Genomic DNA, 56,669 nt, shown 5'->3' with positions numbered 1-56,669 from the left:
GTACGCCGGACGCACGCGCGATCTTTACCCAGTCGTCACCGTCCAGATTGCCGGTTTTCAGCTTCTGCGACTCGATGAGTGCCTCGCTCGACAGAAAACGGCTGGCCAGCTGTTCTTTGCCCATCTCAAGCTGGAACACGCACACGCCGGTGCCCTTTTTGTCGCCGCGCTCCTTATTCTTGACACTTGCCTTAGCCGCATTGAGCGCCACGTTGAGCGCAAATGCGGTCTTGCCCATGCCGGGTCGTGCCGCAATGAGAATCAGGTCGGATTTATTGAGACCGGTCAGCGCCGTGTCCAGCGCGTGGAAGCCGGTGGACATGCCAGGAATTTCACTGTCCGACCGGGCGCGCTCGTCCAGTTCGGTATACAGATCAGCGATAACCTCAGAAAGCCGTGACAGGCCCTTAATTTCACGTCCCTGCCGGATGCTGTAAATGCGCTGCTCCGCCAGCTCGGCAATGCCGGAGGCTTCGCCGTGGGCTTCGAGGGCGTTCTGCTGAATCTCGCTGCCCGCATCCGCCAGCTGGCGCAGCAGGCTCTTGTCACGCACGATGCGGACATATTCGTTGACGTTCCGCGCACCCGGCGTGACCTCCATCAGCTGAAAGAGATACGCGCGGCCGCCGGCCTCGTCGTAGTAGCCCATGCGCGTGAGCATATCCAGAACGGTTACCGGATCAATACGCTGTGCGCCGTTGAACATCGAGTAGATGGTCTCAAAGATGCGCTTGTTTTCTTCCGCGTAAAAATCATCGGCGCGCACCTGCTCGATGACCTCGGGAATGCAGTTCGGATCGACCAGCATCGCGCCTAAAAGCGACTGCTCCGCAGTCAGATCCTGCGGCACCTGCCGCATCAAAAGTTCGTCGGGCACTTACTTACCTCCCTCCGCTAACAAATTGAGAATGGAAAATGGAGAATTGAGAATGAGGAACAAAAAATGACAACGCAGGCATCGCCTGCGTCAATTAAATCCCGCTTTGCTTGCAAAGCGCAACCTCAGATGCAGCCGTACCGAATGGTACGGCGAGCATCTTGGTCCCGCCGCAGCGACCGTGCGTTCCACGCACGGCATGAAATAGGACACGGCATTGCCGTGTCCGTAAAAAGTCAGGACATGCGCCTGACTTTTTACACCCCGACCCAGCGCCCTTGGGGCGCGTCCGGGGGTATCGCCGGTCGGTTTCTCCGGAACCGACCGGCGTATATAGGGGGTATTGGATACCCCCTATAGGTGCAGGTTAGGCCTCGACTACCTGCACCAGAATCTCGCCTGCGATATCCTGATACAGCTTTGCCTTTACACGGTGTACACCGAAGGTCTTGATCGGCTCCTCGAGCACGATCTTCTGCTTCGGTACGTTCAGACCGTACTGTTTGTTCAGCTCCTCAGCGATTTCCTTGGAGGTAACAGCGCCGAACAGACGGCCGCCCGTGCCGCCCTTGGCCGGAACCTTTACCGGGCTCTCCTTGAGCTTCTCGGCTGCCTCGCGGGCTGCCTGCTGCTCGAGTGCGATCTTGCGTGCGTGTGCCTCATCCTGCGCCTTCTTAACGTTCAGGTTATCCGCGGTTGCCGGCTCTGCCAGACCGCGCGGCATCAGGAAGTTGCGGCCGTAGCCCTCGCTGACCTCGATCAGCTCGCCCTTTTTGCCCTTGCCCTTAACGTCGGCCTTGAGAATTACTTTCATGGTGATTACTCCTTTTGTGTTTGCTATATCGAATGCGGCGAACAACTTCGCCTGCTTTTCGGTTTTATTTATTGTCGTCCTGCTTTTCGGTCCGCTGATCGTCGAAGTAGCCGCGAATGGCATCCGTGATCAGCTTGTCGGCCTCCTCCGGCGTGGTATTCTTCAGCTGTGCACCGGCCGCCGAATGGTTGCCGCCGCCGCCGAGTCTCTCCATCAGCAGTTGCACATTGACGTGGCCTGCCGCACGAGCGGAAACCGCCATATCATTGCCGCTGCGGAACGCAACAACGCTTGCATGTGTGCCGATGATGGACAGCAGCTCGTCTGCTGCCTGTGCGGCCGCAATACGGTCCACCTCCTCGCCGGTGATGGCAAAGATAACACCCTGACCGCAGTCGCGCGCGGACGAGATCAGCTTCTGGCGCTCCATATACTGGTCAAAGCTGGACTGGAACAGGCGCTTGACATCGCTCGACTCCGCACCTGCGCGGCGCAGATACGCTGCCGCCTCAAATGTGCGGACGCCGGTGCGCGTTACAAAGCCCTTGGTATCCAGATAAATACCTGCCAGCATGGCTTCCGCCTCGCAGGTGAGGATGCCGCTGGTCGGCACAAGATACTGCAGCAGCTCGCTGACCAGCTCGGATGCGGACGACGCATACGGCTCGTGCAGGGATACGACTGCGTTCTCGATATAATCCGCCGCACGGCGGTGATGGTCAATGACTGCGATCTTGTTGATGGATTCGAGCAGTGCCGCGCTCTCCACATAGCCGGGACGGTTTACGTCCACCACGATAAGCAGCGTGTTGAAATCGCACGCGATCATCGCATCCTCGGCGCTGATGAACACGCCCTTGTACTCAGACTGGGTTTCCAGCCGCTCGATCAGATCACTTGCCATGGTGTGCTGACGGTCCACAACAATGTGCACCGGTCTGCCCTTGACGCGCGCGGCACAGACCATACCGGCAGCAGCGCCGATGGCGTCCATATCGCTGTTCTTATGGCCCATGACCAGCACCTGAGACGAGTCTCGGATCAGCTGGCTGAGTGCGTTGGCAACCACGCGGCTCTTGACCTTGGTGCGCTTCTCGACCTCCTCGCTCAGTCCGCCGAAGAAGGCAAAGTTAAATTTATTCTTGATAACCGCCTGGTCGCCGCCGCGGGACAGCGCCATGTCGATAGCGAGTCCGGCAAACTGATAGCTTTCCGCAAGCGTTTCGCCGTCGCGTCCGATACCGATGGACAGAGTAGCTACAACGCCCTCGTGGTTCTCAATCTCGCGCACCTCCTGCAGAACGGAGAACTTGCGCGCGACCAGCTTGTCCAGCTCGGCGTTTTCGATCACGAAGATATACTTGTCGCGGTCGTACTTGCGCAGTACAGCGCTTGAGTCCTTCACCCAGGCAAACAGACGTTTGTCAATGCCCGCCAGAATGTTGGATTTTTCCGAGTCGGTGGTGTTCTTGACCAGCTCCTCGTAGTTGTCGATTGCGATAACCGCAATAGCCGGACGGGTAGTCTCAGCCGCATCCCGCAGACGGACAAACTCGGTGCAGTCGATGAAATGCAGCATCATCAGCTGTCCCGCACCGCTCTGCACCATACTGCCGAACACATGGTACTGCCGCTTGCCAATGCCAAGCTCACCCGGGAACGCGGTCTGTCCCTTGATGAGCCAGCCGGTCTCAAACGTCGGTGCGATCTCGCCCATGCGAACGCCGCTTACCGCAGTCCCCCGACCGCTGATTTCCGCAAATGCGTCATTCGCCCATACGATCTCACCCGTGGTAGCCAGCGCGACAGCTGTCGGCAGCGGCGAGCGTGTCACCGCCGGACGGATCTCTCCGCCGTCTACCTCGATGTTGTTCATCAGTTCCTGCACCTGCCGCTGCCGTGCCGCATTCGTACGCAGCGAAACAATCCGCAGGATGATACACACCACAATACCCGCCGCACCGTACACGCGGGAGAAATAAAGTCCCACGACCGCAAACAGGAAAAACAGCACATAAAACATTACGCTGTTGGGAGCCAGCATCTTCTGTAATCTCTTTTTCAAACCCCTGCCTCCTTTTTGGGACGCAAATATTCAACCTAATTATAGCAAGCCATCGCCAGAATTTCAACACTAAATGCAAACCGGTTTTGTATCTTTTCGCCGTCCGCTTGCAATTTTCACAGCTTCATGGTACAGTAACCGTAGATTCGCAATCAGGAGGATATCATTATGCAATTTTCGTTTGCACACAACAACTTCAACGTCCGCGATCTGGACCGCTCGCTTTCTTTTTATAAGGAGGCTCTCGGTCTGACCGAATCCAGCCGTATCAATGCACCGGACGGCAGCTTCATTATTGTATACCTGACCGATGGCGTAACGCCGCATCTGCTCGAGCTGACGTGGCTGCGCGACTGGGACAAGCCGTACAACCTCGGTGACAACGAGTTCCACCTGGCCTTCCGCGTGGATGATTTCGATGCCGCACACGCAAAGCACAAGGAAATGGACTACATCTGCTTTGAAAATCCGGCAATGGGCATCTATTTTATCTCCGACCCGGACGGCTACTGGCTGGAGGTCATTCCCGCAAAGTAAACAGAAAACGCTTGGAGCTGCTGCTTTGAGCGTTTTTTCATTCTCTTAACAGGATTATTCTGTTCATTTTTCGGTAACGGGTGTATACTATTGAAGTTATCTCCTGACGAAAGGACTGTATCATTTGAATCCTTACCTTGATCTATACCTCACATTTGCACGGATTGGCGTATGCACATTCGGCGGCGGCTATGCCATGCTGCCGATTCTGCAGCGCGAGGTCGTTGAAAACCGCCGCTGGGCGACTGAGGACGAGCTGATGGACTACTACGCCATCGGTCAGTGTACGCCGGGCGTTATCGCCGTGAACACGTCCACGTTCATCGGCTACAAGACGCACGGCATTCTCGGCGGCATTGCCGCCACGGCGGGCATGATCACGCCATCGCTGATTATTATCACGATTATCGCCGCATTTATCCAACAGTTTGCGCATCTCGCTGTCGTGCAGCACGCGTTTGCCGGAATCCGCATCGCGGTCTGCGCGCTCGTGCTGCAGTCCGTGTGGAAAATGGCGAAAAAGGGCGTTGTTGACGTTCCGACTAGTGTTATCCTGCTCGTTACGTTCGTGGCTGTCGCCTTCTTCGGCGTATCGCCCGTTGTGATGGTCATTGTGGCCGCCATTGCCGGTATCGCTATCGGCATGATCAGGAGGAGACGCGCATGATCTTCCTTCAGCTGTTTTACGAATTTTTCAAGGCGGGTCTGTTCGCCATCGGCGGCGGACTGGCGACCCTGCCCTTTCTCAAACAGATTTCGCTGCGGTATCCGTGGTTCACGCCGAATGATCTGATGGACATGATTGCGGTCTCCGAGTCCACACCCGGTCCGATGGGTGTCAACTCGGCAACATACGCAGGCTTCCACGCAGCCGGCATTCCCGGTGCCATCACAGCGACCTGCTCGCTTGTGCTGCCGTCGGTCATCATCATCATTCTGGTGTCGCGTGCGCTCGATAAGTTCCGCGACTCTCCGCTGGTCAAGAACGGCTTTTACGGCCTTCGCCCGGCTTCGGCGGGCCTGATCTTCGGCGCAATGCTCGAGGTGTTTGTCGCTTCCCTGCTGCACACGGAAAACTGGGCCGGTATTGCCAGCATCGGTTCGGTCATCAATGTTCCGGCGATAATTATTTTTCTCGTGCTGTCGCTCGGTATCTGGAAGCTCAAAAAGCTGCATCCGATCGTGTTTATCCTGATCGGCGCGGTATGCGGCATTGTGTTTAATCTGTAAGTTTTGATTTGTTATCGTGCAGATTCTCTGTGGAACGGCGGGATGAAGCATCCCGCCGCTGCCCTCCGAATGGCACAAAAAATCCCTTTCTCAGTCGAGAAAGGGATTTTCTTTTTATTTCGTGAGGTATTCCTCAATCAACTCACACGCATCCTCAATGCAGCCCGGGCAGGAGCGCCGTACATTGCCGTCGGCTACGCCCTTGAGGTCGCGGCACAGATACGCGCCGTTCTTCTGCTCGAACTTCTCCTTGAGCATTTTCGTGACCTTATAAGTCTGACCCTTGGTCGTGCCCGGCTTATCCGCTCCTGCGCTGTTCTTCATGCCCGCGAGCATGAACGCACCGCTCAGCGCGCCGCACATCTCCATGCAGCCCATGCCGAAGCCGAAGCCTTCCGACATTTTATAGGCGGTCTCCTTATCCAAACCAACCAGATCGCAGTACGCGCAGGCCACCGCCTGTGCGCAGTTGTAGCCCTGATCGTGAAAATCCTGTGCCAGTTTTGCCCGTTCTGTCATAACAAATATCTCCTTTTTCAAAGCAAACCGCGCCGTAAACGACGCGGTCAACTTACTTAATACTGCACCTGTGTGAAATAATACAGAATCGCATTGCACTGTGCACGCGCCTGCTTCTGCCAGTCCTCCTCACTGTCGATGAACTTCTGGTCCTCCTCGTTATCAATAAAGCAGAATTCACTCGTCAGCGCCGGAATATTCAGCGCTGCTGCTGCACGGTTGGTGTAATAATAATCGCCGTGGCTGCCCTCGCGGAACACGATCTGGCGAATCGGAACACCCAGCTTTTCGTACTCGTCGAGCAGAGCCTGCGCCAGAATTTTGGTCGGGCCGCCGTTCTTGTCCGCAATCTGCGCCAGAATTTCCGCTCCGCGGGCAGTGGTGTTGGCTGCATTGTGGTGGATACTGAAGAACAGGTCCGCCGAGGACGCATACTGTTTCATAACAGCGCCGCGCAGCGTCAGCTCGCTGCCTTCCTCAAGGGTATCGCGCACCATGATAACCTTTGCACCGGCTGCCTCAAGGTACTGCTTGAGGTACTGCGCCACATACAGATTGACGTGCTTCTCATCGAGCGAACCGCCATTGTTCGCGCCGACATCGCTGCCGCCATGACCTGGGTCGATAATGACCGTCATCACGCCGTCAATGTGCGAGGTGCGCGGCGGCTGTATCGGATCGTTATCCTCGTCGCCGCTGACGTAGTCGCGCATGCGCGTCAGGTAAGCCGCACTGCAGTAGCGGCCGCTGCCCGAAGAGTTATCCATAATATGCGCCCAGCCGTTGCTGATGCTGTCAACCGCGATTTCCGCGCCGTTTTTCAGCACGCCGACCAGCGTGCCGGAGGTGCTCGGGATCGAGCGAACAGACAGCTCGGAACCCACGGTTACACGATACACGCCGCTTGTGAATGTCTCGGCGGGCGTGTCCGGTGTTGTCGGCTCAGTCGGCGTTGTCGGCTCATCAGGAGTCACCGGTGTACTCGGCGTCGAAGGTGTGCTCGGCTTGGAGACAGTCGGCTCGGTCTGCTTATCGACCGCCGCATTGTAATCCCTTACGCGCACCAGATAGTCCGCGCTGCAGTAACGGCCGCTGCCGCCTGCGCTGTCCAGCAGGTGCGCCCAGCCGTTCGACAGCTTGTCCACGATAACCAGCGCATCCTTGGCGTACTCACCGACTTCGGAATAGGTTTTGCCCGGACCGCTGCGCACGGTCAGCGCCGAATGGACGTTAACGCGGTACACACCGGTCGTGAACGAAGCCGGAGTCGGTGCAGGTGTCGGTGTTTTGAGTGTAACCGTACGGCTGGGTACGTCATAATCCGCCGTAAAGCCGAGTGCGGCCGCCATATCGGCTATCTTGTAGTAGTTGTTTCCGTTGATGATGTAACCGTCGAACGAAACCTTTTTGCCGTTCACCTTGACGATAGCCGTGGTGGGTTTGCCTGCCGCGCTGGACAGTGCCTTCGTGTTCAGCTCTCCGCCGACCGCGGTGTAATTTTTGCCGGTCGTCAGGGTAATAACGTTGGTGGACTTCTCCCAGCCCACCTCAAACTCTGCGGTGCTGTTGCGCAGCAGATACGCTACATCGCGCAGCTTGAAATAATTATACTTGTTAATTAAGTACGCCTGCGGATTGGTCACCGCCTTGCCGTTGAGCTGAAACGCGTGCGTGGTCTTTGCCGCGCTGACGACTGCTCTCGCCTGCGGCAGATCCTGTGTCAGATCCCGCTCGGCGGCAGTCTCGGTCGTGACGGCTGTGGTCTCTGTCTCCGCGGCATCCTGCGGCAATTCTGCGGCCGCCGCACCCGCTGTCATATATATCGCCGCACTAAGCAATGCCGCGATCATTCGTTTGAAACGCATTCTTGAACCTCCATGCTGTTTCGCCGGTGGGTTGCTTTCCTGCATGCCCGCCGTGGGCATTCTTGATGGTATTTTACCACAAAACATGGCACATTTCAACGAAATATGACGAAACCGGGGCATTTGTAATATTACAAATGCCCCGATTATTCCATATAAGTACAATATTTCGTTAAGGCAATACCGCATAATTGAACAAGAGTGATTTGCGAGTAAATTTTGCGTACTGACGAGGCACAGTTTTGCGGTAATACTTGGTGTATTACCGGGAACCTGCAACAAAGTCAGGACACAAAATTTCCGCAAAGCACCGCCGCTTTAATTGTGCGGTGTTGCCTTAAATCTCTTCCATCTGCCTGTTGATGGAATCCTCGCAGGAGCGCATGGCATCCAGTGTCTGCTGCCACAGCTCCTCGAGCGTCAGTCCACACAGCTCCGCGCCGCGCTCGATGACCTCACGCGAGCAGCCTGCCGCGAACTTTTTATCCTTGTATTTCTTCTTCAGGCTCTTGAGCTCCATGTCCTGCACACTTTTGGACGGGCGCATGAGCGCCGCCGCACCGATCAGCCCGGTCAGCTCATCGGCTGCATACAGCAGCTTTTCCATCTCGTGCTCCGGCTTGATATCCACGCAAATTGCCCAGCCGTGGCTGCATACCGCGTGAATGATACTCTCGTCTGCACCGCCCTCGCGCAGCAGCTCGGGCGCCTTGACACAGTGCTGCTCCGGCCACTGCTCGAAATCAATGTCGTGCAGCAGGCCGACAATGCCCCAGAATTCCGGGTCATAACCGCGCTGCTCGGCAAAACAGCGCATGACGCCCTCAACCGTCAGCGCATGCCGTAAATGGAACGGCTCCGCGTTGTACCTGCGAAGAAGCTCCCATGCTTGTTGTCTGGTCATTTTACAAAATCCCTTCTGTCATTTTCAATGTATGCGCAGGGCGGGATGCCCATATCAGTTTTGCAGCCAGCTTGGCTTTTCCCGCATTCTGACGCCTGCGGCGATGCCGAGCGCGGCAAACATGGTAACGATGGACGTACCGCCGTAGGAGAAGAACGGCAGCGTCAGGCCCATGACAGGCAGCAGACCGACATTCATAAAGATATTCATAAAGGTCTGGAACAGCAGCATGCCGCCTACACCGACCGCAATCAGCGCCGAAAACGGCGTGGAGGCGCGGTACGCCACATAAAACAGACGGATGATCAGCGCCATCAGCAGAATGATGATGAGCAGGCAGCCGAGGAAGCCCAGTTCCTCGCCGGCTACCGAGAAAATATAGTCGGTCTGGTTCTCCGGCACATACTGCATCTGGGTCATCGTGCCGTTGGTCCAGCCCTGACCGGTGAACTGCCCCGAGCCGATGGCGATCTTGCCGTAGGTCGCCTGTCGGGACTGCTCCACGTCAATGGACGGGTCAAACAGTACGAGGATTCGCGTTTTCTGGTAATCCTTGAGCACATAATTCCACAGGATCGGCACGCTTGCGATACCGACTCCGGCAGCAATGCCCAGCCACTTGAGCGGCAGACCGGCCGAGAACAGCATGATAACCGCGATCATCAGGTACTGGATCGCCATGCCGGTGTCGCCCGACGAGAGCACGACCGCCCCCATCATTACCAACGTATGCAGACCGACCGAAACCAGTCCGCGCCATTCGGTGATATGATCCTGTATTTCGGTCATGTGCGCGGCAATCGTGAAGATGAAGATCAGCTTGCCAAGCTCACCCGGCTGCAGGCTTGTCACGCCCAGATTGAGCCATGCACGCTGGCCGTTGACCTCGGTGCCGAGCGGTGTAAACAGCAGAAACTGCAGCAGAATATTGCCGATCACGAATATTTTCCATAGGTCGCCCAGATTTTCCAAGTCGATCAGACTGAGCGCGACAAACGCCGCCAGACCGAGAATGATCGCGGCACCCTGTACATACAGGTTTTTCGTCGAGCCGTCCAGCGCCGTCACCGGATTGAGCGTTGCCGAGTAAATGAGGAGCATGCCGTAGATCGAGCAGACCAATCCCAGCAGCATCAGATACAGGTCAGTGTTTTTGATATAATGCGTAACAGAGTGTACAATGTAGCGAGCAGTGTCCATCAAACCCCTCCCTTTCAAAATGGAAATTGAGAATTGAGAATTGGAAATCAGGGTATCGCCGCAAAGCGGCGGAATTAAATTGCAGTGCTTTGCACTGCCACACTCATTTTCATTATTCATTTTCCATTCTCAATTACATTTCTATATGATACCACAACACACCCCGCTTTGCGAGTAACAATTTCGGCAAATTTTTCGCGTGCTTGTATGGAAAACCGGACGAAGTATTGATATAATGAATATATTATGTTACCCGCTGCAAAATAGAGGAGGAATTTCATGTTATCCGATATTGAAATCGCACAGGGCTGTCAGATGCGCCCGATCACCGAGGTTGCCGCTGCTGCCGGTCTGGATGCCGATGATCTGGAGCTGTACGGCAAGTACAAGGCGAAGCTGTCCGCAGACGTGTGGACCAAGGTGAAGGACAAGGAAAACGGCAAGCTGGTCCTCGTTACCGCCATCAACCCGACGCCTGCCGGCGAGGGCAAGACCACGACCTCGGTCGGTCTGGGTCAGGCACTGTGCAAACAGGGCAAAAACGCCATTATCGCACTGCGCGAGCCGTCGCTCGGCCCGGTATTCGGCATCAAGGGCGGCGCGGCAGGCGGCGGCTACGCGCAGGTCGTGCCGATGGAGGACATCAACCTGCACTTTACCGGCGATATGCACGCCATCACGGCAGCAAACAACCTGCTGTGCGCCATGCTGGACAACCACATGCAGCAGGGCAATCTGCTGAACATTGATCCGCGCCGTATTGTGTTCACCCGCGTAATGGACATGAACGACCGTGCTCTCCGCAACATCACCATCGGTCTGGGCGGCAAGGTGAACGGTGTGCCGCGCGAGGATCACTTCATGATCACTGTAGCATCCGAGGTTATGGCTATCCTGTGTCTGGCCGCTGATCTGGACGACCTGAAAAAGCGTTTCGGCGATATTCTGGTGGCATACAGCTATGCCGGCAAGCCGATCTACGCCCGCGACCTGCATGCAGAGGGCGCCATGACGGCACTGATGAAGGATGCCATCAAGCCCAACCTGGTTCAGACGCTCGAGGGCACGCCCTGCCTGATGCACGGCGGTCCGTTCGCCAATATCGCGCACGGCTGCAACAGTGTTCAGGCAACCAAGCTGGCACTCAAACTGGGCGATATTGCCATCACGGAGGCAGGCTTCGGCGCTGACCTCGGCGCAGAGAAATTCATGGACATCAAGTGCCGCAAGGCCGGTCTGGCTCCGGACTGCATCGTACTGGTTGCAACCGTCCGCGCGCTCAAGTACAACGGCGGCGTAGCCAAGGCTGATCTCAACCAGCCGAACATGGATGCGCTGAAGCACGGTATCTGCAATCTGGATGCGCATCTGGATAACATGAAGAAGTTCGGCGTACCGGTCGTTGTTGCCGTCAACGCATTCCCGACCGACACTGACGAGGAGATGGATTTCATCCGCGAGCACTGTGCCGAGCGCGGTGTGCGCGTAGCACTCTCCGAGGTATTTGCCAAGGGCGGCGAAGGCGGTCAGGCGCTGGCCAACGAGGTTCTGGCTGTGCTTGACGAGAGCAAGGCCGACTTCCACATGCTGTACGAGGATTCGCTCCCGCTCGAGGACAAGATCCGCAAGATCGCCAAGGAGATTTACGGTGCACTCGGCGTGACCATCGCGCCTGCCGCAAAGAAGGAGCTGGCAAACATCACCGAGATGGGCTACGGCAACCTGCCGGTCTGCGTTGCAAAGACGCAGTATTCGCTCTCCGATGACGCATCGCTGCTCGGCCGCCCGACCGAGTTTGTTGTCAACGTGCGCACCGCTCGTCTGGCTGCCGGTGCAGGCTTTGTTGTTGTAGAGACCGGCTCGATCATGACCATGCCCGGTCTGCCCAAGGTTCCGGCTGCGGAGAAGATCGACGTAGACAGCAACGGTAAGATCACCGGTCTGTTCTAAAGCAACACCGCACAATTAAAGCTGCGGCGGTATTGCCCTAAATACAATTCAAATGAAGAGTGGAGAGAACATCGGCTGCGGTGTGCTCTCCACTTTTCCCTCTTCTTTTTGCTGTGAAAGTGATATTATGCAAATCAGTCTTATTTTAGCGCAGCAGATTGCCGAGCTGTTTCTCATTCTTCTGATCGGCTGCGTGCTCGTCAAGGCCCGGCTGCTCCAAAGTGCGGACAGCCGCGTGCTGTCGGTCGTGATGGTATATGCGGTCATGCCGTGTGTCATCATCAACGCCTTTCAGGTGGATTACTCTCCTGCCGTTGTTACCGGATTGCTGTACGCCTTTGCGCTGGCGATTGCGCTGCACGCGCTGCTTCTTCTGCTGGCGCGGCTGCTGCGCCGTCCGCTGCGGCTGGATGTGATTGAGCGCACCTGCATCATCTACACAAATGCGGGCATTCTGGTCATTCCGCTGGTGCGGGCACTGCTTGGCGCGGATTATGTGATCTATTCCTGCGCGTTCCTCGTGGTGCAGCAGGTTCTCCTGTGGACACACTGCCGCAGTCTGCTCTGCGGTACGCGCGGCTTTGCGTGGAAAAAGATCATCGGTAATGTCAATATCATCGCCATTTTGATCGGCGGTGCACTGTTCATCCTGCGGCTGCCGCTGCCCGGTCTGGTGAACGATTTGTTCTCTCAGCTTGGCGCGATGGTCGGCCCGATCGGCATGCTGCTGGCCGGCATCGTCATTGCGGACACGCCGCTCCGCCAGCTGTTTATGCGCCGTCGGCATTATGTTCCTGTGCTGCTGCGGCTGATTATCTGCCCGATTATCACAGTACTGCTGCTTCGCGTCATCGGTGCGGCAAGCTGGATTCCGGATGGACACAGCATTCTGCTGACCGTGTATCTCGCGTGCATCACGCCTGCATGCGCTACGGTTACTTCGATGGCGCAGCTTTACGACCGCGATGCTGAGTATTCCAGCGCACTGTATGTGCTTACAACGCTGTTTTCCATTCTCACCATGCCGCTGATGGTATGGGTGTTCGAGGCGCTCATTTAACAAAAACCCGTGTATTTCTTGTGAAATACACGGGTTTTTGTTAATATCCCAGTTTTTCGCCGATGAGCACGACCTCACAGCTTTCAAATCCGCTCGGCACGCCCATATGAATGACCATGGCGCGGCAGATACGCTCCGAACTTTTACAGTTGTGACACCTGCCGTCCACTGCACAAGGCGTTTTTTTATTCAGCCGCTTGGCATTGAGCGGAGCGGCAATATTTCTTGCCCGCTCGATGGCGCTCTGCAGGTCGGGACGCAGCTTGTTCACGCCGCACACGAAAATGCAGCGCTTCGGTCCGAACAGCGTGGCCGCCACGCGGTTGCACTTGCCGTCGATGTTGACGATCTCGCCGGTCTCGCTCAGTCCGTTCGCCGAAGACAGGTAAACGTCCGGCGTCTGGCAGTACACGCCCTTGTCGATCCAATGCCAGTGCGCATCCGTGCTGTTCGCAAAGTTCTCCGGGAAACCAAGCTGCTTCATCGTCATTGAGCCGCCCATCGACACAGATTTGCCTGCACAGGTGTCTCTCAGGTAGGAAACCGCCTCGTCTTTTGTTGCAAAATAGTGGAAACCGAAGCCGTAGCCGGTCAGAGCCTTCTCCGCCTTGCTCACATCGGGCACGCCGTACGCGAACAGCGGCAGCAGATCGCTCGGCTCATACGCAAGCGCGTCCGCACCGGATGCACGCAGCTCCTCCGCCGAGCGAAATCCCCAGGCAACACCGATGGCGGTCAGTCCTGCGTTTACTGCGGTCTGCATATCGGTCGCGCTGTCGCCGATGTAGAGGGTCGTTTCCTTATCGCCGCCCAGCTCGTCCAGCAGCTGCAGCACGCTCGTCGGATCCGGCTTGCGCGGGATATTCGGGCGTTCGCCATAGGTAATGCTGACTAAATCACCGAAATAGTGCTCAATCAGCGCTTTCGCAGCGGAATCGTACTTGTTCGACAGCACACCGACCGTCACGCCGTTCTCCTTGAGCGTTTCGAGCACCGAAACAATGCCCTCATACGGATGCGTGCGGTTCATCATGTGCTCGCCGTAGAATGCGCGGAAATCCGCCAGACAGGTGTCGATCATCTCGTCCGTGCGGCTCTCCTCGGGAATGCTGCGCTCGACCAGCTTGCGTACGCCGTTGCCGATGCGGATGCGCGTCTGCTCCATGCTCACCGGCGGAAAGCCATGCTTCTCGACGGCATAGGTCACGCTGTCGCGCAGATCACCGAGCGTGTTGAGCAGCGTACCGTCTAAATCAAAAATGGCAGTTGTCATTTTCATACATATTCGTCCTTTTCTTGTCCGTGAAAATAGAATACCGCACCACAGAATCCCGTGATGCGGTATCATTATAGCACATTTTCTTACCCGCGCATATACGTCTTGGTAATTTCACCGAGCATGGACGAAACCGTTGGGTTGAGCGCTTCCGCGCGCACGCGCCAGCGCCAGTTCTTGCCGCCGATAGTGGCAGGCGTATTCATGCGGGAATCCGCACCGAGCGAGAGCAGATCCTGCAGGGTCGTCATAGCGATGTCCGCCGAGGACGCCCATACGCACTTGATGGCACTCCAGCCCATGGCCTCGGCGTGCGAGGTACGCAGATACCGGTATGCAAACTGCTTTTCCGGCTCGGAGCAGATGTCCATGATCTGCTCGCACACGGTCTGCGAGTCATGGGTCGAGGTGTAGACGATGCTGTTCGGCTTATAGTTGTGCGGCAGATGCTCGTTGTCGTAATCCGGCGTAAAGCCGAAAATCAGCACGCGCATGCCCGGGAAACCGCTTTCCGCGAGCAGCTTCTTGACCTCATCGGTCTGCACGCCGAGATCCTCCGCGATGAGCGGCACCGGACCGAGTGCCTTCTCGATGGCGTTAAACAGTTCCATGCCCGGACCCTTGCGCCACTTTCCGTTGATGGCGGTCTCCTCGTCCGCGCCGACCTCCCAGTAAGCGGCAAAACCGCGAAAATGGTCGAGACGTACCACGTCGAACAGCGCCATGTTGCTCTTCATGCGCCAGATCCACCACGCGTAGTTTTCCGCCTTGTGCGCTGCCCAGTTGTACACGGGGTTGCCCCACAGCTGACCGGTTGCAGAATAGTAATCGGGCGGTACGCCTGCTACCAGCTTGGGGCTGCGGTCAGGCTTTAGCTTGAACAGCTTGGGGTGCGTCCATACATCGGACGAGTCGGCGGAAACGTAAATCGGGATGTCACCAATGATCTGAATGCCCTTTTCGTTGGCATACTCGCGCAGTGCCGTCCACTGCTTGAAGAAGATATACTGCAGAAAAATCCGGAAATCCACCTCGTCACGCAGCTCTGCGGTCACTTTTTCGAGTGCTGCAGGCTTGCGGTCGCGCACATCCTTGTCCGGCCACATGTAGACCGGCATGTGATGGTATTTCTCCTCCTTGAGTGCCATAAACAGCGCGTAATCCGGCAGCCATTCACTGTTCTTCTCAGTGAAGACGGCAATTTTCTCACGCATTTCCGGTGTCACGCGGCTGTATGCCTTGCGGAACAGCGGCCAGCGGGTATCGGCCAGCTGCTCGAAATCCGCGGTATCCGCCGAAGCGTTGAAGTCGCCCTGACGAACCTCATCCGCGGTGAGCAGACCGTCCTCAACGAGCAGATCCATGTCGATCAGATACGGATTGCCTGCCGCTGCCGAAAAGCACTGGTACGGCGAATCGCCGAAGCCGGTATGGCCGAGCGGAAGCACCTGCCAGTAGGTTTGATGCGCCGCTGCCAGAAAATCTACAAAATCACGGGCGGTCTTGCCCATGGTGCCCACGCCGTGCGGCGAAGGCAGTGAAGTGACGTGCGCAAGCACGCCGCTGGAACGCTTAAACATATCCTTCTCTCCCTCTGTCAGTGGATCTGTTGTTATTATAGCACAGATGTAGCATTTAACCAAGAACTATCTGCAAATTTGCATATTTTTTGTGAAAGTTGTGGTCTTTCTGTAAATTTAGCTGAGATAACAGTTGTGTCACACTATATCTCTGTGGTATAATATTATGTCTATTATTGCAGAAGATGTGCCGCAGCCCGGAGTATTCTGCGGCAGCTTACTCTTTTTTCGTCCCGTTTGAGGACAGTTTTCCGTACTATAACACTGATGTAAGGGGTTTATCACGCATGAGAATGCGCAAAAAGAAAAACTTGGACGTTCGATTTGCCGCCTGCGCGGACGTTATGGCGTTTGAGCCGAAGGAAAAACGCGGCAAGTGGCGCGCCCTGTTCGGCAACGACAATCCGATCCATCTGGAGATCGGCTGCGGCAAGGGCCGTTTTGCCATCGGCATGGCCGAGCAGCACCCGGATGTGAATTTTATCGCGGTCGAGCGCGAGGAAGGTGCGCTCATCATGGCAGCCGAGCGCTGCCAGCAGCAGCCGCTGCCCAATCTGCGGTTTGTATCCTTTGACGCAGCTGAGCTGCGCGAGGTGTTCGCGCCCGGTGAGGTAGACCGCATTTACCTGAATTTTTCCGATCCGTGGCCACCTAATCGTCAGCGCAAGCGCCGCCTGACGTGGCGTGCATATCTGGAAGTATATGATGAAATCCTGCGTCAGCAGGGTGATCTGTGCTTCAAGACGGATAATCAGCGCTTTTTCGAGTGGAGTCTGCAGGAGATCTGCCAGTTTGGCTGGCTGATTCAGAATATCTCGCTCGATCTGCATAACTCGGACTTTGAGGGCAATGTCATGACCGAGTATGAGGAGAAGTTCTCCGCGGAGGGCTACCGGATTTATCGTCTGGAGGCACGCCGCCGTCTGCCGGAATTTCTGAAAAAATAAACGAAAGAGGAAGGTTTTGCCTTCCTCTTTTACTTTTTCAAAGTTCCGGTTATCAGTATTGTTTGTTAGTCTCTGCCAGACGGTGGTTGAGCGCTTGCGAAGCGAACGAAATCTTGCCTGCCCGGCAGGGGCACAAGAGGGTAGACACCAAGGTTTCCACCCTCTTGTGAATCACCCCTTTTCTAAGATAGTCTGGCGCAGACCAGAGACCGGCGACCGCTTCGAAAATGGGGAACGGCAGAGGATTTTTTCTTCCGTAGGGGCGCACAGAGTGCGCCCATTTCTCTACCTATTCGCAGTGTCAGATTCCATACTGCTACACATACCATTTCATCTCTGCAAGCGCGACACAAGGTGAATTGCCCGAAGGGCGAGAGAAGGTGCCCTGGGGTACGACCTTGGCGCACCGTTTGTTAACCATCTGCAGCTTGCTTAACCGTAGTGGCGTAGAAGACCACCTGTCTCCCCTACGATATAATTTGTGCTAATTATTTACATTCATTCTCTCCTTGCGTTCATTTTCCATTCTCAATTTTCAATTTTCCATTCTATACGCATAAAAAAGAGGAAAGCACGCGCTTTCCTCTTGCCTGTTACAGCTTATTGTACCCTCTCGGGGTGACGATTGCATCCAGTGGAGTGCCTGCGGCACAGTCCGGGCAGGCTTTGCCGCGCACAAAGTTCTGGTAATGCGGGAAATCCGCGCCGGAGAACAGGCTGACAACCTTTTTTCCGCTCAGCTCGCTGATATTGGAGAACAACGCCGCAAAGCCGGAAACGCGGCCGCCGTAATACTCAACGCACTCCTTCGCCTGCGAGAAGGTCTGACCGGTGGATGCGGAATTGACCAGCACAAGCACATTACGGTGCTCGATCATATGGCGCAGGTTATCCGAGAACACAAACTGACCGTTGACGTTGCTGTCCGGCTCGACAAGATAAATATCCTTGCCGCTGTTGACATTGCCCATGCCCACGCTCGACAGCTCACCGGCGAGATACGCGCCGATGTACTCCGTGCCTTCCATGCACAGCAGTGTATCAATGCTGGTGGACGATAACTGGTATGCAATGCTGCGCGCGGCTTCTCTGGACATTGCCATGCTGTGCTTGATCTCGGACATATCAATATAGTAGTTGATGTGCGAATGATTCGTGGCAAAATGCCCCGGTATCGCGTCCGCGTAAAGTCGCTTGTTCACACGGGAGGTGATGCGGATCGACTGCTTCATACAAAAACCACCTTTCTTACAGCACACCCCTATCGGGGAATATCTGAGAATCTATCTATATTATACCTCAGTTCGGTTCTCGTGGCAAGAAAAAAGGCGCGGCAGCAGCTTCTCAAATTGCACGCCATGCATAGGGTCGGTATGCTGCGCGGCGGTGTAGGCGATGCAGTCCTTGACGAACTCGCCGGCGAGCGCACAGGCATCTGCAAGCGCCCTGCCGTTCAGCAGTGCGCCGAGCACGACCGCCGCAAACAGGTCTCCGGTGCCGGGGTAATACTGCGCGATCCTCTCGTGCAGACTGATGGTGCCGCCATCCGCAGACAGACAGCCGGAGCCGACCTTCCCAGGCTCGTAATCCAGACCGGTCAGCACAACCTGTGCGCCGTAGCGGCTGTGAAGTGCATGCAGCCACTCCTGCGCTTCCGTTTCGTTCTGCGGTGCGGAGGCCGGGTCGCGGTCGAGCAGGATAGCCGCTTCGGTCGTATTCGGCGTGATGATATCCGCAATTTCGCACAACTCGCGCATACGCGTGCACATTTCGGGTGTATAGGTGGCGTAGACCTCACCGTTGTCGCCCATCACCGGGTCGATGAACGCCGTGCCGTTTTCGGATTTCAGCCGCAGTACGGCATCCCGCACGCAGTCGATCTGATCTGCCGAGCCGAGAAAGCCCGCGTACACCGACTCAAACCGTAACCCTAACCGGTCGTACTGGTCGATAACACGCGGCATAACGCCGGTCAGATCGACTGTTTCCCAGCCGGGAATGGCCATGTGCGTGGAAAAATATGCGGTCGGCAGCGGCACGCACTGGTGTCCTGCCGCCGAAATCGCTGCAATGATCGGCACAAGCGACGAACGTCCGAAACCCGACAGATCGTGCAGCGCTAAAACCTTTTTCTGCATGGATTTGCTCTCCTTCTCACTCTATGGCAACACCGTACAATTAAAGCTGCGGCGGTATTGCCCTGTCTGTATTTCAGCATACAATGAAAAACCTTTTCTGTCAACGCACCTGTCTGCCAGAATTCACATTATGTACTTAAATTTCCCGATCGGTTGTGGTATAATATAGGGTAACAAATTGGCGAAGTTGCTTTCACAAGCAGGGTATGCAATGGTTATGAAAGCAGCTTCCGGATAAAAGGAGCTTCTTCATGCTGAAAAAACGCATTCTATCCATCGTGCTGGTGCTGACCATGCTGATGGTACCGGGCGCTTACGCCGCTCAGCCCGCAAAGGACAATATGCGCGGTGTCTGGGTCGCGTCCGTACATAATATTGATTTTCCCTCCGAGCAGGGCATGACCGCCGACCAGCTCAAGGCCGAGGCCGATACCGAGCTGGACAATATTGCCGCAATGGGCCTGAACACGGTATTCCTTCAGGTTCGGCCTTCCGCCGATGCGCTGTATCCGTCCGAGCTGTTTCCGTGGAGCCGCTATGTCAGCGGCACGGCCGGTCAGGCGCCGGACGGCAGCTTTGACGCCCTCGGCTACTGGGTAACCGCAGCGCATGAGCGCGGTCTGCAGCTGCACGCATGGATCAATCCGTACCGCATTACGATTGACGGCGAGGACGAATGGAATGCAATCCCGGATTCCAGTCCGGCCAAGCAGCATCCGGAGTGGGTTGTCAAATACAACGACAACTACTACTTCGATCCCGGTATTCCGGCGGTGCAGCAGCTTGTCGTAGACGGTGCGGCTGAGATCGTCAAGAATTACGATGTGGACGGCATTCATCTGGATGATTATTTCTATCCGGGTACGGATTTTGCCGATGAGGCGACTTATGAGCGCTACGGTCAGGATTTCAGCAAGATCGGCGACTGGAGACGCGACAACGTCAACACACTCATCGCTGCTCTGGATGAGACACTGCATACGCTGGATAAGAACCTCTCGTTCGGTGTCAGTCCCGCCGGTATCTGGGAAAACAAGAGCGCAAACTCCAAGGGCAGCAACACGCAGGGGCAGTCCTCATACAGCGAGCTGTACTGCGATTCCCTGCAGTGGATCAACGCCGGCACAGTAGACTATATCTGTCCGCAGCTGTACTGGTCGATCGGCTTTGAGCCTGCTGACTTCCAGACGCTCGTCAAGTGGTGGCAGAAGGCGGTTTCCACCAGCGATGTGGCGCTGTACATCGGCATCGGCGCATACCGCTCGGCGGAAGCGCAGCCCGGTGATACCTGGTACGGCACGGATGAAATCGAGCGTCAGCTTACTCTGCTCGATGACAGCATAGATATTCAGGGCGAGGTATTTTTCAGCTATGCCTCCCTTGAGTCCATCGACGGCTGTCCGGCCTTCCTGACCGCGCACTACGCGGAGGATAAGCCGGTCACCAAGCCGGATGCCGACAATTCCGGCACCATCACCCAGGAGGAAGCACAGCAGCAGGCTACCCTGCTGGATATGCTTTCCCGCTTTATCGTTTCCCTGTTCCGCTAACCGCACATTTTTTCGGAGGTGCATTCCCATGGTCGATCTACTCACCCGTGAATATGAGGTGAATTACAGCCACATTGACAACCGCAGCATTGCCAGGCCGTCCTTCCTGTGGAATATCATGCAGGACGCGGCGACCGTCCACGCAGAAGCGCTGCACATCGGTCCGCTCGATCTGCGGATCGTGTGGGTGCTCTCGCGCATGAAAGCGCGGCTGACGCGTCCGCTGCTGCCGTATGAGCGGCTGCGGTGCGAAACGTGGTGTCCGGGCATCAAGGGTGCAAGCTGGTACCGCAGTTTCTCGTTCTTTGTGGATAACAAGCCGGTCGGCGACGCACAGTCCATGTGGGTAACGCTCGACCCGGAGACTCACCGCATTGTGCGTCCGAGCGCATTTCCCGAAGCCGAGCAGTATCTGCACACCTCCCGCGGAGAGCTGTTTGCGCCGCTGCCCAAGCTGTCGTGCGACAATGTGCGCCTGCATCATGTTCACGAGGTCCGTTATTCGGATCTGGATGTCAACAATCATGTCAACAACGTGCGTGCGGTCGAGCTGATCTCGGATGCGCTCGATCTGCACAGGCAGCCGGGGTTTGTCTCCGAACTGCAGGTCAACTACACCGCCGAAACCGCCTGCGGCGAATCGCTTTCGCTGCTGACCGGCACGGCGGGCAGCGCACGTTACATTCGCGGTGAAGCCGATGGCAAAACCCGCTTCGAGGCGCTTGCCACGCTTTCGCCGCTGCCCGACCCGAAGGAGGGATTGGTATGACGCAAGCGATCGAGCAGGCTGTATGCGACATTTTGGGCGCGTGCCAGCCGGTCAAAATCATCCTGTATGCGGAAAAGCGTACGATGGCAACCGACAAGCTCAAGGCGTTCAGCCTTTGCGTTATCGTGCCGGAGAGCGCCAACTGCCGCACATTGCGCACACACCTGCACCTGGCGATCACGGTTTCCGTACCCGTCAGTCTGAGCGTTTACACCACCGAGGAATGGGCGGAGCTTTGCACGGACAGTACCTCGTATGCCGCATGGATCGCCCGGAAAGGCAAGGTGATTTATGACCAGACGGCGTAAAGGTGCATCCGACAGCTGTTTTTACTACAAATGGCTGGACAAGGCGCTGTGCGACCTGCAGGCCGCACGTCTGCTGCTGACCTACGGCGGCGATCATTACAACATCGCGTTCCACTGCCAGCAGGCGATTGAAAAGGCGCTGAAAGGCTATCTGCTGTTCCGCACCGGACGGCATTTTGACGGACACAACCTGACGTACCTGTGCCGTCAGGCGATCCAGCTGGACTCGAAGGCGTTCTCCGAATATCTGGACGAGAGCGCGGCGCTCAATGATTTATATATTGAGACGCGGTATCCAACCGACCTGCCGTTTGAGATTGATGAGTTGGAGGTCCGCCGGTATCTGGATATGGCAGAGCGGATGTTTGCCGCGATTCGGCAGCAGCTGTATGAGGGCGGGAGACCGCATGAGATTGTGCAGCGCAGATAATTTTTATTTGCGCTGTTTGCCTAACGAATTAGGAATAGGTGCTAACCCTTAGCTGGGGTTCCAAAAGGATAGACACCAAGGTTTCTATCCTCTTGGGACTCCAGTTTCCTTTTGTTTGTTAGTCTGGCGCATACCAGAGACCGGCGACCGCTTCGAAAAGGGGAACGGCAGTCGGGTTACTCTTGCGTTTGTTTCGTAAAATATTCGCAGTTCACAGATACCTTACTGCTACACATATCGGCTACTCTCCGCAGGCGCGACACAGGGTGAATTGCCCGAAGGTCAAGAGAAGGTCCTCTGTGGGATACCCGCACCGCACAACTCGTTCGTCTGTAGGGACTGCAGACGGCACCTACGAATTACAATTATTAACCAATTTTACCGTAGGGTGCGGCAAGGTGAATTGCCCGAAGGGCAAGAGAAGGTGCCCTGGGGTGCGACCTCGGCGCACCGTTTGTCAATCATCTGCGCATTGCCTAACCGTAGGGGCGGCCAATGGCCGCCCACGCAACGCCCAATCATTACAAAACTCCTATCTCCTCACTCCTGACTCTTGCCTTGCATAATCTCTCCCATCTTGACACTTGCATACTCCGTCAACTTTTGCTATCATATAAGGATGTAAGGAGTGACTAACCATGAACGCTGCGGAACGACGCACTAAAATCACCCACCTGCTTGCACAGGCGAACGGGCCGTTATCGGCGACCGCGCTGGCCGCGCAATGCGGTGTCAGCCGCCAGATTATTGTAGGCGATGTTGCGCTGCTGCGTGCAGGCGGATTGGCCGTGCTCGCTACGCCGCGCGGATATATTCTGGAGAACACCTCGGCGCCGACCTGTGCGGAGCGGCACATTGTCAGCCACCACGACAACAGCCGCATGCTTGAGGAGTTGTACACGGTCGTCGATCTCGGCGGAGCCGTGATTGATGTGACGGTCGAGCACGCTGTATACGGCCAAATCTGTGCACCGCTGCACATTTTCTCGCGGTATGACGCCGACGCGTTTAACGAGAAGATTCAGCAGTCCGGCTCCCGGCCGCTGTCCAACCTGACCGGCGGCATCCACCTGCACACCATCCGCGCCACGGATGAGAAAACGCTCGAACGCGTAATTCAGGGACTCAAGGACAAAGGCTTTCTGCTTCTCGAGGATAACTAAAAACCACCCGAACGACAGATTTCGTTCGGGTGGTTCAGTCTATCAATAAAGTCCGTTTTCGCGATGCTGACGCTGCCGCACGGCAGCGCGCATGAAATAGAATTTGCTGTGCAAATTCGTAAAAAGCCGGAGCATGTATCTGGCTTTTTACACTTCTGGAGGAAAAAAGTTTCGACCATCGGAAGGAACTTTCGTACGACTTTGGAACGGCCTACGGTCCGTTCCTGCTTGTCGGCGAAACTGTAGTTTCGCGACAGCCTCAACCACCCGAACGATAAATTTCGTTCGGGTGGTTTTCTTTTACTCGTTATCTGCCTGCTGTTCCTTATACATGGCGATCTGCTCCGCGTCCCAGACCTCCAGATCATGCACACCGGCTCGTCCTTCAACGTGGTGGCGGAATTCATGCCGCAGGACTTTTCGCATTTCTTCGGTCAGCTCATCCTCATCCATATGGCGGTACGCCCGCTTGAACGAGCCGTAGTACATTACAATATATTTGCCCATCGCCGGATCAATGCGGTACTGCCCCATCACATACAGGGTGCCGTTGCGGTCCTCCGGGTGCAGAAGATAGCCGGGTTCCACGACGATACCACCGTTCAGTTCCTCGTAAAACGACTGCGGAATCTCCTCCGCGAGATCGGATAATATTTCTTCAAATCGGTCGATCGAGATCATGCCTGTCTTCCTTTCTGACCTTACTGCTTGTCTGCCCTTACTATAGCACAACCTGTTTTTACAGGCAACCAAACTTTTTGTGAACAAGCTGTCTTGACAGGTGTTGTTTTATGTTGTATACTTCTATCTGTTCACAACTCAAATATTGGAAAGGACCTGTTCCCATGGTTAAGAGTAAAAGTTTGTATCATTTGGCGCTGGCCGGCGTACTGTGTGCGATCGGCATCATCATCCCGATTTTTTCTCCTGTAAAGATTCGACTTGACCCGATGAGCTTCACGCTGGCAAGCCACGTTGCTATTTTTCTGGCGATGTTCATTTCTCCGGCTGTTGGCGTGGCCGTTTCAGTCGGCACGACGCTTGGCTTTCTGGTCGGCGGCTTCACCATGCCGGTCGTCCTGCGTGCGCTGACCCACGTTGTCTGGGTTGCGCTCGGTGCATACTATCTGCAGAAGCACCCGGAGCTGATCGACTTCCGTCAGCAGGTTGAAAACCGCAACGCAAAGCTGTTTGGTCTTGGTGCGGTACTCAGCATCATCCACGCGGCACTGGAAACCCTAGTCTGCGTACCGGTTTACTTCGGTCAGGGCCTGTCCGGCGCGGAAACCGTTCGCATTCTGCTCGGTCTGGTGCTGCTCGGCTCGTTCATTCATTCGATGATCGACTATGCGCTGTCTCTGCTGATCTGGCGTCCGGTCAGCGGCACGATGCGCACTAGCAGAGTTTCGTAAACTGCAAAAACACCCGTCAATGACGGGTGTTTTTCTTTTCTTATTTCACCTCGCAGCCGCCCCATTCTACCACGGTGAAGCCGTCTCTTGCGAACGGCGTGAACGTCTGCGGCTCGATGGTCTGCAGCTTGCTCAACGGCTTCCACGCCATGAATACGCGGAGCACACTGTCCGGTTCCGGGTCGATATCCAGCTTTGCGGTGTCGGTGTAGCGCTCGGACTGGAACGAGATGAGATTGTACGGGTTTTCCTGCATTTTCGGCATCCAGTACACGATAAATTCGTTGTACTCGCGCGGTGTCAAGCCGATCTCGGCCAGTTTTTCGCGGAGGAAATCCGCTGTGTCCGCTCCTGCTACGCAGAAGCCCTTGGAGAAGTCGTAGTCGGTGTTGTTCTCGCCCTCCCAGAACAGGTAGGAGTATTCGTCGCCGTTCTCATCGTACAGCGTGCCGTCCGGCTCGGCGGTGACAGTCCAGCCGTCCTCATACGCCGGATACGTCGCGGTGAGCGTGCCCGCATAATCCAGCGATACGGAAACCGTCGTTTCCTGCTCGGGATAGAGGTAGATGACGGGTTTGGCATCGCCCTGTTCCTGTTGACCGCAGGCAGTCAAGCTCAGTGCCAGCATGGCTGTGAGCGTTCCCGCAAACAATCGTTTCATGCCGTTCCCTCCTTACTTCACCTCGCAGCCGCCCCATTCAACGACAGTGAAGCCGTCTCTCGCAAACGGCGTGAACGTCTGCGGCTCGATGGTCTGCAGCTTGCTCAACGGCTTCCACGCCATGAATACGCGGAGCACACTGTCCGGTTCCGGGTCGATATCCAGCTTTGCGGTGTCGGTGTAGCGTTCCGACTGGAACGAGATGAGATTGTACGGGTTATCCTGCATTTTCGGCAGCCAGTACACGATAAATTCGTTGTACTCGCGCGGTGTCAAGCCGATCTCGGCCAGTTTTTCGCGGAGAAAATCCGCCGTGTCCGCTCCGGCGACGCAAAAGCCTGTGGAGAAGTCGTAGTCGGTGTTGTTCTCGCCCTCCCAGAACAGGTAGGAGTATTCGTTTCCGTTCTCATCGTACAGCGTGCCGTCCGGCTCGGCGGTAACGCGCCAGCCGTTCTCGTAGTCCGGATAGGTCGCGGTGAGCGTGCCCGCGTAGTCCAGCGACACGGAAACTGTCGTTTCCTGCTCAGGGTAGAGGTAGATGACGGGTTTGGCACTGCACTCCTCCTGCTGTCCGCAGGCGGTCAATCCGAGTGCAAACGCCGCTGCGAGTGTCCCTGCAAGCAATTTTTTCATAGCGATTCCTCCTTTGTTCGGTTAGACGAAATCGGGGCGGTTTGGTTCCCTGTTCTGCGGAAATTTACGGTCGTACCCACTCACCGGTCAGCGCATTCTTCTGCAGAACCAGCTGGAAGCCGTCGGCATCATTAAAATAAACCGCCTTATCCGTATCCTCAATCGGCAGGACAACGGTGTATCCCGCACTCATCGTGTTTGCACTGCCGAATGTGTTGTAAAACGTGAGATAATGTTCGCCGTTCTTCGGCTCGTCCTTATAATCCCGGATATCCTCAATCGGCGGAAAGACAGCTGCATGGAGTGTCAGCGTTTTCCCATCCTCGGAAACCGTATAATCGCGCAGTGTGACATTCTGCTGCTCGGTCAATCCCGATCCCACACGAAATAGCAGAAACGGCACAAAAACCGCTGCGAATACAGCAATAATTCTTCGTATTTTCATCGTTTTTCTCCTATCCTTTTATCTGTAAAAATGCGAAAGGCCGTCCGCAAGGGACGACCTTTCCGCACTCTCTCTTTTCTCTTTTCCCTATACAGCAGTTACTTCTTCAGGCGATTGATGTACTCCAGAATAATATCGGTGGAATATTCAACGCCCAGACGGCCTGCGTTAATGCAGAGGTCGTAATGGTCGCACTTGCCCCATACCTTGCCGGTATAGTAATTGTAATAGGTAGAACGCTGCTTATCCATCTTCTCGAGAGCAGCCTCGGGCGTCTTGCCCTCGATGACGTAATCACCGCAGGTCTGAACACGCTTTACACGGTCCTCAATCGAGCCATGGATGAAGAAATCGAACTTATTCGGGAAGTCACGCAGTACATGGTCTGCACAGCGGCCAACGATAACACACGAGGAATCCTCTGCCATCTCGCGGATGATATTGGACTGAGCCAGATACAGCTGATCGGTCAGGCTCATGCCGTTCAGACCAACCGAACCGAACATCGTCAGCGAGTACAGGAAGCTGTTGGTGGCACGCTTGTCGAGCTGCTCAAACAGTTTTTCGTCAAATCCGGTCTTTTTAGCCGCACGGGTAATAAGTTCCCGGTCATAGAACGGAACGCCCAGACGGAGCGCCAGCTTCTGACCGATCTCACGACCACCGGTACCATATTCACGACCAATAGTAATAATCAAGTTGTTATTCATAACGCACCCTCCTTACCAACCGGAATTATACAAATTGTACAATTCTCTATATCTGTAGTATGAACCATTTATGCGTTTTTGTCAAGTAGGATTCAAAAATTTTTTCATTCTGTAAATTTGATTGGTTTTCGCTTCAAAGCGAACGCGCCTTGCCTGCCCGGCAGGGGCGCAAGGTGAATTGCCCGAAGGGCAAGAGAAGGTACCCTGGGGTACAACTCGGCACACCGTATCTATTTTGGCAAAAGAAAACCCGCTCGAAAGCGGGTTTTCTCGTTATCTCTTTACTTATTCTTGATCAGCATCGGTCCGACTTCATTGATATTGCCGGCGCCCATGGTGAGCACCAGATCATTCGGGCCTGCCTCCTTACGGAGATAATCTGCAATCTCGTCAAAGCTGTCAAACGATACCGCGCCCGGCACCTCCCTGGCGATATCCGAGGAATAAATGCCGATGGTATTCTTCTCGCGGGCGGCATAGATCGGAGCAAGAACCGCCTGATCGCACATCCTGAGCGCCTCCACGAACTCGTGGAACAGCGCCTTAGTGCGGGTATATGTGTGCGGCTGGAACGCGCACAGGATACGGTCGAAGTGCATTTCCTTTGCGGTGTTCAGCGTGGCCTTCATCTCGCTCGGATGATGTGCGTAATCGTCCACGACGGTTGCGCCGTTCGGCATTTTGCCGACCAGCTGGAAACGGCGGGACGAACCGGTGAACTTGTTCAGACCGCGCTCGGCAGCGTCACCCGGCACACCGAGGAACTCGGCAGCGGCACAGCACGCCAGTGCATTCAGCATGTTATGGCGGCCCGGAACGGACAGCGCCACCTTAGCGTACTTCTTCCCCTCTACCATAACGGTAAAGCGGTAGTAGCCGTTCTCATCGCGCACGTCGGTCGGGTAAACGTCCGAGGTTGCGCTCGTGCCGAAGGTACGAACCTTGCGGTTGATGCCTGCCACACTGCGCATTGCATGCGGGTCATCGCCGTTGACGACAACAAGGCCGTTCATCGGGGTCAGCTCGGCAAACTCGTGGAACGAGTGGATGATATCGTTGATATCCTTGAAGAAGTCGAGATGATCCTCCTCTACATTGAGGATAACCGCAACGGTCGGTGCAAAGCGCAGGAACGAGTTGCAGTATTCGCAGCTTTCAGCCACAAAACAGCCCTTGCCGCCGATACGGAGCGTACCGCCGATAGCAGGCAGGTTGCTGCCGACCATAACGGTCGGGTCCATCTGCGCTTCCATGGTCATGAGCGTCATCATCGAGGTGGAAGTTGTCTTGCCGTGCGTGCCTGCCAGACAAACCACGTTGTCATAATCGCGCATGAGGTGTCCCCATGCCTCGGCACGCTCCATGACCGGAATGCCCAGCTCATGGGCGCGGACGATCTCCGGATTGTCATCATGCACGGCAGCGGTACGCACGATGAGCGACGCACCCTCGACGTTCTCCGGCTTGTGCTCGTAGGTAATCTTTGCACCCAGAGCCTCCAGCCGTGCGGTAACATCCGTACGCAGACGGTCGGAGCCGGAAATCGGCACACCGCGGCTGAGCAGCAGCTCGCCAAGCGAATTCATGGATACGCCGCCGATGCCGATCAGGTGGATGCGTTCCTTATTTTCAATGTAGGGCTTAATAGACAGAGCCATTTCCCTAAGCCTCCTGTATTTTTGTTTATCAGATTTATTATAGTACAAAATCGCCCGGAATAAAATAGCTAACCGAGAAAAACTCCTGCCGGACCTGAAAAAAAGGAATATATGATACCGGAAATACCGCTGCATATCGCTTATCCGCATACATTTAACTAAAGTGTAGTTTGATTTTTTCACATGTTTACGATAAAATATCCTTAGGCGTGCTGTCCGGTCCGGTCAGCACAAACGCCGCAATATAAGGAGAGGCATTGTATGAGAGTACTGATTTTATCCGTCACCGCCGGATTCGGCCACCATGCCACCGCAAAGGCCATCGGCGATATGCTGGAATCCAAGGGCGCGGAAGTTCACACACTGGATGTTTACGCCTATATCAGCAACCTGATCAAAACCACCATCGACAAGGGCTATCTGTTCTCCTCCAAACACATGCAGACGCTGTACCGTCTGGTCTACCAACTGGCCGAGAACAACGGCGCAAGCTATTTTAACTCTGCGCCGAGCATTATCAATATCATCAACGCACTCGGTGCGTCCAAGTTTGCCAAGGTCATTGCGAACCATGTGCCCGATGTTATCATCTGTACGCACGTTTTTGCGGCGCAGATGGTCGATGAACTGAAAAAACGCAAAAAACTCGCCGATATCGAGACCATCGGCATTGTTACCGACTACACGCTCCACCCATACTGGGAGGATGTGCCGCGCGTGCAGTACATCGTCACTGCGAGTGAACTGCTCACCTACCGCTGTGTGCAGCGCGGCATTCCGGAGGACCGCATCCTGCCGTTCGGCATTCCAGTGCACCCGAAATTCAACGAAAAGCTGTCCCGCGAGGACGCGGCGGCACAGCTCGGTATTGACCCGAATAGGAAAACCATCCTGCTGATGGGCGGCAGCATGGGCCACGCCGACCATGTGAAGAACATCGAAAGCCTGTCGCAGATCGGTACGCCGTTCCAGTTTCTTGTGGTATGCGGCAACAACAAAAAAATGCTCTACCATGTAGAGCAGTTTGCCGCGCATTATCAGGGCAGCTGCAAGATCTATCCCTACGGCTTTGTACACAACGTAGAGGTGATGATGAGCGCGTCCGACTGCATTGTATCCAAGCCGGGCGGTCTTACCGTGTCCGAGGCTTTGGCGAAAAACCTGCCGATGCTGCTGTTCGATCCGATTCCGGGGCACGAGGAGCGAAATGTTGATTTTCTGGTCAACAACGGCATGGCGGCGCTCATTACCAAGCACTTTCCGATCGACGAGGCGGTGTACGAGCTGTTCTGCAATCCGGTGCGGCTGGAGACCGTGCGGAGAACCATGAGCGAGATCGCCCATCCGGATGCCACCGAACGGCTGGCTGAATTTGTCCTGCGTAAACGATAATACAGTGAAAGGGAGTACCCGCCTGCGGGTACTCCCTGAGGCTGTCGAAAAACTCCGTTTTTCGAGCAGCCTCTCGATTGAAACCACACTTTCAATCGAATCTTGACGAAAAGCCGCGCCCTGCGGGCACAATTTTTCGTCCCTTGTATAATTCCCGAGGTACACGCCCCCGGGAATTATGAATTTGCTGTGCAAATTCTATTTTATGCGTGCTGCCGCACGAAAAGTAAAAACGATAGATTGACTTTATCGACAGACTGAGGGAGTACCCGCCTGCGGGTACTCCCTTTCGTGCCGTTAAATTCCTACTGATTTACTCAGTTCTGCGCTGCATCTGACTGTGGCACCAGCGGTGTCAGCGGTGTCAGCAGCTTAGTGATCAGGCAGACCATCTCGGTCTTCGGGATGGGCTGCGACTCAGTGATCCACTTTTCGGTCATGCCGATGACGCCGGTCGCAAGGAAGCGTGCAGCATACGCATCCTCGACACTGCGGTACGGCAGCAGCTCCATGCGGCATTCCTCGATAACGCCGATCATCTTTTTGCCGAAACCATCCGGTGCATTGACCTTGATGAGTGCGGTGACGATCTCACGATTCTCCTCCAGATAATCCATCAGACGGCTGAGCACCAGCTTGAGCGTTACCGTCTCGCTCGGGCGGATGGCTGCGATCATCCCGCGGAAATCCTCGATCATCCCTGTCTCGATCTTATCGCGCAGGTCATACACGTCCCGATAATGCGCATAAAATGTGCCGCGGTTGATATCCGCTTCGCGCACTACGTCGGTCACGGTGATGCTCTGGAAGTCCTTCTGCTGCATCAGCCGCGTCAGTGCCTGCCGCAGCAGCTTTTTCGTTCGTCGGATGCGCTTATCCTCCACTTCTGCCATGGTATTTCACTCCATTCATATTGCTTTTTCCGTTCCATTTCCGTAATTCGCATTTTAACGAACATATACAATATTTTTGTGCGTTATCATTCACTCTTATCATATTTGATTATTGCGTTCGTTATCCTTATGTACTATACTATAACACGAAAAGAAATCCTACACAATATCTATTTCTGAGAAAGATGGTGTTTTCTTTGTGAAACTTAAAGGACATAGCCCTGTTGACCTGATCATTAACAATCGAAAACTGATTGAAAAGATCTATATCGTACTGATCATCTTCAGTTTAATCTGTGTGCCGATGGTTGGGATCAACTACGATTTAACAAAATACCTGCCGGATTCGTCTCCGTCCGCACAGGCGCTGGACATCATGGAGGACGAATTTACCTATCCCGGCATGGGACGCGTCATGCTCGAGGATGTGACGCTGTACGAAGCCAAAAACATAAAAGACCGTATCGCGGACGTTGACGGTGTGGACATGGTCATGTGGTGCGATATGGCCACCAATATCTACGGCTCGAGCGAATTCATCAACTACGACAATATCGACGACTACTACAAGGATAACACCGCCTACATGGATGTTATCTTCACCGACAAGGACTCGTCCAACCAGACCCACAAGGCGGTGCATGAGATTGAAAACATCGTCGGTGACAGAGGTTTGGTAGCAGGCTCCGCTGTATCGGATACCAACCTCGGCCCAACCATTAACAAAGAGGTCGCCCGTGTTATGGCACTGGCCGTTGTCATTATTTACATCATTCTGACAATCACGACCACCTCGTGGTTTGAGCCGGTGCTGTTCCTGTCCGTGCTCGGCATTGCAATCCTCATCAACATGGGCACGAACATCATCTTCGGCGAGATTTCGTTCCTGTCCAACGCCGTTGGTGCGGTGCTGCAGCTGGCCTGCTCGATGGACTACTCCATCTTCCTGCTGCACGCCTTCACGCAGGAGCGCGCAACCGGTGCAGAACCCGAACAGGCGATGGCGAACGCCTGGCGAACCGCCTTTTCATCCATCGGCGCTTCCGGCATGACGACCATCGTCGGCTTTGCCGCCATGGCACTGATGAACTTCGGCATCGGCCCGGATATGGGCTTCGTATTGGCCAAGGGCATCGCGCTCAGCCTGCTGACCGTGCTGCTGCTCATGCCGGCGCTTATCCTGCGTTCGCAGAACATCATTGCCAAGACGCAGCACCGTCCGTTTATCCCCAAACAGGGCCGCGGCATCGGTGAATTTGCGTACAAAATCCGTCATATCGTATTTCTTGTGGTTGTTATCATCATCATTCCGTGCTATATTGCACAGGGTATGGCGAATTTCTCTTACGGCAACGAGGCCGTTGCAAACTCACCCGGTACACCGGTTTACGAGGCCGAGCAGCAGATGAATGCCAAGTTCGGCAAGAGCAACATGATGATCGCGCTTGTCCCGCCCGACAGCAACATCACCGAGAAAAAGATGACCGAGGAGATCAACGACCTGTCCTACGTCAAGTACGCGCTCAGCCTGTCATCCGTTCTGCCGGAAGGCATTCCCGAGGATTTCCTGCCGGAGAACATCACCAGCCTGATGCACTCGAAAAACTGGGCACGCGTGATCATCAACGTGCGTTCCGCCGGTGAAAGTGACGATGCCTTCAAATTCTCGGACAACATCCGTGCGATCATTGACAAGTATTACCCGAACGAAACGACCTACCTTGTCGGCGTAACGCCGTCCACGCAGGATATTAAGGACATTATTGTACCAGACTACAACCGCGTCAACATCGTTTCCCTGCTGGGTGTAGCACTCGTTATCGCGATCACCTACAAGGCACTGATCCTGCCGATCGTCGTACTCATCCCGATCGAGTGCGCGATCTTCATCAACACCGCTCTGCCGTACATTTACGGTCAGCGAACCATGTACCTTGGCTTTATCATCGTCGGCTGTATCCAGCTGGGCGCGACGGTTGACTATTCAATATTGATGACCGGCAACTATCTGGATGCCCGCTCACAAGGGGATAAAAAGGAAGCCGCAATACGGGCGGTATCGGTCAGCGCCGAATCGGTTATGACCTCCGGTCTGATCGTTATGACAGTTGCCTACGGCCTGTACTTCATGACCTCGGTCGAAGCGATTTCCGGTCTGGGTCAGCTGATCGGCCGCGGTGCACTGATTTCGGTTATTCTGGTCCTGTTCTTCCTGCCGATGTGCCTGATGCTGTTCGACCGCTGGATCGTCAAGTCGGATTACGCAGAAAAGAAGCACGCCAAGATGAACAAGATCCGCGCGACAAAGATCAAGCTGCCGATCCTGAGCGAGCTGCACCAGCAGCGCGTCAACCTACAGAACCAGATCCGCGAGAACCGCAAGGCGCGCAACAAGGAGCTGCACCTCAAGCTCAAGAACCTGATGAACGGCGATGGCTTCAAGCTGCCGCAGAACTACACACCGCCGACGCAGGAGCCGTCCAAACAGCAGCAGACCGAAGAATCTGCACACAAGCGCATGATCGGCAAAAAGCTGCGTATGCGCATCCATAACCGCATTGAGATGCGGAAGGAACAGCTTGAGCATCTGGCCCAGCGCCTCGGCAGCGACAAAAACAAGCCGAACAACAGCCAGAATGACAACCAGAACGATAATACGGAGGAGAACGACCATGAAAACAGATAAGCTGCGCCGACTGACCGCAGCCTCGCTTGTTCTTGCGTTCACACTGCCGCAGGCGGCACAGGCCGCCGCGCCCACGGTAGAAACCGACGAATCGGTATATATCAACATGGATTACTACGGTGCGCCGACCAATACGCGCATCGTAAAGGGTGTCAGCCTGAACGGCCACACCGAGTTCACCGATTTCGGCAGCTACGCAGATGTGTACAACATGAGTACCTACGACGAGCCGGTCATCAAGGACAATTCGGTGTACTGGAAGCTGTCCGACACCAGCAAGCAGCGCTTCTACTATGAGTGCATCCCGACCGACAAGGTCAACATCCAGATGCCGTGGAACTTTGATGTTTCCTACAAGCTGAACGGCGTTTCGGTCAAGGCGGAGGACTGTGCAGGCGCAAACGGTCTGGTGGAGATCACCATTCACGCAGTACCGAACAGCTACGCAAGCGACTACTACAAAAACAATATGATGCTCGTCTGCGGCACCGGTATCGACATGAGCAAGGCGCTTTCCATTGATGCACCGGGTGCACAGGTTCAGTCCGTGGGAACCTACAAGCTGGTCGTATTCATGGGTATGCCGGGCGAGGAAAGCACGTTCACCGTGCGTATCGGCTCGGATAACTTTGAGAACATGGGTATGTTCATGTTTATGACGCCGGCTACCCTGTCCTCGCTGGATATCATCTCCGACCTGAAGGACGTCAAGGACCGCCTGAGCGATTCCGGTGACAGCCTGTACTCCGGCATGAGCAGCATGCTCAACACCATGCAGTCCATGCAGAACGGCATGGGTACGATGTCGAGCGGTATTTCGGGCATCAATGCCGTGCGCCAGCAGCTGATCAAGGACCGCGGCACGATTGATCCCAAAACGGATGCCGCGCTGACCGCTCTGGAAAAGCTGACCGGCGAAAGCGATTCGCTGATCCCGGAACTGAATAACACCAAGGACACGCTCGTTAAGCTGAACGCGACCACGAACAGCATTCTCGATACGCTCGAGGAGTCCGGTGCAGATATCACCGAGTACCAGACGCTGCTGCAGAATGTCCGTACCTCGCTGAATAATCTCGAGGATCTCATGGATGATCTGGATGACAAGACCGGTTCGGAGTGGCTGTATATCAGTGAGCTGCAGAGTGATCTTTCCAATATGAAGAAGGATCTGAAGAATATTCAGGACGATATGAAGGAGCTAAGCAGCCGGATCAAAGACCTGAACGATATGAACAACGCGATCAACGGCGCGATGACCTCGGTTCTTGACAAACTTTATGACAACGGCAACGGCGTTATCTCGGCTGAGATGTACAAGAGCATGGCGCAGCTGCTCAGCACGCTGTCCTCGCGCTGCAAGGCGCTGACCGACACACTGGAAGGTGCAGCCTCCAATCTGTCAACTACTGCAAAATCACTCTCCGGCCTGCTGGGCACTACGGACTCCATTCTGGACAATCTCGACGATATCTGCGATGTGCTGGACGATTACAAGGGTCTCGGTCAGGACTTCACCGCCGAGGGCAAAAAGCTGACCGAGCTCGCCAATACCACGCTTGGCCGCGTCAACCAGCAGCTGACCGAGATTCCGGCACTGACCGAGTCGCTCAACCAGCTGACCTCGATCACCTCGTCCTCCATCGATAAGGGCACCGAGCTGATCGGCACCACCACCAAAACGCTCACCGCGTCCTACCAGCTGCTCGACACGGTCAACAGCACACTGCGTTCGGTTCGCAGCGACGCGGATGCCAGCACACAGACCACGCTCGACGGCCTGCTCGATGTGCTCGATAAAGCTTCCCGCTCGAACAGCTCGAATAAGCTGCAGAACGCGACCGATGATATTCATAATGCCATCGACGACGCTAAGACCGACCTTGAGGACGATACTAACATCCTCAATATCGACTCCTCGGCCGACCTGCAGTCTGTCACAAGCAGTATGAACCCGACACCGAGCAGTCTGCAGTTCATCCTGCGCACGCAGGAGATTTCGACCGACGATGACGATGATGCTATCACCTCGGATCAGGATGCTGCCGACGAAGGCGTTCTCGCGCGTATCGTGAATATCTTCAAGAAGCTCGCAAGCGCGATTTACGGCGTATTTGCTTCGGAAGAGTAACCGCATATAGACCAAAAGGACAGGAAAATTTCCTGTCCTTTTTCTTATCCACATGTTGGGGATAATTGCGTAACCGTATGGTGTGAAACCGTTTGTCAAATCCATTGATATCATCGACATCGATTGGTGCAATTCAAGTAGAAACAGCGGGGTGAGGTCCCCCCGCCGTTCCACAGAGAATCACACGATAACAAAGCAAAATTCGCATAAAAAAACGGTTCCGTCTCCGGAACCGTTTTTCCTATCCATTTATCATGCGCGAATCTTCTCGCCCATCTCCGCGCTTGCGTGACTGAGCACCGGAAGCAGCACCGCACCAACGATAATGCCCGCAATGCCCTGCACGATATTCATCGGCACGCCGAGAACAACCGCGGCTGCCGCAGCGCCCATGCTGCTGCCCATCACGACTTCCATGCCGACCTCATACACAAAGTAGCCCAGAACCATAATGATCTCTGCCGGAATGCCGCACAGAACCACACGGGTAATCGTATTCATGCCCTTGCCTGCCATGCGGTGATACAGCCAGCCGCCGAGCAGAGCGGTCAGCGCCTTGATGGCAAACGTACCGGGCACCCATGCCATGTAGCCGCCGATAAGATCTGCCATCATCGAGCCGATACCGGCTGCCAGTGCGCCCAGACCGGGACCGAGCAGAATGCCGCAGATCAGCACCATGCCGTCACCGAGGTGAATGTAACCCTGTGTCGGTGTCGGAATGCGGATGATCATCGTAGCAACTGCCGTCAGTGCCGCCAGCAGTGCTGCCAGCACAAGCTTTCTGATGTTTTTTCCTGTCATATCGCATACCCTCTTTTCCAGTAATTCTGTCTGTAAGCCTATTGTATGCGATATTGTGGCTTTAGGAAAGTGTCAGTTCACGCAAGTTTCACAAGGTCAGTTTCAGGCATTCGCCTTGAAATTATTGATGTAGTAATCGCCGTTTTCGTCGTCCATCACAACGCAGACCAGCTTGCCCTTGGAGACAACCTTGGCCTCATCAACGCCTACGCAGATCCACTTGCGCGGGTCAACCGTGGTCTTGAGCTTAGCCGCCGCGTCTGCCGCCTGCTTTTCATCCGCAAAGCGCAGAACAATGATGGAATGTGCCTGCGAGGTAATCATAGACTCGGAGGCCACGCCTGCTTCAAACTTGATGTCATCCGTACCAAGGTACCAGAACAGGCCGCGGCTCATGCCGTCTTCACCCATGCCGTTGTAGAGTGCCTCCTCGTCAACGCCCATGCCGCCGAACGGACGCGCACCGTAAATCTTGCTCACCAGTGCGGAAAGCTTCTCGTCCACCTTGGCGGTCTCCGGCTGCTCCGGCTCGGTCACCTCCGGCTTTTTATAGCCCCAGACAGCCTCGCCGTACTTCTTCATGAACAGGTCGTAATTCTCGTTGTAGCGCTTCTTATACACGCTTTCAATCTGCGGATCGAAGGTGTAAGCCGTACCGTCGATGGTAATCTCGGTCCACGCGTGAACCGACTCACTGCCCTTGGGCGAAACACCGGTGCCCGGAATCGCCTGTGCGTCAAAGCCGACCTGACGGGCGAGGTAAGTAAAGCCTGCCGCCCACGAGTAGCAGTTGCCCTTGTGGGTCTTAAGCATATCGGTCGCAGAGGTCAGCGCCCAGTCGCTCTTCGAAGTGTCAGCCGCGCCGATGCCGAGATAGCCGAACATATTCTTCGCGTAATCATACACCGCACGCAGCTTCTGCTGCTGGGTCATGCTGTCCTTGACAACACTCTTTACTGCCGAAGCCAGCAGCGCGTCCAGTTCGGTCGAGCCGGTGATGTAGTAGCCATTGTGGTCAAGCTCGAGCGAGCCGATGAACTTGCCATGGTCAAACTGCTTGTCCTCGTTGACATGGAACAGCTTGCCGCCAATATTATGCCATCCCGGCGTCAAATCGGTAGTCTCCTTATCGAACGAAGTCCACTTTTCGGAGCCGCTCGACTTGTCAAACTTATGGTCGGTGGTTGCCTCAAGCATATCCCAGTATGCCCAGTGCGTGTTCGGCACGTCCGGCATAATACGGATGCCCTCACTCGTATTGATCGTAAACTCGTCCGCCTGACGGCCGAGCACACGGTTGAGGATAGTCACGGTCTCCGCACGGGTAATCGGCGCATTCGGGCGGAAATTCGTGCCTGCCGAAATCCAGCCCTGTGCCAGAGCGGTCTGCACCGCGTTGTACGCCCAGTTGGTCTTGGGTACATCAGCGAACGACTTGTCCGTGCCGATGTCGGTGTGCGGGAAGCGCGACAGAATCGCTACAAACTCCGCACGGGTAATCTTGGCGTTCGGCTTGAACGTGCCGTCTGTGTAACCGTTCACCAGACCGAAACCGGTCATTTGACGAACAGCGTCCGCATACCACGCGGAAACCGAAACATCATTAAACAGGTGGTCCTCATTCTTGACCTTGTTCACCAACAGAGAGGCCAGCAGCTTGCTCGCTTCTGCACGGGTGATGGACGCATCCGGACGGAAGGTGCCGTCCGTGTAGCCGTTCATATACTGCATATGCTCTGCGGTATTCAGCTGCGGCTGCGGCGCCGAATTCTGAGCCGCGCACGCGGAAATCGGCAGAGCTGCCGCCATCAAAGCCGCAAGCGCACCTGCGGTCATTCGTTTTTTCATCATACTTCCATACTCTCCTTCAGATCGTTTTCGGGGATAGTATTGAATTAGACGGAATCACTCGTCATTTGGTTCCCTGTTTTGCTCATCTTTTTTACTTTTTTCTTTTTCGGGATCGAGCACGACCGGAATGAGTGCTGCCGCCAGCTTGCCCTTGCCGCGGTGCTTGACGTAGAAGAAGCCGATGATGGAAAAAGCGATCGCACCGATGCAGTTGACCTGCAGATCCTTCATCGTGTCGATCAGGCCAATATCCAGATAGCCGCCAAGCTGCTCCGTCCAATCCTCACCGTTGACAATGACCGACTCAATCTGCACATGCACCGGCACATTCAGGCCGTCCGGGTTGAGCGACACCGAGTTGACCTCGTGCACGACATAGTCCTTCTGCATGTCCGTGTGCATCACCTGATCAGCGGTGAACTCGAAAAATTCCCACAACACGCCGACTGTCATGGAGAAGCAGAACGCCACGATAGCCAGGAACAGCGGCGACAGCTTGAAGGTAAACCGTTCGCTTCGGTTAAACAGGTCAACCAGGCAGAAGCCGACCGCCGCGACCAGAAATCCGTTTATCGTGTGCAGCATGGTGTCCCATCCGGGAATGATGGTGTAGAACGAATTGATCTCGCCCAGGATCTCGGCGGCATAGATAAAGCAGTAGATGATAGCTTCCATCATCGGAGGGATGTCGATGGCAAGCTGTTTTTCAATCAGCGTCGGCATCGCCAGCAGCACGAGCGACAGCACGCATACGAACATATTCTCATACCGCTGCATGAACGCACAGCGTATGAATGTCAGCACGACCAGAAGCGACAGTACGCCGCGAATGGTCAGTCTGCGGCGTATGCGGCGGCGCTGCTCCGTGGCGCGCTGCTGTAATTGTTTTTTATCCATATTTGTTAACTCCTTAAAGTAATTGCGAAAAGAGTAAAAGAGAGAACAACCATCTGTTGTTCTCTCCATAGTTTGTGTATTGCTTACAGGACGTAAACCTGCGTGGTCTCGTACACCTCGTAAACCTTCTTGAGAGAGGCCATCTCGGTGCCGGCCAGACGGGCACATGCACGGCCCATCGCAACGGCGTAGCGTGCCACCTCGTCAAACTTCATGCCCGCGTGCATAGCGTTTGCAATCGCGCCGACCATTGCATCACCGGTACCGACCGCACCTTCGTCGTAGATTTTCGGGTTGGTAGTAACGTACAGCGACTCCGGCTCGTCCTTTGCGGTCAGCAGAGCGCCCTCCTGACCCATGGAAACACAAACAGCCTTTGCGCCCATATCCAGCATCTTGCGTGCGGAATGTACAACGACCTCGGGATCGGCGGACGGCTTGTCGCCTACAGCCTCAGCCAGCTCGAAGATGTTCGGCTTTACAAAGTCCGGCTCGCACCTCAGTGCCTCCTGCAGCAGCTCGCCCTGTGCGTCGATGATCAGCTTGCAGCCGTGCTTCTTGATGGTCTTGCACAGCTTACGGTAGTTCTTCAGCGGGAACTCCGGCGGCGTAGAACCCGACAGAACGAAGATATTGCCCTCGTCCAGATAGTTCTCCATGCGGTCGAGCAAACGCAGGAAATCCGAATCATCCAGCTTGTTGCCCGGCTCATTTACCTCGGTATGGCCGCCCTGCGCATCAATGATCTGCGTATTGACACGGAGTTGTCCCGCAATATCAACAAAATCGTGGTGAATGTCCGCTGCTGTCAGCATGTCCTTCATAATACGGCCGTTCGTGCCCGCACTGAAGCCAAGCGCAATACTGCTGCCGCCCAACGCCTTGATCGCGCGCGACACGTTGATGCCCTTGCCGCCCGGTTCCAGATGACTGGACACCGCGCGATTAAGCTTGCCCACCTGCAGCGGGTGCTCGATACGCTGCGTACGGTCCAGTGCAGCGTTAAGCGTTATCGTGATAATCATGGGACGCCCCTCCTGAAATAAAATTTCCCTCATCGCGGCTCCGCATTTGTCCCGTGCGAATAACCGCGTTCTCATCTATATTACATTTTACAAAATCTTATGAATAAAGTAAATGGTTTTTCTTGATATTAGCCGCATTTAACCGGGTTGTTTTTGTACCCAAACTTTATTTGATTGAGCCGCAGTCTCCGCACCACGGACACTCCCACTGTTTGCCCGTGACTTTTGCTTCCGCGCCGTACATCGGACAGCGCATTTTGCCGGTTTTCGGCAGCGGCTTCGGCACCGGCGGCTCTTCGTTATTGTTATGCCGCGGATGCAGCATCCACCAGAGAAACCCGCCTACCAGCAGCAGATTTACAATGATCGTAACAAGTTCGCCGTCTATCATCCGGCATGTCTCCTCACTTGTGGTACTTGCCGCCTGCCGCGATATTGAGCGCGCGGTAAATCTGCTCGAGCACCATCACTCTTGCTAAATGATGCGGAAACGTCATCGGTGACATGGACAGCCGCAGCGCCGCCTTCTTTTTCACCCGCTCAGACAGGCCGCACGAGCCGCCAATGAGTACGCAGATCTTGCTTGTCCCCGATACGGTCAGCTTGCCGAAATAGTCCGCCAGCTGCTCAGAGGACATCGGCTTGCCTTCCACGCACATCGCAATCACAGACGCGCCGGGCAGCAGCTTACTCTCGATGAGCGCGGCTTCCTTTTCGAGCGCCTGCGCGACCTCGCCCTCAGAGGGCGTCTGCGGCAAGCGCTGCTCGGGCAGCTCGATGATCTCTAATTTACAATATGCGCCGAGGCGCTTGGTATATTCCTTTACGGCGTCTGCCCAGAATTTTTCTCCGAGCTTTCCGACGCAGATCAGCCGGACAGAGAGCATAGCCTTTCCTCCCCAAATGATACCGGATGCTCCATGTGCTCCTTCGGCGCAACGAGCACCTCGCACGCGGGCAGTCCGCGCAGCGCCGACAGCGTTTGCTGCCGCGCCAGCTCCGGCATGTTGTTTTTCTCACTCAGATGCGCCAGCACAAGCGTTCGCGTGCCGCTTTTCACCAGATCCGCTGCAAACACGGCGCAGTCCGGATTGGACAGGTGCCCGCTCGGTCCGGCAACGCGCATCTTGAGTGAATACGGGTACGGACCGGCCTGCAGCATATACGGATCGTGGTTGCTCTCCAGCACGACCATTTCACAGCCGCGCAGAAGCTCGGCCGCATCGCGCGGCACAAAGCCAAGGTCGGTCGCAAAGCCGAACCGGCTGCCGCCGTGCTCGAATATGTAGCCCGTGCTCTCGGCTGCGTCATGCGGCGTCGGAAACGGCACAACGTCCACATCCCTGACCCAGAAGCGCTCGCCGCTGTCGAATATGTTCAGACGGTCGGCGTACTCCGGATTCTTTTCCTCGAAAGCCTCGGCTGTGCCGCGGGTGGCAAACACCGGCGCCTTCGCTTTTTTAAGAAACATCGGCAGTCCCTTCACATGGTCGATGTGCTCATGCGTCAGCACCACCGCCGAAATATCCTCCAGCGTGAGCGACAGTGCCTTCAGCGCAGTCGTAATCCTGCGCAACGACACACCGAGATCGATCAGGATCGCGGTGCCGTCCGCCATATATAAGCCGCAGTTGCCGCTCGAACCGCTGGCGATACTGTAATAATAATGCTCTGCCATAGTACTCCTTCAGCAGTTGTTTTCATCCGTTTGTATGCTGCAGGAAGGCGGTTCGCGTTAGAATCATCGGTGTGACGTTTCCGCAGTAGAATGCGAACGGTTCCCCGGCAATCTCTGCGCCGAATCCGGTAAGAATGTGCACCGTTGCGTCTCTCGCTTCGAGGAAAATGTTATCCACATCCTGTGCAAAAACATCGTCCAGCACACGTTTCAGCAGAAAGGTTCCCTTGTGCTGTCCGCGCAGCCTGCGCGCGACCGTGATGCGGCCCATGTGCCACTGCCCGCCCTCACGGTAAATGGCCGCTGTGCCGACGAGTTCGCCGTCCTGCTCCATGCACCACCACTGCGGCTGCTTATCCGCCGGGATGAAGTTCAGCTCCTTCGGAATATCCTGCTCATCCGCAAAAATCTGCGCGGCAAAAGCGAGAACCGCATCCATGTCCGCATCAGACGCACGCCGAATCATACACTCTGCTTTCATTCTGCTCATCTGCCTTATATTCTGCAAAAAAGGCGAAAGGATGCTCCCTCCGCCTTTTTTCCTCATTACAATTAGAAATTACTTGTTCTCGGCGCTTTCCGGAATCTCGGAGCGATACATATCCGCACCCAGAGCAACAAACTTCTCTACGAGCGTCTCATAGCCGCGCTCGATGTTCTGCACCTGCTCGACCTCGGTAACACCCTTGGCTGCCAGACCGGCGATAACCATCGCCGCGCCTGCACGCAGGTCATGTGCACGGACCGGAGCACCATTCAGCTCCCTGACACCCTCAACAACCGCGATCGCACCGTCCACATGAATGTTCGCACCCATGCGGGTCAGCTCCTCGGTATAGCGGTAGCGGCTGCCCCAGATCCCCTCGGTGATGATGCTGGTGCCCTCTGCCAGACACAGCGCCGTCGTCATCTGCGGCTGCATGTCGGTCGGGAAGCCCGGGTACGGCAGGGTCTTGATGTTAGTCTTGGTCAGCTTGCCCTCGCGGCGAACGAGCACCGCGTCGTCAAACTCGGTGACCTCAACGCTCATCTCGCGCAGCTTTGCGGTAATGCACTCCAGATGACGCGGAATAACATTCTTCACCAGAACCGAACCGCCGCAGGCTGCAACGGCTGCCATGAAGGTGCCCGCCTCGATCTGATCCGGAATGATGGAGTAACTGCCGCCGTGCAGGCTCTCTACACCGCGGATCTTGATCACATCGGTGCCGGCGCCCTTAACATCCGCGCCCATTGCATTCAGGAAGTTCGCCAGATCGACAATGTGCGGCTCCTTCGCGCAGTTCTCCATAATCGTCTGACCCTTGGCCAGAACGGCTGCGAGCATGATGTTCATGGTCGCGCCGACCGTAACAACGTCAAAATAAATATGTGCGCCGTGCAGGCCGTCCTCGGGTGCCTCGACCCGGATGTAACCGCCCTTGGGCAGCGTTACCTTTGCGCCCAGAGCTTCAAAACCCTTGATGTGCTGGTCGATCGGACGGACGCCGCCGAAGTTGCAGCCGCCGGGCATTGCTACCTCGGCAAAGCCATACTTGCCGAGCAGCACGCCGAGCAGATAGTAGGATGCGCGCAGCTTGCGCTCCAGCTCATGCGGCTTGAGGCTCGGGTTCTGCGCATTCTGGATTTCCACCGTAGTGGCGTTGATCTGGCGGATCTGCGCACCCAGCTCGCGCATGATCTCCATCTGCAGCGTTACATCAATGATCTTGGGCACGTTTTCAAGACGAACCGGGCCATCTGCCAGCAGAGCCGCCGGAACGATTGCGACCGCTGCATTCTTTGCGCCGGAGATGGTCACCTCACCATTCAGCGTCTTGCCGCCGTTGATTACATACTTTGTCAATCTACCTACTCCTCACTAAGCCTTGGCGCGGAAATCTCCGCGTTTTTCTCCGAATACTGTATCTTATGTCAGCGAATGACTGTCCGTGCCGACCCTCTTTGCGGGCAGCTCCGACAGCGGCTAAACCCATTCGCGTAAAATCTCACTAATACATTTTACCACAATTTCAGATAAAGAAAAGCAGTTTTTCAGTTTTCTTCACCGATGATCGTCTTTTTGTCACAATCCACCAAATATTCGCCTGTTTCGGTGTCAATCTTCCAAGTAGGTGTAAGACGAATACGGCGGCTGCTGTCGGTTTGCATACGGTAACCGGCCGTCATCGACTCGATCGTACCGGTTTCACCGCTTTCTGCGGCAAACTGCAGCAGCGCATCTGCTGCGCTGCAGTTAATGCTGATGCCGTTCGCAGTGGTATACGGCGTACCAAGGCTCCACAGTCCGACGAGCGACACTGTGCCGTCTCCGGTGGAAAAGTCCAGTGTCAGCCGCCGGTTGTGCACCGGCAGTCCGGCGACCGAGCCAGTCAGCGTAACTGCCATGTCCTCCGCCGTCCAGTTGGCCTGCTCGGCCTGAAAACCCCACCGGCTGCACAGTCGGCGCGCCTGCTCGAGCGCTTCCGATGCGGAAGTCGGCGCAGATTCAGTCAGCGTATAGTCCGCCTGCACATTGCCGTCCGCCTGCCACTCGAGCGTGCCCTTGTCACTCTCAAAGCGCACCGTGCCGTCCTCCTGCTCGGTGCGTTCAGCGTGTTCGCCCAGCATGGCGGCTGCGATCTTTTCCTCATCTGCGCGGCTGCGGTCGAGCGACAGCTCGGGCAGCGTGATGTCCTCCGGAAGCGAGAACGCCGTATCCAGCTGCATCCCTCTGGCGCTCACCAGCGTGCGCAGATTGGCCTCAAGCTCACTCGCTCTCCGGTGGCTTTGCCAGCCGCGTACCGCCAGATTGCCCAGCAGAAACAGGTTGATTGCAAGCAGTATTGCGATCAGTATATTTTTGACTTTATCCCATTGCAAGCGCTCTCATCTCCCTTCTGCGGTCACTCTGCCGCATTTTTCAGATAGAACCGGCTCGGTACATACTGTCCGTCCTGTGACCGGTAGGCTGCCATCAGACCGCGTTCCGCGCCGGAGGCTCCGGCTGCCGCCTGTTTTGCGGGCATGACCGTGCGTTTGCCGCCGGTCGGCTGAAATTTCTGCAGCCGAATCGTTGCCGTGCGCAGCGCACTGCCGTTGAATACGAAGGTAGCAAAGTCCGCGTCACCGAGCACCGGCACGCCGCTGTACATCTGCAGAAAAATCAGCGTGGTTTGCTCTTCGCTGCGCTCCACCGCGTACAGCGACGCATGTGTATCCGTATCGCCCGCTCGCTGCGCCGCATCGAGAATCAGTCGGGCGCAGTCCAACTGTGCATCCAGCGCCGCCGCATCCGTGATATCGCTCTCGTCATAAGCGCTCACCGTTGCCGAGCCGTCCGTGGACGCGTACTGCACCAGACCGGACGCACTCAGCCGCAACGTGCTCGTATCATCGAGGAACACGCGGACAGTTCCGTCCTGCTCATTGTAAAAATCCGTGTAGGCCGTGTAGCCGAATGCACCGAGCAAATCCTCCAGTCCGGTGCCGCTCTGTGCGGCAAACAGGTTGATCTGCGCCGGTTTCAGCACCGGAAGCGACAGCGCCTCGCTGTCGAACAGCAGCGTTTCCGGATAGACCGCGTACGCATCTCCCGCAAAGCTGCATGACAGACCGCGGAAGTTCTTCTGTGCCTCCCCGAGCGCATTCTGCGAGACCGCTGCATCCGCAGCATACAGCCTGCCGTCTGCCATGCGGACAAACAGCCGCTGCACACCGGCGGCATACACCAGTGTTTCGACCTGCAGGCGGTCATTATCCTTCCACGAGCCGCCCAGCCAGCCCGCAATAGACTGCATCGGGATCGCACCGTGGTAGCGCAGCAGCGCACAGCTGCCCGACCGCAGAGCCGTGCACAGCTCACTCTCATCAGCCGGCCGCAGCCCCTCACCTGTGAGCGCCTGCGACCACAGCGAACGCGTTGCCGTGATGCCGGCGTCAATATCGGTCAGATTGTACTGCACGCCGTACAGCTTGCCGTCAACGGTCAGCGCCATCTGTGCCGGATCCGCCGCCGAAACACCGGAGGACCGTATCTCATAGCCCACCGCACCGCCTACAAAGCGGTCGTGCAGACGGCGGAGTGCGCTGTCTGCGGGCATTTGCGCAATGTTCAGACCCATCAGCCAGTTTACCGCGCACAGCACGCCCATCAGTCCGCACAGCACCAAAAGCGAGATATTCTTTGCTGTGTTCTTCGCTGAGCGTTTCGCACCTCTCATACCTTATCCTCCCTGCCGTGTGGCTTGAGGTCGGTCGGAAGCGTGATCGTCACGGTCGTGCCCTTGCCGTATTCACTGGTCAGAGCGATCTTGCCCTCGTGCTGCTCAACGATCTCCTTGGCGATCGCCAGACCCAGTCCGGTGCCGCCAGCGGCACGCGAGCGTGCCTTGTCCACGCGGTAGAATCGCTCAAACAGGCGCGGCACATCGTCCGCCGGAATGCCGACACCGTTGTCCTCAACTGTGATGCGCACATGGTTTGCGCCTGCGCGCTGTGCCGCCAGACGGATCCTGCCGCCCGAAGGCGTGTACTTGACCGCGTTGGACAGAATATTTACCACAACCTGCTCGATGCGTTCTCTGTCTCCGACCATCGGCGGCAGGTTCGGCTCGGTCTCAACGAGGATCATGTGACCGCTGTCCTCGGCGGTCAGCTTCATGGCATTCGTCACCTTTTTCAGCAGATCGGACACCGAGAACCGCGTCATACGCAGCTCCATCCGTCCGTAATCCAGCTTGGAAAGCGTCAGCAGATCGGTGACAATACGCGCCATGCGCTCGCTCTCGCTCGAAATAACGCCCAGAAACTGCTTTTCCATGTCAAGCGGCAGCTCTCCGGCGGCATCGAGCAGCGTTTCGGTGTACGAGCGGATATTCGTCAGCGGCGTGCGCAGCTCGTGCGACACGTTTGCCACAAACTCGCGGCGTGCGTCATCCAGACGGCGCTGCTCGGTGACATCGTGAATGACGGCGATGACGCCGCCCTCGCCGTCCAGTGCGCCGTAAGGCGCCAGCGTGACAGACAGCACGCGCCCAAATCGCGTAATCTCGTTCGTAAGGAAGCTGCGCGAGACGGTTTCGTCCGTGTCCGGCATGTCCAGATCAGCGAACATCTCATCAAAGCTCAGCTTCTGCTCCACACGCACACCCAGCAGATTTTCGGTTGCCGGATTCATGTGGATAAGCGTGCCGTCGGTCGTAAAGGCGGCTACGCCGTCGGTCATGTGCAGGAACAGCGTGTTCAGCTTGTCGCGCTCTCCCTGTACCTCGCCGACCGTGTTTTTCAAACGGTGCGCCATGTAATTGAACGAACGGGTCAGCTCGCCAATCTCATCCGACGACTGCACGCCGAGGTCCTGATCGAAGTTGCCTTCCGCGATTGACCGCGCACCCTCAGTGATGCGCTCGATCGGCGTGGTGATGGTCTTGCTGAGCAGGAAGGACAGCAGGATCGCCGCCAGCAGGCCGAACATCATCGCCTGCATGACAATCTGGAAGAACCGCCACGACAGGTCGGAAATCTCCCGCTTGTTGTCCGCGATATACACGATGTAGTCCACCGCACCGTCGCCGTTCTTGTCGAGCGGCACCGCAATGTCCATAATGCTGTCGGATACCGCCGAGCGCGTTCCGGTTTCTCCTGCCATTGCGGCAATGACGTTGCTCGTGCGGGTAACAGATACATTCGGGTTGGAGCCGTCAAGAAAGCCGCCCTCACTGTCGAGAATGGCATAGTTGCGGTAATCGTCAATGCCGAGTCGGCTCTTGTGGGCATCTATGATGGTTTTCAGACCATCCGTGCCGGGTTCGGCAGCCGCCTCCTGCATGGAGCGGATGGTGTCGGTCGTGAACACCGCCTGCATCTGCTCATAAAAGCTGTTTAGATAGAAGGTGTTGATACTGTTGATCAGAAACGTGCCGACCACCGCCATAACGGATACGATCAGCAGCACCAGAATCAGCACCAGTTTTCTGTGTAGTGAACGGAACATAGCTTACTCCCCGTCAGCAAAGTAATATCCCATGCCTCTTTTTGTGATGATGTATCTGGGACTTGCCGGTTCATCCTCAATCTTCTCGCGCAGACGGCGGATCGCCACGTCCACCGCACGCAAGTCGCCGTAGTAGTCATAGCCCCAGACCTGCTCCATCAGCTCCTCACGGGAGAAAACCCGTCCCGGAGCAGCGGACAGGAAGCACAGAATATCAAATTCCCGCGCGGAAAGCTCGAGCGGATGGCCGTTTTTGTACACCATGCCGTTGTCCTTGGATACACGCAGACCGCCGCCGGACGGCGCTTCCGCCTTTTCCCTGTCCTCTCCTGCGTAGGTACGGCGCATGTTCGCCTTGACGCGCGCCATCAGCTCACGCATGGAGAACGGCTTGGTGATATAGTCGTCTGCACCCAGCTCAAGACCCATGACCTTGTCGGTCTCTTCCTCACGGGCGGTCAGCATGATGATCGGCGTGTCCTTTTCCGCGCGCACCCGCCTGCAGACCTCAAAGCCGTCCATCTCGGGCAGCATCACGTCCAGCAGAATCAGGTCGGGCGCTTCCTCAAGCGCGCAGCGCAGACCTTCCGCGCCGTCATACGCCGCGAGTGTGTCGTAGCCCTCACGCTGTAAATTGAATACCAGAATGTCTGAAATGGCCTTTTCGTCCTCAACCACAAGGATTTTTTTCTTATCCAAACCCTTTCCTCCTCTGCACTCTCCAATCTCCACTCTTATCTTAGTAAAGATTTTTCAGCTTTGCTCTATACATAGCCGCCACCGTTTTTGCATCGCGGATCTCGTCCCGCTCGATCATTTTCTCTACCTCTGCGATCGGCAGTCGCACAACCTCGACAAATTCGTCCTCATCCGGCTGCATTTCGCCCTCGGTCAGGTCAAGCGCGGCAAACAGATAGGTCACCTCGGTCAGAAAGCCGGGAGACGGATAAATCGCGCCGAGCGGCACGATGCGTCCGGCGGTACAGCCGGTTTCTTCTTTCAGCTCGCGGATGCCGCATTCCTCGGCGTCCTCCGGGCCGTGGTCCATCTTGCCGGCGGGCATTTCGAGTAGCTCGGTATCGAACGCATAGCGGAACTGCCGCACGAGGATAACGTTGCCGTCCTTGTCGATCGGCAGCACGCCGACACCGCCGACGTGCTCACAGACCTCGCGCGGCGCGGTTTTGCCGTTCGGCAGCGATACCTCGTCCACACGAGCGGTCATAATCCTGCCTCTGAACTTATATTCGCTGGAAAGCTGTTTTTCTGTCATATCCATAGAAAAATCCTCCTTAATCGGCTGCATTTACACAGCGCAGGATATAGGCGGTCTCCGGCGGGACGGATACGATCAGACCGTCCGGGTCGGCGTACGCGAAGCCCTCGCCGCTGAGCAGGTCGAGCGCATACAGCGCATCAATTTTTGTTTCCGCATACTGGTGTCCGCGGTTGACCGCGATCACCAGACGCGAGTCTCCGCTCGTGCGCTCGTATCGCAGCAGTGCACCGGCTGTCGTGTCGCTGAACTGCAGGTCGCCGTCCGCGAGCGCCTGCTCCTCGGCACGGATTTCGCACAGCTTGCGGTAGAACGCAAGCAGCTCCTGGTTTTCGTGTCCCCACGGGTAGGTCCGGCGGTTGAACGGGTCCTCGAAGCCCTGCTGACCGGCCTCATCACCGTAGTAAATGGTCGGAGAACCCGGCATAGTGAACTGGATGACTGCCGCCATCCGCAGGCGGCGCAGCGCAATCTCCAAACGGTCCGGCGGCAGCTGATAGTGTGCGCGGCCGTTTCTATCCATCTTCCACTCGTTCTCGGTTACGCCGAGAAGGGTGAGCGCACGCGCGGTGTCATGCGTACCTACAACGTTCATCAGGTTGTAGAACACGTCCCGCGGGTAGTTTTCGCGGATGCACTCCATGCTCTCCGCGAAATGCTCGGCTGTGCCGCCGTTCAAAAAGCCGAAAATAGCGTCTCGCAGCGGGTAGTTCATAACCGAATCCAGTTCGCCGCCCTGGAAATAGCGTCGGCGCTCGGAGTACGCGATTTTGTTGGACGCATCCTCCCACACCTCACCGATGATGAGCGCATCGGATTTTTCCCTGCGGGCTGCCGCGTTCAGCTTCCGGATGAAGCTGTCCGGCAGCTCGTCGGCAACATCCAGCCGCCAGCCGGACGCGCCCAGCCGCAGCCAGCGGCGGACCACGCTGTCCTCGTCCTCGATGATGTAATTCTGATAGCTGCCGTCGGTCTCATTGACCTGCGGGAGCGTGTAGATGCCCCACCACGAGCCGTACTCGTTCGGCCAGTTGTGAAAGTCAAACCAGCTGAAATACGGCGATTCCTTGGACTGGAACGCGCCTACGCTGTCATAATGGCCGCGTGCGTTGAAATAGCGGCTGTCGTAGCCGGTGTGATTGAACACGCCATCCAGTACAACGCGCATGCCGCGTCTGGCGGCTTCGCTGCACAGCGCCCGGAAGTCCTCCTCGCAGCCGAGCAGCGGGTCGATGCGCTTGTAATCGCCGGTATCGTAGCGGTGATTGGAATACGCCTGAAAGATTGGATTGAAATAAATGGTGGTAACGTGCAGGCTCTCCAGATAATCCAGCTTGGCGTATACGCCGCGCAGCGTACCGCCGAAAAAGTCGTTATTGAGAATTTCGCCGTGCTCATCCGGCAGGTATACCGGAATATCGTCCCAGTTCTGATGCAGCACACGCGGGATCACGCCTTCGCCCTCCGGCTGCTCGGGCGCCTTGTCGCGGCAGAAGCGGTCCGGAAAAATGTTGTAGGTGATGCCCTCGCCGAACCAGCGCGGCGTGTGGTAATCGCCGTCGTATACGGTCAGCTGGTACTTATCGCCGACCGACTCGAGCAACTCCGCCTGACCGCCGTAGCCGCGTGCACAGTAGTGCAGACCATCCGCCAGCTCCACCGAGAAATAATACCAGTATAGACCGGGGTGCGGCGGCGTATAGGTTACCGTATACCGGTCGTGTGAGCCTTGATAGCCGCACCAGTGCAGCGGATAGGATTCGGCCTGACAGCCGTCTTCCTCAATCCAAAGGGTAACATGCAGCGCGCCCTGTGCCCGCTGCGGATAAACAGAAAACTCGACCGCCTGCCCTGCCGGTACTGCGCCATACGGCTTCTTGCATGCAGTGCTGCGGGAGTGAAACATACTATCAGAAATGCGATTCACGCAAGCTCCTCCAAACATATATCCTCTTGCCAAATCATACCTTACCATTATATCAGCAATATTGGCGGTAGTATTTTTAGTATAGCACAAAACCGCAAAACGGTAAACAAAAGCTGTCGCACGAAAGAAAAGAAAACCGGCTCAATACAAACTTTTTAGGTGTAAAAGCAAAGAGCCGACTCCGATGGAGTCAGCTCTTTTGATCCGGTTTTGATTTTAGCCGAGCAGGTTCAGAATTTCTTCCTTCGGCATAGCGCCGACAGCCTTATTGGCAACCTCGCCGTTCTTCATCACGATCAGGGTCGGGATGGAGACAATGCGGAACTGCATGGACAGCTCACCCTGCTCGTCTACATTGATCTTGCCAACCTTGATGTCGTCACGCTCGTTTGCGATCTCGTCCACGATCGGCGAAACCATGCGGCAGGGACCGCACCACGTTGCCCAGAAATCCAGCAGGACCGGCTTGTCCGACTTCAGCACTTCGTTCTCGAAATTTTCCTTTGTAATGGTTACTACTGCCATATTGAACACTCCTTAACCTTTCAGTGATAATTCATAGTAAAATGCATACTGCTGCATGACACCCGCAAAGCCTTTATATCGTTTCAGCGGAAACCCTTTCGGATAGTGTGTGTCCAGCATTTGCCGGATATGCGTATCGACCGGAAATGCGTCGATGTGATGCAGCGCAAACAGACAGATACACTCCGCAACCTTGATGCCGATACCGGTCAGGCGCAGCAGTTCGGCCTTGGCGCGGGCGTAATCCATGTGCCGGATAGCTTCCAGATCGACCTCACCGGACGCGACCTGCCGGGCCGCAGCGCAAATGTATTTGGCGCGGTAGCCGAGCCGCACCGGCGCAAGGTCCTCGGGCGTGCACGCCGCCAGACGCTCTGCCGTGGGAATGCTATTGTATACCTGTTCACTCTTATTATAACAGATTTCCCCGAAAAGGGAACACAAATTTTCGACACACTTGGTAATCCGCGCGATATTGTTCTGCTGGGAGATGATAAAGCATAGAATAGTCTCCCACAGGTCCTGCCGCAGAATACGCAGTCCGCCGCCGTATGCAACGGCGTTCTGCAGATAGATATCGCGTTTGGCAACTGCGGCTTTGCAGCGGCCGTAGTCCGTATCCAGATCGAAATACGGCTGCCAGATGGCGTTAAACTCATCTTCATCGCAGTCGAATCGTACGGTCCGGCCGTTCTGCTGAATATTCAGCAGGTGTGTGCCCGCAATCAAATCGTACGACTTATCCCCAACCCTGTGGAAGCGGAAGCACTGACCGGAGCTTGCGATCTGGTCAATGTCGAAATCGTTCAGTACGCGCTCGATCATTGGTGCATAGCCTCATGCTCGCGCACCAGCTCGGTAAACAGGTCGCTCAGCGTCCAGCCGATGTTGTGCTCGGTGACCATGGCCTTGTACGGCACGGAAACACCATGCGCCTTCATTTCACGGAGCAGAATGTCCAGTCTCTTTTCGGTAAAGCCGTCCAGCACCATCATCGGTGCAGAAGGCGCATCTGCAGTCGCGTCAGTCGGCTCAAAGCCCTTGCGGTTCAGCAGAAAGCCGACAGTCTGACCGGCAGAGACCGCTTCGACGTTCTTAATCCGCACGCCCATGCGAACGAGCACGGTCTTGAGCGCCGCAGTCTGTTCGCTCGGCTGCGGCTCGAAATATAACACTTTTTCACGGGATGCCGCCATAGTGGAACCCTCCTGTTTTATTCTCATAAGATTGTATACTAATATTATATCATTTCTGTCAAGTCCCCTATTGACAGAAAGTGTGTTCGGTGCTATGCTTATAGTTAGCAATAGCTAACCAATTAAAAAGAGAGGTGCGTATGATACAGCAGACATTGCTTTGGGCGGCGGCAGGCACAGGCTTCACCTTCCTGATGACCACGATCGGCGCCGCCATGGTATTCTTTATGAAACGGCAGTCCAGCGCTCTGATGCAGCAGATTTTCCTCGGATTCGCGTCCGGTGTGATGATCGCCGCGTCCATCTGGAGTCTGCTCATTCCCGCGATTGACGAGGCCGCGCAGAACGGCCAGCCGGGCTGGATACCCGCTGCAGGCGGCTTTATCCTCGGTCTGGTGCTTATGCTTGCGCTGGACGGATTCATGCCACACCTGCACAGCGGCGCAGAGCAGGCCGAAGGTCTGCCATCCTCCTTTCGGCGAACCACGCTGCTTGTTCTTGCAGTGACGCTGCACAACATTCCGGAAGGCATGGCTGTCGGTCTGTCATTCGCTCGCGCCGCGCAGCACACCGGCAACGCAGGATTGTTTGCAGCGGCAGGCGCGCTTGCCATCGGCATCGGCATTCAGAATTTCCCGGAAGGAGCCGCAGTCGCGCTTCCGCTCCATCAGGAGGGACTCAGCCGCACGCGCTCGTTCGTTTACGGTTCGCTGTCCGGCATTGTCGAACCCATCTTCGGCGTGCTTGTCGTGCTGTGCGCGTCCGCGCTGACACCGTTCATGCCGTGGCTGCTGTCCGCTGCGGCAGGCGCGATGCTGTACGTTGTGGTCGAGGAGCTGATTCCCGAGGCACATCTCGGCGAGCATTCACATCCGGGCACGCTTGGTGTGATGGCGGGTTTTCTGGTGATGATGGTGTTGGATACAGCTTTGGGATAATTGAAAATGGAGAATTGAGAATGGAAAATGAAGTTTTCTTTCTCCTTCCACAAAAACGAAAAGCGTCCCAATGGGACGCTTTTCGTTTTTCAAATAATCCGTGTTTTGACTTTGCCTAATACAGATTATCCTCAATATCTATTATGAATCTGTTTGCAGTAATCAAAATAGACTTGCCGCAATTCCTTCAGATTTTTCTTGCGAATGAGCACCACATCGTCGTTTGTAAGGATAAAGTCCTTATCCACAGCTTTGACGTAGTTCATATTCACAAGGAAGCTCTGGTGGCACCGCAGAAAACACGGAGCCGTCAGTTCCTGCTCAATCTCGCTGAGTTTTTTATATATTGTGTATGTCTTTTCGCCCGCCTGATGCAGAATGCACTGTGAGTTATGGCTTTCCACATACATAATCTCTTCGCGCGGAATGTGTAGCACCTGCAAACGATTCTTGATCGCGTATGTATTCTCGACGATATCGGACAATACACGGTGCATGGTTCGCTCGAACGTCTTCGGGGTATATGGCTTGAGCAGATAACCGGATGCACCGACTTCAAAGCTGTCCGGTGCAAAATCCAGCGCAGCAGTACAAAATACGATCGTGCCCTTGTAGCCAATCTCACGCAGACGGCGTGCTACGTCAATGCCGAGCGGCGGGTCCATCAGAATATCCAGCAGAATAATATCAAACCATCCGCCGTCCCCAAGCTCATAATAAAGCGGTTCACCGCTGTCGTACATTTTGTAGGAATAGTCAATCGCATGTGAATTGCAGTAATGACTGAGAAAATCCACAAGGATATCTCGTTCTAACGCCGAATCATCACAAATTGCGACCCGCAACATGGTTATTGACAGTCCTTTCTCGTCAGTTTTTGTCGAATTTCTTAGCGGCTTCTTAACACATTCTGCCGATTTCACAAGATTCTGTTCCAATTTCACAGAATAGCAAAAACCGCGTGATTCTTCTGATAAAATAAACATGTTCCCAAATGAAGTGGGAACATCAGCAAATATCGACGGAGGAAGCATCATGTTTGTCTACAAAGTAATCAAAAAAAATCACTATTCGCCTGAGACCGGAGCTTATATATCTTTCGGTATCAGTGCTCACGATCCACAGCACGGACAAACCTGCTTCGTCCCCGATGTGTTCATCGGTGAGCCGGAAGCTCGCGCCTTTACAGAACGCCTGAATACGCTTCAGGTGTCGCCCATCCATTTGATTGATGTGATTGAGGACACATTAGGCGTTTAACACGCAGATTACATAAAAATGCCCAGTTCAGAGGCCAGAGAGCGAATTGCCTGCACAATGCCGATGTATTCGGCCGTGACTTCGTATCGCAGTTCCGTGATTTCCTCATCCCGATTGCCGCGCAGCGCTTGCAACAGTGCTGCGCTCTTCTTTTCCAGCCGTATAAAGCCAAAGCTGCGTGCCTGTCCGGTCAGCGTGTGTACCGCTTTGATTGCCGCATCGCGATCGTGCCGACCCAAGGCATCGTTCAATTCCGCGCAGCAGGGCTCGTCCAAAAATCGGATCAGGAATTTCTGCAGCATATTCTCGTTATAAAAGCGACGGCAGGCTGCTTCAAAATCTCCATCTATCGCTCGATAAAATTTATACAGAGACATATCGACATCTCCCTACGGATATTCTATCATTTCAAAAATCGACTGGCAAGAGGTGAAAATAGTTTTCTATCGTCATTTCTCGACAAAGATCGCGTTTTGCAGTAAAAGAAAAACGCCTGATCAAATGATCAGGCGTTTTTATGGAGCTGCTAACCAGATTTGAACTGGTGACCTCATCCTTACCAAGGATGCACTCTACCGACTGAGCTATAGCAGCGAAAGAAAAAACGGCACGATTACGGTACCGTTTTTTGGCGACCCGGATGGGACTTGAACCCACGGCCTCTAGCGTGACAGGCTAGCGCTCTAACCAACTGAGCTACCGGGCCATATTAACTTAATTTGGTGGGCCTTCGGGGACTTGAACCCGGGACCGACCGGTTATGAGCCGGTTGCTCTAACCAACTGAGCTAAAGGCCCATATAGGGAATCGACTTTACCCTGCCGTCACGATAAAGTGACGGCAAAGCATTGTCTGAATGGCTCCTCAAGTTGGACTCGAACCAACGACCCTGCGGTTAACAGCCGCATGCTCTACCAACTGAGCTATTGAGGAATATCGAGCGGATCTGCGATCCGCAGGTGTAGGCGTTGAGTTATCTTCCCGGGCCGTCACCAGCCAAGTATTGTCACCGTAAACGAGCTTAACTACTGTGTTCGGAATGGGAACAGGTGTACCCTCGTCACCATTAACACCTACTATTTCGTTGCACATTCCTGTGCAGCTTTATTATTATACCATACCATCAGCCTGCTGTCAACATCTTTCTTGAAGAAATTTGGTGACCCGTGGGAGAATCGAACTCCCGTTTGCGGCGTGAGAGGCCGCCGTCTTAGCCGCTTGACCAACGGGCCATAACAGTTAGACTTCCGGTATCTCGGTTTCGCTGTGGACTCTCTCGAACCCACAGCGCACCGAATCTGGTACACCATCACGGGCTCGAACCGTGGACCCACTGATTAAGAGTCAGTTGCTCTACCAACTGAGCTAATGGTGCATACTTTTCTTCGAGAAGAAAAGTATGCAAAAGAAGCTTTATCTGCGCTCACGCGCTATCTTCTTCGCTGTTTTCTCTCTCAGAAAACTTTTTAGAAGGTCTTTACACCCTCAAAACTGAACAATCCTACTCGCAAGCTA

The 56,669-nt window shown here is 55.4% G+C and carries 55 protein-coding genes, 6 tRNA genes and 1 rRNA gene (1 of these 62 running past the window's edge); 17 read left to right on the top strand and 45 right to left on the bottom strand.

Features of this window, described 5'->3' with window-relative positions; all coding sequences use genetic code 11:
- From dnaB to DW724_RS09380, 3 genes are all read right to left on the bottom strand, one after another.
- Nucleotides 1–877: the 5' portion of a replicative DNA helicase gene (dnaB, locus tag DW724_RS09390; protein WP_188886039.1), read on the bottom strand. Its footprint begins 491 nt before the window's first position; 877 of the gene's 1,368 nt are visible here — the first part of the coding sequence; it begins with the start codon at nt 875–877; the stop codon falls past the left edge of the window.
- Nucleotides 878–1,244: 367 nt separating this feature from the next.
- A complete protein-coding gene (gene rplI / locus DW724_RS09385; protein ID WP_110436125.1) occupies nt 1,245–1,691 on the bottom strand; it encodes a 50S ribosomal protein L9 in 447 nt (148 codons plus the stop codon).
- A gap of 64 nt (nt 1,692–1,755) precedes the next feature.
- Nucleotides 1,756–3,756 (bottom strand): DHH family phosphoesterase, encoded by a 2,001-nt coding sequence (locus DW724_RS09380; RefSeq protein ID WP_118761280.1) that lies wholly within the window; start codon nt 3,754–3,756, stop codon nt 1,756–1,758.
- A 168-nt stretch (nt 3,757–3,924) separates the two neighbouring features.
- Between DW724_RS09380 and DW724_RS09375 the strand changes: the two genes are divergently transcribed.
- The 3 genes from DW724_RS09375 (at nt 3,925) to DW724_RS09365 (ending at nt 5,523) form a co-directional block, all read left to right on the top strand.
- Nucleotides 3,925–4,293: a VOC family protein gene (locus DW724_RS09375; RefSeq protein WP_118761279.1), complete on the top strand. Its 369-nt coding sequence runs from the start codon at nt 3,925–3,927 to the stop codon at nt 4,291–4,293.
- Nucleotides 4,294–4,417: 124 nt separating this feature from the next.
- Entirely contained in the window at nt 4,418–4,960 is a 543-nt protein-coding gene (locus DW724_RS09370; protein ID WP_118761278.1) for a chromate transporter, read from the top strand.
- A complete protein-coding gene (locus tag DW724_RS09365) occupies nt 4,957–5,523 on the top strand; it encodes a chromate transporter (protein ID WP_118761277.1) in 567 nt (188 codons plus the stop codon). The genes DW724_RS09370 and DW724_RS09365 overlap by 4 nt, the downstream gene beginning before the upstream one ends.
- 114 nt (nt 5,524–5,637) lie before the next feature.
- Here the strand turns inward: DW724_RS09365 and DW724_RS09360 are convergent, their stop codons facing one another.
- The 4 genes from DW724_RS09360 to DW724_RS09345 all read right to left on the bottom strand — a co-directional run bounded on the left by DW724_RS09360 (nt 5,638) and on the right by DW724_RS09345 (nt 10,011).
- The gene (locus DW724_RS09360) at nt 5,638–6,042 is read right to left on the bottom strand and encodes a C-GCAxxG-C-C family protein (protein ID WP_118360682.1); all 405 of its coding nucleotides are present in this window, start codon (nt 6,040–6,042) and stop codon (nt 5,638–5,640) included.
- A gap of 56 nt (nt 6,043–6,098) precedes the next feature.
- Nucleotides 6,099–7,907: an N-acetylmuramoyl-L-alanine amidase gene (locus tag DW724_RS09355; RefSeq protein WP_118761276.1), complete on the bottom strand. Its 1,809-nt coding sequence runs from the start codon at nt 7,905–7,907 to the stop codon at nt 6,099–6,101.
- A 337-nt stretch (nt 7,908–8,244) separates the two neighbouring features.
- Nucleotides 8,245–8,811: a hydrolase gene (locus DW724_RS09350; RefSeq protein ID WP_117751793.1), complete on the bottom strand. Its 567-nt coding sequence runs from the start codon at nt 8,809–8,811 to the stop codon at nt 8,245–8,247.
- A gap of 54 nt (nt 8,812–8,865) precedes the next feature.
- The gene (locus tag DW724_RS09345) at nt 8,866–10,011 is read right to left on the bottom strand and encodes an FtsW/RodA/SpoVE family cell cycle protein (RefSeq protein WP_158580254.1); all 1,146 of its coding nucleotides are present in this window, start codon (nt 10,009–10,011) and stop codon (nt 8,866–8,868) included.
- A gap of 279 nt (nt 10,012–10,290) precedes the next feature.
- On the opposite strand from DW724_RS09345, the gene DW724_RS09340 reads away from it, so the two are divergent.
- Both DW724_RS09340 and DW724_RS09335 read left to right on the top strand, forming a co-directional pair.
- Nucleotides 10,291–11,961 (top strand): formate--tetrahydrofolate ligase, encoded by a 1,671-nt coding sequence (locus DW724_RS09340; protein ID WP_118761274.1) that lies wholly within the window; start codon nt 10,291–10,293, stop codon nt 11,959–11,961.
- Between the two features lie 127 nt (nt 11,962–12,088).
- Nucleotides 12,089–13,021, top strand: a complete 933-nt coding sequence (locus tag DW724_RS09335; RefSeq protein ID WP_118761273.1) for an AEC family transporter — start codon at nt 12,089–12,091, stop codon at nt 13,019–13,021.
- Between the two features lie 40 nt (nt 13,022–13,061).
- On the opposite strand, the gene DW724_RS16025 is transcribed toward DW724_RS09335, so the two are convergent.
- Together DW724_RS16025 and malQ are read right to left on the bottom strand one after the other, a co-directional pair.
- Nucleotides 13,062–14,300: an HAD-IA family hydrolase gene (locus DW724_RS16025; RefSeq protein ID WP_243105722.1), complete on the bottom strand. Its 1,239-nt coding sequence runs from the start codon at nt 14,298–14,300 to the stop codon at nt 13,062–13,064.
- An 83-nt stretch (nt 14,301–14,383) separates the two neighbouring features.
- The gene (malQ, locus tag DW724_RS09325) at nt 14,384–15,877 is read right to left on the bottom strand and encodes a 4-alpha-glucanotransferase (protein WP_118761271.1); all 1,494 of its coding nucleotides are present in this window, start codon (nt 15,875–15,877) and stop codon (nt 14,384–14,386) included.
- 287 nt (nt 15,878–16,164) lie between these two features.
- Here malQ and trmB point away from each other — a divergent pair, with 287 nt between their 5' ends.
- Nucleotides 16,165–16,824 carry a tRNA (guanosine(46)-N7)-methyltransferase TrmB gene (gene trmB, locus DW724_RS09320; protein WP_110436112.1) on the top strand — a complete coding sequence of 220 codons (660 nt, stop codon included), beginning with the start codon at nt 16,165–16,167 and terminating at the stop codon, nt 16,822–16,824.
- 593 nt (nt 16,825–17,417) lie between these two features.
- On the opposite strand, the gene DW724_RS09315 is transcribed toward trmB, so the two are convergent.
- Nucleotides 17,418–18,056, bottom strand: a complete 639-nt coding sequence (locus DW724_RS09315; RefSeq protein ID WP_118360675.1) for a phosphoribosyltransferase — start codon at nt 18,054–18,056, stop codon at nt 17,418–17,420.
- Between the two features lie 60 nt (nt 18,057–18,116).
- Nucleotides 18,117–18,962, bottom strand: a complete 846-nt coding sequence (locus DW724_RS09310; RefSeq protein WP_118761270.1) for a PfkB family carbohydrate kinase — start codon at nt 18,960–18,962, stop codon at nt 18,117–18,119.
- A gap of 251 nt (nt 18,963–19,213) precedes the next feature.
- On the opposite strand from DW724_RS09310, the gene DW724_RS09305 reads away from it, so the two are divergent.
- The 5 genes from DW724_RS09305 (at nt 19,214) to DW724_RS09285 (ending at nt 23,182) form a co-directional block, all read left to right on the top strand.
- Nucleotides 19,214–20,512 (top strand): glycoside hydrolase family 10 protein, encoded by a 1,299-nt coding sequence (locus DW724_RS09305; RefSeq protein WP_118761269.1) that lies wholly within the window; start codon nt 19,214–19,216, stop codon nt 20,510–20,512.
- A gap of 28 nt (nt 20,513–20,540) precedes the next feature.
- Entirely contained in the window at nt 20,541–21,281 is a 741-nt protein-coding gene (locus DW724_RS09300; RefSeq protein WP_158580253.1) for an acyl-[acyl-carrier-protein] thioesterase, read from the top strand.
- Nucleotides 21,278–21,589, top strand: a complete 312-nt coding sequence (locus tag DW724_RS09295) for a hypothetical protein (protein ID WP_110436107.1) — start codon at nt 21,278–21,280, stop codon at nt 21,587–21,589. The genes DW724_RS09300 and DW724_RS09295 overlap by 4 nt, the downstream gene beginning before the upstream one ends.
- Entirely contained in the window at nt 21,573–22,019 is a 447-nt protein-coding gene (locus DW724_RS09290) for a HEPN domain-containing protein (protein ID WP_117489955.1), read from the top strand. The genes DW724_RS09295 and DW724_RS09290 overlap by 17 nt, the downstream gene beginning before the upstream one ends.
- A 638-nt stretch (nt 22,020–22,657) precedes the next feature.
- Nucleotides 22,658–23,182, top strand: a complete 525-nt coding sequence (locus DW724_RS09285; RefSeq protein ID WP_118360670.1) for a transcription repressor NadR — start codon at nt 22,658–22,660, stop codon at nt 23,180–23,182.
- A 300-nt stretch (nt 23,183–23,482) separates the two neighbouring features.
- Here DW724_RS09285 and DW724_RS09280 read toward each other — a convergent pair whose 3' ends face one another.
- Nucleotides 23,483–23,863, bottom strand: a complete 381-nt coding sequence (locus tag DW724_RS09280) for a metallopeptidase family protein (RefSeq protein WP_118761267.1) — start codon at nt 23,861–23,863, stop codon at nt 23,483–23,485.
- Between the two features lie 164 nt (nt 23,864–24,027).
- On the opposite strand from DW724_RS09280, the gene DW724_RS09275 reads away from it, so the two are divergent.
- Nucleotides 24,028–24,594, top strand: coding sequence for a hypothetical protein (locus tag DW724_RS09275; protein ID WP_117489964.1), 567 nt, complete (start codon nt 24,028–24,030; stop codon nt 24,592–24,594).
- A 40-nt stretch (nt 24,595–24,634) separates the two neighbouring features.
- Here the strand turns inward: DW724_RS09275 and DW724_RS09270 are convergent, their stop codons facing one another.
- From DW724_RS09270 to murC, 5 genes are all read right to left on the bottom strand, one after another.
- Nucleotides 24,635–25,255: an LptM family lipoprotein gene (locus DW724_RS09270; protein WP_202183523.1), complete on the bottom strand. Its 621-nt coding sequence runs from the start codon at nt 25,253–25,255 to the stop codon at nt 24,635–24,637.
- A gap of 12 nt (nt 25,256–25,267) precedes the next feature.
- Complete coding sequence (locus tag DW724_RS16020; protein WP_243105721.1) at nt 25,268–25,888, bottom strand: hypothetical protein; 621 nt, start codon at nt 25,886–25,888, stop codon at nt 25,268–25,270.
- A gap of 64 nt (nt 25,889–25,952) precedes the next feature.
- Complete coding sequence (locus DW724_RS09260) at nt 25,953–26,333, bottom strand: hypothetical protein (RefSeq protein WP_118761266.1); 381 nt, start codon at nt 26,331–26,333, stop codon at nt 25,953–25,955.
- Nucleotides 26,334–26,431: 98 nt separating this feature from the next.
- Nucleotides 26,432–27,043: a cytidylate kinase-like family protein gene (locus DW724_RS09255; RefSeq protein ID WP_110436100.1), complete on the bottom strand. Its 612-nt coding sequence runs from the start codon at nt 27,041–27,043 to the stop codon at nt 26,432–26,434.
- 281 nt (nt 27,044–27,324) lie between these two features.
- The gene (gene murC, locus DW724_RS09250) at nt 27,325–28,701 is read right to left on the bottom strand and encodes a UDP-N-acetylmuramate--L-alanine ligase (RefSeq protein WP_118761265.1); all 1,377 of its coding nucleotides are present in this window, start codon (nt 28,699–28,701) and stop codon (nt 27,325–27,327) included.
- 261 nt (nt 28,702–28,962) lie between these two features.
- Here murC and DW724_RS09245 point away from each other — a divergent pair, with 261 nt between their 5' ends.
- A complete protein-coding gene (locus tag DW724_RS09245; protein ID WP_118761264.1) occupies nt 28,963–30,093 on the top strand; it encodes an MGDG synthase family glycosyltransferase in 1,131 nt (376 codons plus the stop codon).
- A 317-nt stretch (nt 30,094–30,410) separates the two neighbouring features.
- Here the strand turns inward: DW724_RS09245 and DW724_RS09240 are convergent, their stop codons facing one another.
- Nucleotides 30,411–30,986, bottom strand: coding sequence for a TetR/AcrR family transcriptional regulator (locus DW724_RS09240; protein WP_118284996.1), 576 nt, complete (start codon nt 30,984–30,986; stop codon nt 30,411–30,413).
- A 199-nt stretch (nt 30,987–31,185) separates the two neighbouring features.
- On the opposite strand from DW724_RS09240, the gene DW724_RS09235 reads away from it, so the two are divergent.
- Nucleotides 31,186–33,672, top strand: a complete 2,487-nt coding sequence (locus DW724_RS09235) for an efflux RND transporter permease subunit (protein WP_243105720.1) — start codon at nt 31,186–31,188, stop codon at nt 33,670–33,672.
- The gene (locus DW724_RS09230) at nt 33,659–35,803 is read left to right on the top strand and encodes a hypothetical protein (protein WP_118761263.1); all 2,145 of its coding nucleotides are present in this window, start codon (nt 33,659–33,661) and stop codon (nt 35,801–35,803) included. Before DW724_RS09235 ends, DW724_RS09230 begins: the two co-directional genes overlap by 14 nt.
- A gap of 252 nt (nt 35,804–36,055) precedes the next feature.
- Here the strand turns inward: DW724_RS09230 and DW724_RS09225 are convergent, their stop codons facing one another.
- The 18 genes from DW724_RS09225 to DW724_RS09140 all read right to left on the bottom strand — a co-directional run bounded on the left by DW724_RS09225 (nt 36,056) and on the right by DW724_RS09140 (nt 52,956).
- A complete protein-coding gene (locus DW724_RS09225) occupies nt 36,056–36,607 on the bottom strand; it encodes an ECF transporter S component (protein WP_110436095.1) in 552 nt (183 codons plus the stop codon).
- A gap of 102 nt (nt 36,608–36,709) precedes the next feature.
- Nucleotides 36,710–38,458 (bottom strand): S-layer homology domain-containing protein, encoded by a 1,749-nt coding sequence (locus tag DW724_RS09220; protein ID WP_118761262.1) that lies wholly within the window; start codon nt 38,456–38,458, stop codon nt 36,710–36,712.
- Between the two features lie 54 nt (nt 38,459–38,512).
- A complete protein-coding gene (locus DW724_RS09215; protein WP_118761261.1) occupies nt 38,513–39,355 on the bottom strand; it encodes a hypothetical protein in 843 nt (280 codons plus the stop codon).
- Nucleotides 39,356–39,438: 83 nt separating this feature from the next.
- Nucleotides 39,439–40,380, bottom strand: coding sequence for a 1-phosphofructokinase family hexose kinase (locus DW724_RS09210; protein ID WP_158580252.1), 942 nt, complete (start codon nt 40,378–40,380; stop codon nt 39,439–39,441).
- A gap of 166 nt (nt 40,381–40,546) precedes the next feature.
- Nucleotides 40,547–40,771 carry a hypothetical protein gene (locus DW724_RS09205; RefSeq protein WP_118761260.1) on the bottom strand — a complete coding sequence of 75 codons (225 nt, stop codon included), beginning with the start codon at nt 40,769–40,771 and terminating at the stop codon, nt 40,547–40,549.
- Between the two features lie 13 nt (nt 40,772–40,784).
- Nucleotides 40,785–41,267 (bottom strand): 23S rRNA (pseudouridine(1915)-N(3))-methyltransferase RlmH, encoded by a 483-nt coding sequence (rlmH, locus tag DW724_RS09200; protein WP_118761259.1) that lies wholly within the window; start codon nt 41,265–41,267, stop codon nt 40,785–40,787.
- On the bottom strand, nt 41,249–42,058 hold the full coding sequence (locus DW724_RS09195) for an MBL fold metallo-hydrolase (RefSeq protein ID WP_118761258.1): 810 nt from the start codon (nt 42,056–42,058) through the stop codon (nt 41,249–41,251). Before DW724_RS09195 ends, rlmH begins: the two co-directional genes overlap by 19 nt.
- A 22-nt stretch (nt 42,059–42,080) precedes the next feature.
- Nucleotides 42,081–42,539, bottom strand: a complete 459-nt coding sequence (locus DW724_RS09190) for a GNAT family N-acetyltransferase (protein ID WP_158580251.1) — start codon at nt 42,537–42,539, stop codon at nt 42,081–42,083.
- A 78-nt stretch (nt 42,540–42,617) separates the two neighbouring features.
- Complete coding sequence (locus DW724_RS09185) at nt 42,618–43,904, bottom strand: UDP-N-acetylglucosamine 1-carboxyvinyltransferase (protein ID WP_118761256.1); 1,287 nt, start codon at nt 43,902–43,904, stop codon at nt 42,618–42,620.
- A gap of 188 nt (nt 43,905–44,092) precedes the next feature.
- Nucleotides 44,093–44,920: a hypothetical protein gene (locus DW724_RS09180; protein ID WP_118761255.1), complete on the bottom strand. Its 828-nt coding sequence runs from the start codon at nt 44,918–44,920 to the stop codon at nt 44,093–44,095.
- 23 nt (nt 44,921–44,943) lie between these two features.
- A complete protein-coding gene (locus DW724_RS09175; protein WP_118761254.1) occupies nt 44,944–46,260 on the bottom strand; it encodes a hypothetical protein in 1,317 nt (438 codons plus the stop codon).
- Nucleotides 46,257–48,032, bottom strand: a complete 1,776-nt coding sequence (locus DW724_RS09170; protein ID WP_118761253.1) for an ATP-binding protein — start codon at nt 48,030–48,032, stop codon at nt 46,257–46,259. Before DW724_RS09170 ends, DW724_RS09175 begins: the two co-directional genes overlap by 4 nt.
- A gap of 3 nt (nt 48,033–48,035) precedes the next feature.
- The gene (locus DW724_RS09165; protein WP_110436083.1) at nt 48,036–48,731 is read right to left on the bottom strand and encodes a response regulator; all 696 of its coding nucleotides are present in this window, start codon (nt 48,729–48,731) and stop codon (nt 48,036–48,038) included.
- Between the two features lie 40 nt (nt 48,732–48,771).
- On the bottom strand, nt 48,772–49,311 hold the full coding sequence (locus DW724_RS09160) for an NUDIX hydrolase (RefSeq protein ID WP_118285006.1): 540 nt from the start codon (nt 49,309–49,311) through the stop codon (nt 48,772–48,774).
- Between the two features lie 13 nt (nt 49,312–49,324).
- Nucleotides 49,325–51,235 carry a glycoside hydrolase family 13 protein gene (locus DW724_RS09155; protein ID WP_243105719.1) on the bottom strand — a complete coding sequence of 637 codons (1,911 nt, stop codon included), beginning with the start codon at nt 51,233–51,235 and terminating at the stop codon, nt 49,325–49,327.
- A gap of 216 nt (nt 51,236–51,451) precedes the next feature.
- Nucleotides 51,452–51,760, bottom strand: a complete 309-nt coding sequence (trxA, locus tag DW724_RS09150; RefSeq protein ID WP_116705145.1) for a thioredoxin — start codon at nt 51,758–51,760, stop codon at nt 51,452–51,454.
- A 12-nt stretch (nt 51,761–51,772) separates the two neighbouring features.
- Entirely contained in the window at nt 51,773–52,585 is an 813-nt protein-coding gene (locus tag DW724_RS09145; RefSeq protein ID WP_118761252.1) for a DNA-3-methyladenine glycosylase family protein, read from the bottom strand.
- A complete protein-coding gene (locus tag DW724_RS09140; RefSeq protein ID WP_158574665.1) occupies nt 52,582–52,956 on the bottom strand; it encodes a DUF3783 domain-containing protein in 375 nt (124 codons plus the stop codon). Before DW724_RS09140 ends, DW724_RS09145 begins: the two co-directional genes overlap by 4 nt.
- A 140-nt stretch (nt 52,957–53,096) precedes the next feature.
- Here DW724_RS09140 and DW724_RS09135 point away from each other — a divergent pair, with 140 nt between their 5' ends.
- A complete protein-coding gene (locus DW724_RS09135; RefSeq protein ID WP_207665662.1) occupies nt 53,097–53,894 on the top strand; it encodes a ZIP family metal transporter in 798 nt (265 codons plus the stop codon).
- Between the two features lie 131 nt (nt 53,895–54,025).
- Here DW724_RS09135 and DW724_RS09130 read toward each other — a convergent pair whose 3' ends face one another.
- Entirely contained in the window at nt 54,026–54,742 is a 717-nt protein-coding gene (locus tag DW724_RS09130) for a LytR/AlgR family response regulator transcription factor (RefSeq protein WP_158580250.1), read from the bottom strand.
- Nucleotides 54,743–54,929: 187 nt separating this feature from the next.
- Between DW724_RS09130 and DW724_RS09125 the strand changes: the two genes are divergently transcribed.
- On the top strand, nt 54,930–55,154 hold the full coding sequence (locus DW724_RS09125; RefSeq protein ID WP_118564449.1) for a DUF6514 family protein: 225 nt from the start codon (nt 54,930–54,932) through the stop codon (nt 55,152–55,154).
- Nucleotides 55,155–55,162: 8 nt separating this feature from the next.
- Here DW724_RS09125 and DW724_RS09120 read toward each other — a convergent pair whose 3' ends face one another.
- The 8 genes from DW724_RS09120 to DW724_RS09085 all read right to left on the bottom strand — a co-directional run bounded on the left by DW724_RS09120 (nt 55,163) and on the right by DW724_RS09085 (nt 56,529).
- Nucleotides 55,163–55,531: an Hpt domain-containing protein gene (locus DW724_RS09120; protein ID WP_118360649.1), complete on the bottom strand. Its 369-nt coding sequence runs from the start codon at nt 55,529–55,531 to the stop codon at nt 55,163–55,165.
- A 141-nt stretch (nt 55,532–55,672) separates the two neighbouring features.
- Nucleotides 55,673–55,748: transfer RNA gene (locus tag DW724_RS09115), tRNA-Thr, on the bottom strand.
- Nucleotides 55,749–55,783: 35 nt separating this feature from the next.
- Nucleotides 55,784–55,860, bottom strand: a tRNA-Asp gene (locus DW724_RS09110).
- 14 nt (nt 55,861–55,874) lie between these two features.
- Nucleotides 55,875–55,951 (bottom strand) — tRNA-Ile (locus DW724_RS09105).
- A 60-nt stretch (nt 55,952–56,011) separates the two neighbouring features.
- Nucleotides 56,012–56,087 (bottom strand) — tRNA-Asn (locus tag DW724_RS09100).
- A gap of 27 nt (nt 56,088–56,114) precedes the next feature.
- Nucleotides 56,115–56,231: ribosomal RNA gene (rrf, locus tag DW724_RS09095) — 5S ribosomal RNA — on the bottom strand.
- Nucleotides 56,232–56,311: 80 nt separating this feature from the next.
- Nucleotides 56,312–56,386, bottom strand: a tRNA-Glu gene (locus tag DW724_RS09090).
- A gap of 67 nt (nt 56,387–56,453) precedes the next feature.
- Nucleotides 56,454–56,529, bottom strand: a tRNA-Lys gene (locus DW724_RS09085).
- Between the last annotated feature and the right edge of the window lie 140 nt (nt 56,530–56,669).

The sequence above is a fragment of the Butyricicoccus sp. AM27-36 genome, assembly GCF_003480945.1.
Classification (GTDB): Bacteria; Bacillota; Clostridia; order Oscillospirales; family Butyricicoccaceae; genus Agathobaculum; species Agathobaculum butyriciproducens.
The sequence above is the reverse complement of the archived record's forward strand: the minus strand, read 5'-3'. Positions and strand labels throughout refer to the sequence as shown.

Excerpts from the sequence above, each read along its gene's own strand:
- rplI (WP_110436125.1), bottom strand. The coding sequence starts at position 1,691 with ATGAAAGTAATTCTCAAGGCCGACGTTAAGGGCAAGGGCAAAAAGGGC.
- DW724_RS09350 (WP_117751793.1), bottom strand. The coding sequence starts at position 8,811 with ATGACCAGACAACAAGCATGGGAGCTTCTTCGCAGGTACAACGCGGAG.
- DW724_RS09125 (WP_118564449.1), top strand. The coding sequence starts at position 54,930 with ATGTTTGTCTACAAAGTAATCAAAAAAAATCACTATTCGCCTGAGACC.
- DW724_RS09205 (WP_118761260.1), bottom strand. The coding sequence starts at position 40,771 with ATGATAGACGGCGAACTTGTTACGATCATTGTAAATCTGCTGCTGGTA.
- DW724_RS09210 (WP_158580252.1), bottom strand. The coding sequence starts at position 40,380 with ATGATTATCACGATAACGCTTAACGCTGCACTGGACCGTACGCAGCGT.
- DW724_RS09375 (WP_118761279.1), top strand. The coding sequence starts at position 3,925 with ATGCAATTTTCGTTTGCACACAACAACTTCAACGTCCGCGATCTGGAC.
- DW724_RS09310 (WP_118761270.1), bottom strand. The coding sequence starts at position 18,962 with ATGCAGAAAAAGGTTTTAGCGCTGCACGATCTGTCGGGTTTCGGACGT.
- murC (WP_118761265.1), bottom strand. The coding sequence starts at position 28,701 with ATGGCTCTGTCTATTAAGCCCTACATTGAAAATAAGGAACGCATCCAC.
- DW724_RS09170 (WP_118761253.1), bottom strand. The coding sequence starts at position 48,032 with ATGTTCCGTTCACTACACAGAAAACTGGTGCTGATTCTGGTGCTGCTG.
- DW724_RS09295 (WP_110436107.1), top strand. The coding sequence starts at position 21,278 with ATGACGCAAGCGATCGAGCAGGCTGTATGCGACATTTTGGGCGCGTGC.
- DW724_RS09240 (WP_118284996.1), bottom strand. The coding sequence starts at position 30,986 with ATGGCAGAAGTGGAGGATAAGCGCATCCGACGAACGAAAAAGCTGCTG.
- trmB (WP_110436112.1), top strand. The coding sequence starts at position 16,165 with ATGAGAATGCGCAAAAAGAAAAACTTGGACGTTCGATTTGCCGCCTGC.
- DW724_RS09145 (WP_118761252.1), bottom strand. The coding sequence starts at position 52,585 with ATGATCGAGCGCGTACTGAACGATTTCGACATTGACCAGATCGCAAGC.
- DW724_RS09220 (WP_118761262.1), bottom strand. The coding sequence starts at position 38,458 with ATGATGAAAAAACGAATGACCGCAGGTGCGCTTGCGGCTTTGATGGCG.
- DW724_RS09345 (WP_158580254.1), bottom strand. The coding sequence starts at position 10,011 with ATGGACACTGCTCGCTACATTGTACACTCTGTTACGCATTATATCAAA.
- DW724_RS09305 (WP_118761269.1), top strand. The coding sequence starts at position 19,214 with ATGCTGAAAAAACGCATTCTATCCATCGTGCTGGTGCTGACCATGCTG.
- DW724_RS09245 (WP_118761264.1), top strand. The coding sequence starts at position 28,963 with ATGAGAGTACTGATTTTATCCGTCACCGCCGGATTCGGCCACCATGCC.
- trxA (WP_116705145.1), bottom strand. The coding sequence starts at position 51,760 with ATGGCAGTAGTAACCATTACAAAGGAAAATTTCGAGAACGAAGTGCTG.
- DW724_RS09130 (WP_158580250.1), bottom strand. The coding sequence starts at position 54,742 with ATGTTGCGGGTCGCAATTTGTGATGATTCGGCGTTAGAACGAGATATC.
- DW724_RS09340 (WP_118761274.1), top strand. The coding sequence starts at position 10,291 with ATGTTATCCGATATTGAAATCGCACAGGGCTGTCAGATGCGCCCGATC.
- DW724_RS16020 (WP_243105721.1), bottom strand. The coding sequence starts at position 25,888 with ATGAAAAAATTGCTTGCAGGGACACTCGCAGCGGCGTTTGCACTCGGA.
- DW724_RS09135 (WP_207665662.1), top strand. The coding sequence starts at position 53,097 with ATGATACAGCAGACATTGCTTTGGGCGGCGGCAGGCACAGGCTTCACC.
- DW724_RS09120 (WP_118360649.1), bottom strand. The coding sequence starts at position 55,531 with ATGTCTCTGTATAAATTTTATCGAGCGATAGATGGAGATTTTGAAGCA.
- DW724_RS16025 (WP_243105722.1), bottom strand. The coding sequence starts at position 14,300 with ATGAAAATGACAACTGCCATTTTTGATTTAGACGGTACGCTGCTCAAC.
- DW724_RS09335 (WP_118761273.1), top strand. The coding sequence starts at position 12,089 with ATGCAAATCAGTCTTATTTTAGCGCAGCAGATTGCCGAGCTGTTTCTC.
- DW724_RS09175 (WP_118761254.1), bottom strand. The coding sequence starts at position 46,260 with ATGAGAGGTGCGAAACGCTCAGCGAAGAACACAGCAAAGAATATCTCG.
- malQ (WP_118761271.1), bottom strand. The coding sequence starts at position 15,877 with ATGTTTAAGCGTTCCAGCGGCGTGCTTGCGCACGTCACTTCACTGCCT.
- rlmH (WP_118761259.1), bottom strand. The coding sequence starts at position 41,267 with ATGCTCTCTGTCCGGCTGATCTGCGTCGGAAAGCTCGGAGAAAAATTC.
- DW724_RS09280 (WP_118761267.1), bottom strand. The coding sequence starts at position 23,863 with ATGATCTCGATCGACCGATTTGAAGAAATATTATCCGATCTCGCGGAG.
- DW724_RS09255 (WP_110436100.1), bottom strand. The coding sequence starts at position 27,043 with ATGAATAACAACTTGATTATTACTATTGGTCGTGAATATGGTACCGGT.
- DW724_RS09215 (WP_118761261.1), bottom strand. The coding sequence starts at position 39,355 with ATGGATAAAAAACAATTACAGCAGCGCGCCACGGAGCAGCGCCGCCGC.
- DW724_RS09355 (WP_118761276.1), bottom strand. The coding sequence starts at position 7,907 with ATGCGTTTCAAACGAATGATCGCGGCATTGCTTAGTGCGGCGATATAT.
- DW724_RS09260 (WP_118761266.1), bottom strand. The coding sequence starts at position 26,333 with ATGAAAATACGAAGAATTATTGCTGTATTCGCAGCGGTTTTTGTGCCG.
- DW724_RS09190 (WP_158580251.1), bottom strand. The coding sequence starts at position 42,539 with ATGAAAGCAGAGTGTATGATTCGGCGTGCGTCTGATGCGGACATGGAT.
- DW724_RS09140 (WP_158574665.1), bottom strand. The coding sequence starts at position 52,956 with ATGGCGGCATCCCGTGAAAAAGTGTTATATTTCGAGCCGCAGCCGAGC.
- DW724_RS09290 (WP_117489955.1), top strand. The coding sequence starts at position 21,573 with ATGACCAGACGGCGTAAAGGTGCATCCGACAGCTGTTTTTACTACAAA.
- DW724_RS09365 (WP_118761277.1), top strand. The coding sequence starts at position 4,957 with ATGATCTTCCTTCAGCTGTTTTACGAATTTTTCAAGGCGGGTCTGTTC.
- DW724_RS09285 (WP_118360670.1), top strand. The coding sequence starts at position 22,658 with ATGAACGCTGCGGAACGACGCACTAAAATCACCCACCTGCTTGCACAG.
- DW724_RS09360 (WP_118360682.1), bottom strand. The coding sequence starts at position 6,042 with ATGACAGAACGGGCAAAACTGGCACAGGATTTTCACGATCAGGGCTAC.
- DW724_RS09300 (WP_158580253.1), top strand. The coding sequence starts at position 20,541 with ATGGTCGATCTACTCACCCGTGAATATGAGGTGAATTACAGCCACATT.
- DW724_RS09230 (WP_118761263.1), top strand. The coding sequence starts at position 33,659 with ATGAAAACAGATAAGCTGCGCCGACTGACCGCAGCCTCGCTTGTTCTT.
- DW724_RS09270 (WP_202183523.1), bottom strand. The coding sequence starts at position 25,255 with ATGAAACGATTGTTTGCGGGAACGCTCACAGCCATGCTGGCACTGAGC.
- DW724_RS09195 (WP_118761258.1), bottom strand. The coding sequence starts at position 42,058 with ATGGCAGAGCATTATTATTACAGTATCGCCAGCGGTTCGAGCGGCAAC.
- DW724_RS09275 (WP_117489964.1), top strand. The coding sequence starts at position 24,028 with ATGGTTAAGAGTAAAAGTTTGTATCATTTGGCGCTGGCCGGCGTACTG.
- DW724_RS09225 (WP_110436095.1), bottom strand. The coding sequence starts at position 36,607 with ATGACAGGAAAAAACATCAGAAAGCTTGTGCTGGCAGCACTGCTGGCG.
- DW724_RS09160 (WP_118285006.1), bottom strand. The coding sequence starts at position 49,311 with ATGGATATGACAGAAAAACAGCTTTCCAGCGAATATAAGTTCAGAGGC.
- DW724_RS09315 (WP_118360675.1), bottom strand. The coding sequence starts at position 18,056 with ATGAAGCAGTCGATCCGCATCACCTCCCGTGTGAACAAGCGACTTTAC.